Below are 57,671 nucleotides of genomic sequence, written 5' to 3'. Positions count from 1 at the left end.
GTCCGGGTGCAGGACGAGGTGGCGAGCCGCCGCGACGACCTCGACGAGGTTGTGCGGCGCCATGTTCGTCGCCATGCCGACGGCGATCCCGGCCGCGCCGTTGACCAGCAGGTTGGGGATCGCCGCGGGGAGAACCTCCGGCTGGGTCAGCTTGTTGTCGTAGTTCGGGACGAAGTCGACGACGTCCTCGTCGAGGCCCGTCGTCATGGCCAGAGCGGCGGGCGCCATCCGGGCCTCGGTGTACCGGGGTGCGGCCGGTCCGTCGTCGAGCGAACCGAAGTTGCCGTGGCCGTCGATCAGGGGCAGGCGCAGCGAGAACGGCTGCGCGAGCCGGACCATGGCGTCGTAGATCGCCGTGTCGCCGTGCGGGTGCAGCCGGCCCATGACGTCGCCGACGACGCGCGCCGACTTCACGTACGGACGGTCCGGGCGCAGACCCATCTCCGACATCTGGAAGAGGATGCGGCGCTGCACCGGCTTGAGCCCGTCGCGGGCGTCCGGCAGGGCGCGGGAGTAGATGACGGAGTACGCGTACTCGAGGAACGAGCCCTCCATCTCCGTCGCGACGTCGATGTCGACGATGCGTTCGACGACGTCGTCGGGTGGGACGTCGGGGGTCGCGGGGCGACGCGCCATCGTTGATGCTCCTCGGGGCAGGACTGCGGTGCGGCGACCATTGTGGACCGTCCGTGCCCCGGACCGGCGCCGACAGGCCGCGGCGCGCAGGGCGTCGCACTAGCCTGACGGACATGGCAGACGTCGCCGGCGGGGCCGATGAGGGTTCCGCCTACCCGGCCGGGTGGGAGGCGGACGTCGTGCTGCACGACGGGTCCACCACGCACATCCGGCCCATCCTGCCCAGCGACGCCGACGCGCTGCAGGCGTTCCACGTCGCCCAGTCCGAGCGCTCTACCTACCTGCGGTTCTTCGCCGCCATGGATCGGCTGTCCGAGCGGGACCTGCAGCGGTTGGTGACGGTGGACCACGTCGCCCGGGTGGCGCTGGTCGCGGTCGCGAACGTCGGGGGGACCGACCAGATCATCGGGGTCGCGCGGTACGACCGCATCGACGACGACGACGCGGAGGTCGCGTTCAACGTCGCCGACGCGCACCAGGGCCGGGGGCTCGGATCGGTGCTGCTCGAGCACCTGGCCGCGGCGGCTCGTGAGCGGGGGGTCGGACGGTTCGTCGCCGAGGTGCTGCCGCAGAACGGTCGGATGATCGCCGTGTTCCGCGAGGCCGGCTACGTCGTGCGGCAACGCACCGAGGACGGCGTCGTCGCGCTCGGGTTCGACATCGACCCGACCGACCGCTCGCTCGCCGTGATGGCCGACCGCGAGCACCGCGCGGAGGCGCGTTCCGTGCGGATGCTCCTGGAGGCGCGCTCCGTCGTCGTGGTCGGACCGGGGACCGACGACTCCTCGCTCGCCGGACGGCTCGCCTCGACCGTGCTTCTCGACCTGCGCGCTGGCGACCCGGACCTGGTGGTCCACAGCGTCGGAGTGCCAGGCGAGCCTGCACGGAGCCTGGTGGACGTGCTGGGACCGGTCGGCCTGGCGATCGTCGCCGTGCCGTCCGACGACGCAGTCGGCGTGATCGGGGACCTGGCTTCCCTCGGGGTCCGTGGCGTGGTGCTGCTGTCCGCCGGGTTCGCGGAGGACGGACCGGACGGGTTGGAACGGCAGCGGTCGCTGCTCCGTGCCGCCCACGGCAGCGGGATGCGCGTCGTCGGGCCCGGCTCCTACGGGCTCCTTGCGCACCGAGGCGGGGCACTGCTCAACGCGTCCCTCGCCCAGTCGCCACCACCCGAGGGCAGGATCGGGCTGTTCTGCCAGTCCGCGCCGATGGCCGTGGCCCTGCTTGCGGCAGTGCGCCGGCGCGGGATCGGGCTCTCCGAGTTCGTCTCCGCCGGGCACCGTGCCGACGTCTCGGGCAACGACCTCATGCAGTTCTGGGCCGACGACGACACCACGGACGTCGTCGGGCTCTACCTCGAGTCGATCGGGAACCCACGCAAGTTCAACCGCGTCGCCCGCCGGTTGTCGCAGCTCAAGCCAGTGGTCGTCGTGACGGCCGGACGGTCCGGTCAGGTGGTCCCGCCGGGGCACGCCGTCCGCGCCACGCACGCGCCGCCCCGCACTCTCGCCGAGATGCTGCGCCAGGCCGGCGTGGTGCGCGTCGACAACACCCACCAGCTGCTGGACGTGGCGCAGGTGCTGGCGCACCAGCCCCTCCCGGCGGGTCGACGTGCCGCGATCCTGGCGAGCTCCGCCTCGACCGCGGCGCTCGTGGCGGAGGCGGCGACCGCCGCGGGACTCGTCGCGTCCGGGCGTGTCGTCCTGCTGCCTGAGGACGCCGACGGCGACCAGGTCCGAGCCGCGGTCGCCGCCCTGTACGACGACCCTGACAGCGACGTCGTCATCGCCGTGCGCATCCCGACGGTCGGTGGGCCGGACCCCGTGCTGCAGACCGAGCTGGCGACGGCGGCAGCTCGCACAGGTCGGACGACGGTCGCGTGCATGGACGAGCTCCACGGCCTGACGCCCGAGCTGACGGCGACCGACCCCCAGGGTCGGAGCTGGACCGTACCCGCCTACAGCACGCCTGAGGACAGCGCCCTCGCGCTGGGCAGGGCGGCCAAGTACGCGCACTGGCGGTCGGTGGACCGGGGGCTGCCGCTGCACCCGAGCGGTGCCGACACGCGGACCGCGCGCCGCATCGTCGCCGGCTGGCTGCCGCGCGACGGGGGTGCCCTGGCGTTGGACCCGGCACAGGTCGACGCGCTGCTCTCGTCCGTCGGCGTCGAGGTCGTCCCGTCGTACCCGGTGCGGGACGCCGACCACGCCGTCGCGGCGGCCGAACGGATCGGCTGGCCGGTCGCCCTCAAGACGACGGTCTCCGCGCTACGGCACCGGGCGGACCTCGGGGGTGTCCGGCTCGACATCGCCGACGAGGCCGAGCTGCGCGGTGACGTCGGCGAGGTGCTGGCTCTCGCGGAGGCGTTCGACGCGCCGGCCGACGGTCTGCCGCTGGAGGTCCAGGCGATGGCGCCGCACGGGTCGGCGTGCGTGGTGCGCTCGGTGGAGGACCCGCTGTTCGGCCCGATCATCAGCTTCGGGCTCGCCGGGGACGCCTCCGACCTCCTCGGCGACGTCGCCTACGGCGTCCCGCCCCTCACGGACGTCGACGTCGCCGAGCTCGTGCGGTCGGCGAGGGCGGCGCCGCGGCTCTTCGGGTACCGGGGCCTGCCGGCACTCGACGTCGGCGCCCTCGAGGAGCTCATCGCGCGCGTCGCCGTGCTGGCGGACGACCTGCCCGAGCTGCGGTCGCTCGAGCTCAACCCGGTCGTCGTCTCGGAGCGTGGGGCGGTCGTGCTCGGTGCTCGCGCGTCCGTGGCCCGCGCCGATCGGGCCGACGCGACGCGGAGGCTGTCATCCACATGAGCAGCCCGCCAGACCGCGACGAGTGGGAGGATGTCCGGGTGTCTGCTCCCGCCACCGACCTGCGCGTCGACCTCCACCGTGCCGGCTACTACCCGGAGCTCGTCGGCGACGTGCTCGACGTGGCCCTGGCCGACGAGGACGTCGTCGCCCACCTCGTCCATCCCGAGACGACGTTCGACGCGGCCGAGGTGCGCCGTCACGTCACGGTTCTGGTCCTGACGCCGACGCGGCTCGTCGTCGCCCACGTGGACGACCATCCGGCGGACTCCGAGCACCCGTCGGCGAGTGCGTCGGCGACCACGGAAGCCGTCCCGATCGCCGAGCTGAAGTCCATCGCCCTGACGCACGTGGTCGGGCAGCCCGACAAGCACCAGGCCGGTACGGGCGCGTCCGAGCTCACTCTCGTGATCGGCTGGGGGGCGGTCTCCCGCGTCGACCTCGAGCCCGCCACCTGTGGCGATCCGAGCTGCGACGCCGACCACGGCTTCACCGGCACGCTCGCGCCGGACGACGTCGTCGTCCGCGTCAGCGCGCTCGCGGAAGGCGCCGAGTCGGTCCGAGCCGCGACGGCGTTCGCCCGGCAGCTCTCGGCGGCCAGCGCGCGCGCACGATGACGGACCTCGGGCGTCTGGAGTCGGCCGCGTCGGTGGACGCGTTCGAGGCCGCGGACCTGCTGACCCCCAACTCGTCGTACCCCTGTCTGGGTAGTGTCCTCCCGGCCGTGGCCGGTGCCCTGGCCGTCGACCTGCCAGGCGCGGCGCACGCCCAGCAGGTCCTCGGACTGCCGTCCGCGTCCCGCGTGTGCGTCGTGCTGGTCGACGGGCTCGGCTACGCGAACCTCTCTGAACGTGCGGGCCACGCTCCGTTCCTGCGCCGGGAGCTGGGCGGCTCCACTCCACTCACCAGCACGTTCCCGTCCACGACGGCCACCGCCATGGGCACGTTCGGGGTGGGAGTCCCGCCTGGGCGCACCGGGATGCTCGGCTACACGGTCCGGGACCCCGCCACCGGGCTGCTGGGCAACCTCGTGAGCTGGACCAACCTGCCCCCGGCGCGCGAGTGGCAGCGCGAACCGACGGTGTTCGAAGGTCTCACCGGCGCCGGCACCACCGTGACGAGCATCGGTCCGGCACGGTTCGCAGGGTCGGGCCTCACGGAAGCGGCGCTGCGGGGGCCGGTGTACGCGCGGGCCGAGTCGCTCGCCGACCGGATCGACGCGACCGTGGACGCGCTGCGCAAGCCCGGTGTCGCCTACCTCTACTGGGGCGACGTGGACAAGGCCGGCCACCACTACGGCTGGGGGTCGCTGCAGTGGGGCGACGCGCTCGCCGAGCTGGACGCCGAGCTGGGGCGGCTCGCGCGGAGCCTCCCCAAGGACGCCGTGCTGCTGGTGACGGCCGACCACGGCATGGTGGACGTGGACCTGAGCCAGCGCTGGGACATCGCGACGAACCCGGCGCTGGGTGACGGGGTGGAGCTGGCTGCGGGGGAGCCACGCGCGCTGCACCTGCACCTGGAGCGCGGTGCCGACCCGGACGGGGTCGTCGGCCGCTGGCGTGACGTCCTCGGTTCCGCCGCGGTCGTCGCCACACGTGAGGAGGCCTCCGGGCAGGGGTGGTTCGGCGAGGTGGCCGACCACGTGGCGCCGATCATCGGGGACGTCGTCGTCGCGATGACGGGACGGGCGACCGTCGTCGACTCGGCGACGCAGACCCCCGCGTCGCTCGAGCTGATCGGCGTGCACGGGTCGCTCACCCGGCACGAGATGCTGGTGCCGTGCATCGTCGTCGCATGAGCCGCCCGCAACCTGAGGTGGTCTGACCGGTGGCCGAGCTCGTCTTCTTCTCCGGGACGATGGACTGCGGCAAGTCCACGCTGGCGCTGCAGATGCACCACAACCACGCCGCACGTGGCCGCGACGGGGTGCTGTTCACGCGCCAGGACCGCGCGGGCAAGGCCGTCATCTCGTCGCGACTCGGCCTGACGCAGCGTGCCCACGAGGTCGAGGACTCCACGGACTTCTGGGCCGACGTCATCGCACGGCGCACGCACGGGCACCCGGTCGACTACCTGATCGGCGACGAGGCGCAGTTCTACACCGCGCAGCAGGTCGAGCAGCTGGCGAGGGTGGTCGACGAGCTCGGAGTCGACGTGTTCGCCTTCGGCATCTCGACGGACTTTCGCGCCCGACTCTTCCCGGGGGCCGCTCGTCTGGTCGAGCTTGCGGACCGCGTCGAGGTGCTGCAGGTCATGGCGTTGTGCTGGTGCGGTGCCCGCGCGACCCACAACGCCCGCACCGTCGGCGGGGCGATGGTGGTCGAGGGTGAGCAGGTGGTCATCGGTGACGTCGACTCGGGTGCAGACGAGGTCGGGTACGAGGTGCTGTGCCGCCGGCACCACATGCGCCGGATGACCGCGGCGGCGGCGCGAGCGATGTCACCGTCGATGCCGACGTTCGACTTCGACGTAGGCTGAGACCTACTCGGGCTTCGCCCCGAACACGATCTCGTCCCAGCTCGGGACCTTGGCGCGCCCCCGACGCGCCGCGCGCGGGCGGTCGTCGTGCTCGGGCTGCTCCGGACGCTCGGGCTGCTCGGTCGCGAGCCCGATCGGCGTCGGGACGATCGACGGCACCGGGTAGACGACGGCCTCCTCGGCTTCGTCGGCGTCCACGGGGTGCGCGCCAGGAGCCTCGGTCTCGGCCCGCCCGAAGTCGAACGCGTGCTGCGGTCCGAAGCCCTCGAACTCCTCGGTGTCGTCGTCCAGCTCCAGCTCCAGGGCCTGACGGACGCCGCGACGGTCGCGCAGGTCGTCGAGGAGTGCGGCCGTCTCGTCCTGCGGGTCCGGTGCAGGTTCGGGGGCTGCCTCCTGCGCAGGCGCCGCACCGCCCGTGCGGATCGTGGTGCCGTCGGACTGGAAGTCGAACACGACGTCCCGGACGGCCGCGAGGTGCCGCCGCGACACGGGCTCGTCGGGGAGCTCGGTCTCGGAGAGCCAGCGGGCCTCGTCCTCGTCGGCTACGACGGTGCGCTTCGACGGGTCGAAGATCCAGCGCGCCTCCCGCTCGGAGTCGCCCACGGTGAACCGTGCGAGAACGACCCACGGACCGTTGGCGTCGCGGGCGGAGTCCCAGGCGAGCGATGCGAGGTCCACACCACGGGCCGCCAGGCGGTCGGTGACCAGATCGCCGAGGACCGGCGCACCCATCTCCCGACCGACGCGCGTGCCACGAGCCTGCTCGGCGACGTGCTCGCGCTCGGCCAGCACCGGTCCTTCGTACCTGCGGACCCGTTCGACGGCCAGGCCGGCCGACTCGGCCACCTCCTGCGTCGTCGCACCGGCACGGATGCGGGCCTGGATCTCCCGTGGGCTCAGGGTTCCGGCGCTCTCGGCGCGCAGCTGTTCGAGCTGCGGACGGTCGCGGCGCACGGCAGCACGCAGCGGCTCGTCGATGCGCAGCCGGAATCGCGCACCGTCCGGACCCACCAGGACGAGATGCTCCCCGTCCTCGTGCAGACCCACCAGCTCGAGCTCAGCCATTCGACCTCCCAGTACCTCGGCACGAGCCTGCCATCGATCCGGCCCTGAGCCGTGGACCCCGGACGGTGCGCCGCGGGGAGCGCTGCGAGGATGAGCGGGTGAACGAAGACATCCCGACCCTGATGCTGGTTGCCGAGTCCGTCGCGCGCGAGGCGGCCGAGCTGGTGCGAGAGGGCCGCCAGGGTGACGTCTTCGTCGCGGCGACCAAGACGAGCGCGCAGGACGTCGTCACCGCCATGGACCTGGCTTCGGAGGCGCTCCTGCGCCGCCGGCTCGCGGAGCTGCGGCCCGAGGACGGGATCCTCGGGGAGGAGGATGCGCTGACCCCGAGCTCGTCCGGCACGTGGTGGGTGGTCGACCCGATCGACGGCACGGTGAACTACCTGTACGGCCTCCCGGCGTACGCGGTGTCGGTCGCGGCCGTGAGCTCGCCCGACGGTACGGATCCCGACCCGGCGACGTGGACGGTGCTGGCGGGGTGCGTCGTCGCACCGCAGGACGGTCGCGTCTTCCTCGCCGGCCGCGGCCGCGGAGCCACGCTCGACGGGCGGCCCCTGCGGGTCAACGACGCGCAGCCGCTCATCGCCTGCCTCGTGGGCACGGGGTTCGGCTACGTGGCGGCCCGGCGTCGCGCGCAGGCCCGTGTGGTGGCCGGCCTTCTGCCGCGGGTACGTGACATCCGTCGCATCGGGTCGGCCGCTCTCGACCTGTGCACGCTCGCGGCCGGGGGGCTGGACCTGTACTACGAGCGAGGTCTGCAGCCCTGGGACCTCGCGGCAGGATCACTCGTCGCGCAGGAGGCGGGTGCCGTGGTCACAGGCCTGCGCGGGCGCCCCGCGGGGGAGGCCATGACGGTCGCCGGACCGCCCGGCAGGGTCGAGGAGCTGGTGGCCTTCCTCGAAGCATCTGACGCTGACCAGGACAGTTGACCAACGAGCCTGATCACGGCCGATGTTCCGTCACTGTTCGCGCTACCGGCAGATCTGGTGCAGAATCCCACCGCGACCGGGAACAAAACGCTGTCACGGCGCATTGTTCACGCGTACGAGTTCCCCCCAAGACACGGAGTGTGACGCCAGACATGGCTACCGACTACGACGCCCCGCGCAAGACCGAGGAGGACCTGAGCGAGGACTCGCTCCAGGAGCTCCAGGCTCGGCGCTCCGACAAGAACTCGGGCGTGGTGGACGAGGACGAGACCGAGGCGGCCGAAGGGTTCGAGCTCCCTGGAGCTGACCTGTCGGGCGAAGAGCTCTCCGTGCGCGTGCTGCCCCGTCAGGCTGACGAGTTCACCTGCTCCAGCTGCTTCCTCGTGCATCACCGCAGCCAGCTCGCCTACGAACGAGACGGACACCCCGTCTGCTCCGAGTGCGCCGCCTGACGCCCTCATCTGTCTGACGGCCGGTCGCCCCGTGGGCGGCCGGCCGTCTGCGTTCAGGAGCCGGTCAGCGCGACGGCCAAGGCCGCCGGACGACGCGTCGAGACGATCCAGTACGGCGTCGGGTCCAGGGGATCGACGAGATCGACCTTGACCGCGGTGTGGATCCACCCGCGCAGGCAGAGGTACGCACGGGCATCGAGGCGAGGTCCCAGCTCCGCACGCGCCGCGGTCGCGTCCAGCGCCTCCACGCCGCCGACGAGACTCAGCGGTATCTGGGCCCGGCCCGCGTACAGCGTCGTGCCGTCGACGCGCACGACGGGCGCCGTCGACACGAGAGCGACCAGTCCGCCGACGAGGGTGACCGCACCCAGCACGACCGCCAACCGCACGTCCACAGGGACGAACGCGATCCCGAGCATCACCGCGAACAGCGTCAGCAGCACCCAACCGAGCGGTCCGAGCGTGAGCCGTTCCGAGTAGATCGTGCGCGTGGGGACCGGTGCGGGCAGCGAAGTGTCGCCGGGAACGTCGGGCATGCCCCCAGCATCCCACCCGGGCCGGTAGGGTCTGGCCCCGTGACGGCCGACCACCACCCCGAGGTCCTCCTGCAGCTGCTGGAGCCGGACCTGCCCGAACCGACGTACGCGCACCCGGGTGACGCGGGCGCCGACCTGGTCACGCGCATCGACGTCGTGATCCCGCCGCAGGGGCGGGTGACCGTCCCCACGGGCGTGGCGATCGCGCTGCCTGACGGCTACGCCGCGTTCGTCCACCCGCGGTCGGGTCTGGCTATGCGGCACGGGCTGACCATCGTCAACGCGCCCGGCACGGTCGACGCCGGCTACCGGGGCGAGATCGCGGTGACGCTGCTCAACACCGACGTGGAGCACGCCCTCGAGCTGCACCGCGGCGACCGCATCGCGCAGCTGGTGATCCAGCGGGTCGAGCGTGCGCGGTTCGTCGCGGTCGATCACCTTCCGGGGTCGCACCGCGGCGACGGCGGGTTCGGGTCGAGCGGAGGATGGAAGGCGGCACCGGCCGGCTAGGTCCGTCCCTGCGGCGGGACTAGTGTTTTCGGGTCGGCGATGTCCACCGGCAGAGGACCCGCCCACCGGGCGTCGAGCCGTCGGCGCCCGGATGCGTCGCCAGAAGAACGGTGTTGGGTCAGAGGACGGTCTGCGCTCGTGCAGGCAGGAACGTGCGCCACCGCGCGCGCGTCGAGGAGGAGTGAGCAACGTGGGTCTGTTCCGACGTGGCGCGAAGGACGCCGCCACCGATGAGGTGAGCGACGCGACCGATGAGTCGGTCGACACCGAGGACGAGTCGGTCGACACGGAGGTGGACGAGCTCGACGAGGTGGTCGAGGTCGCGGCCGAGCCGTTCGAACGCGTCGGCGGCCCGTGGGACGCGGACGAGGTGGACGACGACGTCGTGCGGGTGGACCTCGGTGCGATCCGGCTGCCGGGCGTGCAGGGCATGGAGCTGCGCATGGAGATCGACAAGGCGACGGACACCGTCTCCGCCGCGTCGATCCTGCTCGACGGCTCGTCGCTGCAGGTCCAGGCGTTCGCCGCTCCGCGCACCGAGGGCATCTGGGACGAGATCCGCGGCGAGATCGCGGAGTCCGTGACCCAGCAGGGTGGATCGGTCGACGACCTGCCTGGGCCCTTCGGGCGCGAGCTGCTCGCCCGGCTGCCCACCCGTACGCCCGAGGGTCGGACCGGTCACCGACCTGCCCGGTTCATCGGTGCCGACGGCCCGCGCTGGTTCGTCCGCGGGGTGCTCACGGGCCGCGCTGCGGTCGATCCCGCGGCAGCCGCGATGCTGGAGACGATCTTCGCGGGCATCGTCGTGGTCCGCGGCACTGACGCGCGTGCCCCGCGCGACCTGCTCACGCTCACGCTCCCCAGCACGGAGGAGCCCGCCGAGCCGGAGTCGGACGAGCCCGAGCAGCCGAGCTTCGACCCGCTGACCCGCGGCCCAGAGATCACGGAGACCCGATGAGCCTCAAGGAACGCCTGAGGATGGCCGTCGCCTCGCAGGCCGAGATCGAGGCCGACGAGGAGCGCCAGGACGCGCACCGGTCGGTCGGTTGCACGCCCGTCGACCAGCTCGCCAACCGCTCGCGCGCGAGCGTCTCGGGGGTCATCCGGTCCGTCACGCTGAGACCCCGCGAAGGTGTCCCCGCGCTGGAGGCCGAGCTGTACGACGGCAGCGGCTCGCTGGACCTCGTCTGGCTCGGACGGCGTGAGATCGCGGGGATCGCACCCGGTCGACGGCTGAAGATCGAGGGCCTCGTGTGTCTCGTCGACGGTCGCCGGACCGTGTTCAACCCGCGCTACGAGCTGCGGCCGCGTCCCGGTGAGTGATCCCTACCGAGGCGACGGACCCATCGACGGTATCGACGCGATCGACGACGTCGTCCCGCCCGAGGAGGGTGGGCTGCGCGGACTGCGTGCGCTGACGGCCCAGGAGTTCTCCGCCAAGGATGCCGTCGGCGGCGTCCGCGGGATCGTCGAGTCCGTCGCACCGGGACTGCTGTTCGTCGTCGTCTACCTGGCCACCGGTCAGGACCTCAAGCCGGCGCTGATCGCGGCGAGCGCGGCGGCCGTCGTCGCCGTGATCGTGCGACTGGTCCAGCGCACACCGGTCACACAGGCGTTCTCCGGGCTGCTGGGCGTCGGGATCGGCGTCTTCTGGGCCTGGAAGACGGGCGACGCGAACAACTACTTCGCCTACGGCCTGTGGGTCAACGTCGCGTACTTCCTTGCGACGTTGGTGTCGATCATCGTCGGCTGGCCGCTTGTCGGTCTGATCTTCGGCCTGTTCCGTCCCGAGGGCCCCCTGTCGAGCACGGGCAGCTGGGGTGCGGTCGTCGCGTGGCGCGACGACCCGGTGCTCCGGCGCCGGTACGCGCTCGCGACGTGGCCCTGGGTGGCCCTGTTCGGCCTTCGCCTGGCCGTCCAGGTGCCGCTGTACTTGGCGTCGGCGACCGGTTGGCTGGGCACGGCCAAGCTCGCGATGGGTCTGCCGGGGACCGCGCTCGCCCTCTGGGTCAGCTGGACGCTGGTCCGCGGGTCAGGATCTGTTCCAGCTCAGACTCGTCCGCATCCCGCCCCGTGACGAAGAGCAGCTCGTCGCGGCCCTCGAGGGTGTCGTCCGGGCTGGGAGCGATGGGGCGTGTGTCGCGCACGATGGCGGCGAGAACGGTGTCTGCCGGCCACTCGATCTGACCGACACGCATCCCGGCCAGCGGGGAGTCCTCGGGGAGCGTCAGCTCGAGGATGTCCGCGCGCGACTGGTGGAACGTGAAGATTCGCACGAGGTCGCCGACGGTGACGGCCTCCTCGACCATGGCCGTCATGATGCGAGGCGTCGAGACGGCGACGTCCACGCCCCACGCCTCGTCGAACATCCACTCGTTCTTCGGGTTGTTCACGCGGGCGACCGTGCGGGGGACGCCGAACTCCGTCTTGGCAAGCAGCGAGATGACCAGGTTCGCCTTGTCGTCGCCGGTCGCGGCGACGACGACGTCGGCCTCGTCGGCCTTGACCTGGCGCAACGTGGGCAGCTCGCACGCGTCGGCCAGCAGCCAGTCGGCATCGGCCACCTGCGACACGCGCATGGCGGACGGCTGCCGGTCGATCAGGGTGACCTCGTGCCCGTGACCGAGGAGCTCGCGCGCGATGGACCGGCCGACCGAACCGGCTCCGGCGATGACGACCCTCACTCGGACACCGCCGGCGGCGAGGTGAGGATGCGTTCGACCAGGGCGGACTCGGCGGCCAGCAGCAGCACGTGCACGGTGTCGTTCTCCTGCAGGACGGTGGTCGGCGTGGGCAGGATGCCCTCCCCGTAGCGGGTGACATAGGCGACGCGGGCACCGCTGGCCTCTTCGAGGGCACGCAGCGGCTTGCCCACCCAGCCCTCGTGGATGTCGATCTGCGAGAGCTGGATCTTGCCCGAGTGGTCGCGGTACTCGTCGGTCGCACCCATCGGCAGCAGTCGACGAAGGACCTGGAACGCGGTCCACCGGACCGTGGCGACGGTCGGGATGCCGAGGCGCTGGTAGATCTCGGCGCGGTGCGGGTCGTAGATGCGAGCGACGACGTTCTCGATCCCGAAGGTCTCGCGCACCACCCGAGCCGCCAGGATGTTCGAGTTGTCCCCGTCGGAGACGGCGGCGAAGGCGAACGCGTCCTCGATGCCGGCCTGCGTGAGCGTGTCACGGTCGAAGCCGAGACCCGTGACCTTGTTGCCCTCGAAGCTCGGGTCGAGGCGACGGAACGCCTCAGGGTTCTGGTCGATGACGGACACCGAGTGCCCGTGTTCCTCGAGGTTCTGCGCCAGAGTGGCGCCGACTCGTCCGCAGCCCATGATCACGAAGTGCACATGCGCACGCTATACGGCCGGCGAGGTCCGTGACGTCCGGGTCCACGTTGTCGTGCGTTGGTGGTGTCACCGAGCCGTGGGGCGCCTAGCATGACCCATCGTGTCGGACCTCTCGGATGCCGCCAAACGCCTGCTGCTCGGACGTCCAGTCCGGAGCGACCGGCTCGGCCACACGCTCATCCCCAAGCGCATCGCCCTGCCCGTCTTCGCCTCGGACGCGCTGTCGTCCGTGGCGTACGCGCCCGACGAGATCCTGCTGACGCTCTCGCTCGCGGGAGCCACTGCCCTGGTGATCTCGCCGTGGGTCGGCCTCGCGGTGGCTTTCGTGATGCTCGTCGTCGTCGCGTCCTACCGGCAGAACGTCCACGCCTACCCGTCGGGGGGCGGTGACTACGAGGTCGCGACGACGAACCTCGGCAGGAATGCCGGTGTCACCGTGGCCAGCGCCCTGCTGGTCGACTACGTGCTCACCGTCGCCGTGTCGATCTCCTCGGGCGCACAGTACGCGGCGACCGCCTTCCCGCCGCTGCGGGGGCACGAGGCGGCGTTCGCGGTCGGACTCGTCGTCCTGCTCACGCTCGCCAACCTGCGCGGCGTGAAGGAGTCGGGGACGCTGTTCGCGGTTCCCGTCTACCTGTTCATGTTCGCCATCGGGTCCGTCGCCGTCGTCGGCGCCATCCAGTACGCCACGGGCAACCTCGCGATGGCCGAGAGCTCGGACCTGCAGCTGCTGCCCAGCGCGAACTTCGACCAGGGCCTCACCGGGCTCGCGGGGTTCTTCCTGATCCTGCGTGCGTTCGCGTCCGGTTGTGCGGCGCTCACGGGTGTCGAGGCGATCAGCAACGGCGTCCCGGCCTTCAAGAAGCCGAAGTCGAAGAACGCGGCGACGACTCTGGCTCTGCTCGGCGGCATCTCGGTGACGATGATCCTGTCGATCCTGCTGCTCGCACGCGCGACGGGGGTCACCTTCGCGGACGACCCGATGACGCAGCTGACCCGCAACGGCCAACCCGTCGAGTCCACCTACATCCAGCACCCGGTGATCAGCCAGCTGTCGACCGCGGTGTTCCAGAACATCCCGTGGATGGCGGTCATCGTCTCCATCGTGACCGGCCTCATCCTCGTCCTGGCCGCCAACACCGCCTTCAACGGGTTCCCTGTGCTCGGGTCGATCCTGGCGCGCGACGGCTTCCTTCCCCGCCAGCTGCACACCCGCGGCGACCGGCTGGCGTTCTCCAACGGGATCGTCACGCTGGCCCTCGCCGCGATCGCGCTCATCATCGCGTTCGACGCCGAGGTCACCCGGCTCATCCAGCTCTACATCGTCGGCGTCTTCGTCTCGTTCTCGGTCAGCCAGTTCGGCATGGTCAAGCACTGGACGCGCCACCTGCGCACGGAGGCGGACCCGGACGCACGGGCGCGGATGAAGCGGTCGCGCGTCATCAACAGCATCGGGTTCGTCATGACCGCCACGGTGCTCGTGGTCGTGCTCATCACGAAGTTCACGCACGGCGCGTACATCGCGCTGCTCGCCATGGCGATCGTGTTCGGGCTCATGCAGTCCATCCACCGGCACTACAGGCAGGTCCGCGAAGAGCTGGCACTGGGCGCCGATGCCGAGTCGGCACGCGCCCTGCCGAGCCGGGTGCACGCGATCGTGCTCGTCAGCCACCTCCACCGTCCGACGATGCGGGCCCTGTCCTACGCCCGTGCGTCGCGACCCCAGATCCTCGAGGCCGTCACGGTCGGTGTGGACCCGGAGGACGTCGAAGCACTGCGCACGCAGTGGGAGGAGCTCGCGATCCCCGTGGCGCTGCGCGTGCTCGACTCGCCGTTCCGCGAGATCACGCGTCCCGTCCTGACGTACGTGCGCGCGATCCGGCGAGACAGCCCGCGCGACCTGGTCGTCGTCTACATCCCCGAGTACGTCGTCGGGCACTGGTGGGAGCAGCTGCTGCACAACCAGAGCGCGCTTCGGCTCAAGGGGCGACTGCTGTTCACGCCCGGCGTCGTGGTCGCCTCCGTGCCGTGGCAGCTGGCGTCGACCGAGGGCCAGACGGGGCTCGAGGATCCGGTCCGGGGTACCGTTCCGCGTGGCTACTGATCCCCAGACCCCTGTCGTCGAGCTCGAGATCGGGCCTGTCGCCCACGGCGGGCACTGCGTCGCGCGGCACGAGGGTCGGGTCGTCTTCGTCCGGCACACGCTGCCTGGTGAGCGCGTCCGGGCGCGCCTGACGGACTTCGGTGACACCGCCAAGTTCTGGCGCGCCGATGCGGTCGAGGTCCTCGACGCGTCGCCGGACCGCGTCGAGTCGGTCTGGCCGGCAGCCGGTCCGGGCGGCGTCGGCGGCGGTGAGCTCGCCCACGTGTCGCTGAGTGGTCAGCGGGCCTGGAAGACGGCGGTACTGGCGGAGCAGCTCCAGCGGCTGGCCAAGCTCGACCTCGACGTCCCGGTACAGGCGGCGTCGGGCGACGACGAGCGCGGCGGCCTCGGCTGGCGCACCCGGATCGACCTGGTCGCCGACGCCGAGGGTCGTGCCGGCATGCACGGGTTCCGCTCGCACACGATCAAGATCCTCGACTCGATGCCGCTGGCCAGCGAGGCGATCGCCGCGCTGGACCTGTTCGGCCGCCGGTGGACCGCGGGCGCGCGGGTCGAGGCCGTCGCCCCGTCGAGCGGCGACACGCCGATGGTCCTCGTCGACGAGGCACCGTTCGACCTGGGTCGCGGTCGCATGGACGGTCGGACGAACGCCCGCACGGCGGTGCGCGAGCACGTGCAGGTGGGGGAGCGCGGCTACACGTTCCGGGTCGCAGGCGCCGGGTTCTGGCAGGTGCACCGGGAGGCGCCCGAGCTTCTGGTCAAGGCCGTGCTCGCCGGGCTGGGCGACGTCGACGGTGCCGCGGTGCTCGACCTCTATGCCGGGTCGGGCCTGTTCACCGCGCCCTTGTCGGATGCGGTGGGTGAGACCGGCGAGGTCGTCTCCGTCGAGGGTGACGCGCGAGCCGTGAAGGACGCCCGGCGCAACCTCCATGACCGCGGGAACGTCGAGCTGCACTCGGGGGATGTCGCGCAGGTGCTCACCGGACGCGTCGATGCGGACTCCGACGTCGTGCACGCGGACGCCGTCGTTCTGGACCCGCCGCGCACCGGCGCCGGGCGGGCCGTCGTCGCCGGGATCACCGCACTGCGGCCGGAGCGTGTGGTCTACGTCGCGTGCGACCCGGCCGCACTCGCGCGGGACATCGCCTTGTTCGCCGCCGACGGCTACGGGCTGGCAGACCTTCGGGCCTACGACCTCTTCCCCATGACGCACCACCTCGAGGCGATCGCGGTCCTGACGCGCTGAGGCGCTGCACACCGGCGGGCGCGGCACTAGCGTGGATCGCGTAGCCGGATCGCGCGGCCCGGCAGATGGGAGCGGCACCGTGAGCGACAAGGATCCGGTGAGCCGGCTGGCAGAGGCGAAGCGGCTGGTCACCCAGGAGCTCCACAAGCAGGGCACGCCCGAGTACGACCCGCGGTCGCACGAGCGTGCGATCGAGGCCGAGCGCAAGGCGCAGGACGCCGTCGACGCGGAGCAGGCCGCGAAGCGCTGAACCCGCCCCTGGCGTCGGGCCGGCATCCGAAAGGTCCCCGCACCCGCGGCGGCGCCACCAGCACGTGGCGCCGCCGCCTCCCGTGGGCGCCGTCGGCCCCCGTCGTGAGACGGGGGCCGAACTGCGTGCGGTGGGCGTCCGGAGCATGTATCTTGATGTCGAGATAAATAGCGGACCGCGCCCCGTAGGGTGGCAGGACGCACTCCCCAGCCGTCCGGGTGAACCCGTCCCCGGCATGCTCTCCAGCGAAGGAGCCCCCCGTGAGCAGCGTCGACAGCTTCGGTTCGAAAGGAACTCTCGAGGTCGGTGACGCCTCCTACGAGATCTACCGCCTCTCCGCCGTCCCGGGGGTGGAGAAGCTCCCGTTCAGCCTGAAGGTGCTGGCAGAGAACCTCCTGCGCACCGAGGACGGTGCGAACATCACCGCCGACCACGTCAACGCGCTCGCGACGTGGGACCCGGACGCGCAGCCCGACACGGAGATCCAGTTCACGCCGGCGCGCGTGATCATGCAGGACTTCACCGGTGTGCCCTGCGTGGTCGACCTGGCGACCATGCGCGAGGCGGTCGTCGACCTCGGCGGCGACGCCACCCGCATCAACCCCCTGGCACCCGCCGAGCTGGTCATCGACCACTCGGTGCAGATCGACGTCGCCGGTCGCGCCGACGCGTTCGAGCGCAACGTCGCGCTGGAGTACGAGCGCAACCGCGAGCGGTACCAGTTCCTGCGCTGGGGCCAGACCGCGTTCGACGACTTCAAGGTCGTCCCGCCGGGCACCGGCATCGTGCACCAGGTGAACATCGAGTACCTGGCGCGCGGCGTCATGGTCCGCGATGGCAAGGCCTATCCCGACACCTGCGTCGGCACCGACTCGCACACCACGATGGTCAACGGCCTCGGCGTCCTCGGCTGGGGCGTCGGCGGCATCGAGGCCGAGGCGGCCATGCTCGGCCAGCCCGTGTCGATGCTCATCCCGCGCGTCGTCGGCTTCAAGCTCACCGGCACGATCCCGTCCGGGGTCACGGCGACGGACATCGTCCTGACGATCACCCAGAAGCTGCGGCAGCACGGCGTCGTCGGCAAGTTCGTCGAGTTCTACGGCGAGGGCGTCGCGTCGGTGCCGCTGGCCAACCGCGCGACCATCGGCAACATGAGCCCCGAGTTCGGCTCGACCGCCGCGATGTTCCCGATCGACCACGTGACCCTGGACTACCTGCGCCTGACCGGCCGGTCCGAGGAGCAGCTGGCGCTCGTCGAGGCGTACGCCAAGGAACAGGGCATGTGGCTCGACCCGACGCTCGACTCCTACGTCGAACCGGTCTTCTCCGAGTACCTCGACCTCGACCTCTCCACGGTCGTCCCGTCCATCGCGGGTCCGAAGCGTCCGCAGGACCGGATCGAGCTGTCGCGGGCCAAGGAGCAGTTCCAGCGCGACCTGCCGACGTACGCGCCCGAGGCCGCCAACGGTGTCGACGAGGCGGAGGAGGAGTCGTTCCCGGCGTCCGACTCGCCTGCGATCACCTCGTCGGCCACGCGCGTCTACCCGACGACGGACAGCGAGGGCCGGTCCTTCGACCTGTTCCACGGCGCCGTCGCCATCGCGTCCATCACCAGCTGCACCAACACGTCGAACCCGTCGGTGATGATCGCCGCGGCCCTCGTCGCGAAGAAGGCCGTGGAGAAGGGCCTCACCGCCAAGCCGTGGGTCAAGACCTCCATGGCGCCGGGCTCGCAGGTCGTGACCAACTACTACGAGAAGGCCGGCCTGTGGCCGTACCTCGAGAAGCTGGGGTTCCACCTGGTCGGCTACGGCTGCGCCACCTGCATCGGCAACTCGGGACCGCTGGACGAGAAGGTCTCGGAGACCGTGCAGGAGCACGACCTGGCCGTCGCGGCCGTGCTCTCCGGCAACCGCAACTTCGAGGGGCGCATCAACCCCGACATCAAGATGAACTACCTGGCGTCCCCGCCGCTGGTCATCGCGTACGCGCTGGCCGGGACCATGGACTTCGACTTCGAGTCGGACCCGCTCGGTCGCGACGAGGCCGGTCAGCCGATCTTCCTGCGGGACATCTGGCCGTCCCCGGAGGAGGTCCAGGCGACGATCGACGCGTCGATCGACCGCGCCATGTTCACGGCGGACTACGCCGACGTGTTCACCGGCGACGAGCGGTGGCGCTCGCTGCCGACCCCCGAGGGTGACACCTTCGAGTGGGACCCGGAGTCGACCTACGTGCGCAAGCCCCCGTACTTCGAGGGCATGCAGGCGACGCCTTCGCCGGTCGTCGACTTCCACGGCGCCCGGGTGCTGGCCAAGCTCGGCGACTCGGTCACCACCGACCACATCAGCCCGGCCGGCTCGATCAAGGCCGACAGCCCCGCCGGCCTGTACCTGGCGGAGCACGGTGTCGAGCGTCGCGACTTCAACAGCTACGGCTCGCGCCGCGGCAACCACGAGGTCATGATCCGCGGCACGTTCGCCAACATCCGGCTGCGCAACCAGCTCGTCCCGGGCGTCGAGGGCGGCTTCACGCAGAACCTCCTGACCGGCGAGCAGACCTCCATCTACGACGCGTCCCAGGCCTACCAGGAGGCCGGCATCCCGCTGGTCGTGCTGGGCGGCAAGGAGTACGGCTCCGGTTCGTCGCGCGACTGGGCCGCCAAGGGCACCAGCCTGCTGGGCGTCAAGGCGGTCATCACCGAGAGCTTCGAGCGGATCCACCGCTCCAACCTCATCGGGATGGGCGTGCTGCCGTTGCAGTTCCCGGACGGTGAGTCGGCCGACTCGCTCGGGCTGGACGGCACGGAGACGTTCGACATCGTCGGCGTCACCGCGCTGAACGACGGCACGACCCCGCGCACGCTGGCGGTCACGGCGACGAAGACGGACGGTTCCGTCGTCTCGTTCGACGCCGTGCTCCGCATCGACACCCCCGGCGAGGCGGACTACTACCGCAACGGCGGCATCCTGCAGTACGTGCTGCGGCAGGTCGCCGGCGTGGCCTGACGGCTCCACAGCTCGGGCCCGGTCCCCTCGCGGGGCCGGGCCCGCGGTTCTTGCCGCTCGCCGAAGCGCAACGCTCACGTTTCCGCTCGACGAGCGACGGTCGGCTGGACCTGCAGGTCGGCACGGTGCGGTGCCGGCCCCGACGGCCTCAATGGCGACCTCGTGACGTCACCAGGGCTGCCCGTGCACCGGTACCCACGCGCGGCCTGTGCTGTCGCGGGCGGTCTCCAAGATCGGGACATTGGTCATGGCGGGGGCCGCTGCGCCGAGCGAGTGAAAGCCGTGTGCGGTTGTCCGGATTGATGACCGGTGTGGGGGATGGCGTCCGCTATGAGGTCCCCGTCCTATTGGCCCGGCGGCGACTTCCTGAGGAATCCTTCGGCGAACCCGCAGCAGCGCCGCCGCACCTCGGTCAACCACGCCTGGAGCATCGACACATGGACCGTGCCTTCTTGCGCCTCGTCCGCGCACTGGCCCTCGCCCTCGCAGGCGTACTCGCCCTCACCGGGCTCTCCGCGACCGCCGCGATGGCTGGTGACGGTGCTGCGTCGATCTCGGGACACGTGGACCTGCCGGGCGACGTCGGGTGGTCGGCCGTCAGCGCCAGCTGGTGGCAGGACGACGTGTCTGGCTGGACCTACGACTCGTCCGCCGGCATCGAGCCCAGCGGCGACTTCGTGCTCCAGGGCCTGGACGAGGGTCGCGAGTACCGGCTCGAGGTCACCTCGTCGAGGACTGTTCGCGGCTACTACGCCGGACCCGGTGCCCAGCTGGCGCTGGTGAGCGATGGCGCCGAGGTCGTCACCGCACCGGCCGCCGGGCTGACGATGCTGACGCGGGAGTCGGCCACGATCTCGGGTCAGATCGCGCTTCCCGACTGGAACCAGCGGTCCTGGGCGGACGACATCATGTATGCCTCGTGGGTGGACGCCGTGCCGCTGGAGGTGACGTTGCCGAAGCCGTTGCGTACATGGCTGGCGGAGGACGGGACGTTCCAGGTCGATGGTCTCGTGTCCGGCGCCCTGTACCGCCTCGAGTTCGGCGACGGCCTTGGCGTCCTCGGCGGATCGTTCGACGGCGACGGTCAGGCGCTTGCGCGTGACCACTCGGCCTATGTGCCGGTTCCGGCGCCGAGCGTCGGCCTGACCGCCGAGCCCGGACGGTGGGCGACCATCTCCGGTTCGGTCGAGCTGCCCGAGGACTACGTGTACGACGAGGCGGCCCCGATCTCGCTCGAGGTCCTGCATCACGTGCCGAACTCGATCGTCTGGTTGCCCACAGGCAGCGCCAGCGTGGCCGCCGACGGGACGTTCGCGTTCGACCGCCTGGCCCCCGGCGAGAGCTACTCGCTGCGCATCTCCGACCCGATGCTGACTCACGTCGGCTTCGCGCAGGGCTGGGTGTCGGCTACAGGTCTCACCCAAGAAGGAAGCCGCATCCTCGACTTCGTCGCTCCCACCGACGGCGTGATCGTGCACCCCGTTGCCGACGACGACCGTGGCGGTGTGCAGGGAGTCGCAATCTCAGGGTCCGTCGTCCTCCCGAGCGGGGTGGACGCGTCGTCCATCAACGTCCAGGCCTACCGCTGGTCCGAGACGTCGCACTACTGGGTGTGGGCTGGTGCGGCCATGGCGCTGCAGGACGGGACAGGGCGGGCCAGCTTCGCCATCCACGGCCTCGACGCAGCCGTGTCCTACCGCCTCGAGGTGCAGGGCAACGACTCCTTGCTCGAAGGGTGGTGGATCGGCGACGACCAGCCGCTGGTGGCGCAAGCAGACGTCGCGCGGCCCATCACTGGGGCCCGTGCCGGCGTCCAGCTGCGCCCACGGTCGGCCGCCACGGTCTCGGGGACCGTGCACGCCCCGGCCGGCGGTGTGATCCGCGGGCGCGACGGCATCTCGATCACGGCGTACAGGGCGAGCACCTCCTACGGCATGACTCACTGGACCTACGCGAGGTCGGGGTGGTTCTTCAATTCCGCCGACGCCGACTCCGACCACGTCGACTTCGCCCTCGGCGGGCTGGACCCCGAGCAGACGTATCGCATTGAGGTGCGCGACACGTCCGGCACGTTCGCCGGCGGCTACTACGCAGGTGGCGACCTCACCGTGATGCACGCCGAGGACGGCACCGACATCCACGCCCCGCGAGCGAACCTGAACCTCACGCTTCGGCCGGCTGTGACCATCTCAGGCACGATCCTGCTCCCCGACGGCTACGTGCCGGCGACGATGCAGGTGACGGTTCGCGAGCCGTCGGAGTGGGGTGGCTGGACCTCCTCGAGATATGTGAGCGTGGGCAAGTCCGCGGACGGCTCCTACCCGTTCTCGGTCGGCGGCCTCGACCCCGGTGCGCCCTACCGGCTCGACTTCAGCGAGCTCGACGGAGACCTGCTCGCCGGGTCCTTCTCGGCGAACGGCGCGAAACTCGCTTCCACCGTCGAGTCGGGCACGTCGATCGTCGGCGGGCGGTCGGGTGTCGTTCTGCGGCCAGAGCGTGGTCAGACCATCTCGGGGACGCTCTCGCTGCCCACCGGGTACGTGCGCCCTCAGGCCTTCGGGCCGACTGTCACCGCGTACGGCGACAATGGGTACGGCTCGAGCCCGGTGTCCGTGGTCGACGGCTCGTACGTCATTCGGCGCCTGCGCCCCGGCACGTACTCGCTCGCATTCGCCGACGGCTCGGGCGGCTTCCTGGACGGTACGTACACAGGTCAGGAGCGCCCCCTGGCGTGGTCCGGGGACGGTACCTCCGTTGCCAGCGGGTCGACGGGGCTTCGCGCGGTCGCGCAGAGATCCTCCGCCCTCGCCGGCTCCCTCACCCGGCCCCCGGGCCACGAGGGCGACGATTGGGGTGCCGACGGGATCGTGAGCATCGTCGATGCCGCTTCCGGTGGATACGTGACGTCAACCTGGGCGCAGAGCGACTTCGGTGGTTCGGCGGACGGTTCGTTCCGGATCGGCGAGGTCCCCGCGGGGTCCTTCAAGATCGGGTTCAACCGTGAGAGCGGCAGCTCGCTGTACGCGGGCACCTTCTACACAGCCCGTGCGACGGACGGTCCCGTGCGGTTCGCCGACGCCGACGCCGTGAACGTGGCAGCCGGCGAAGCCGTCGAGGGCATCGACGGACGCCTCGTCACCTGCGCAACGGTGAGTGGAACCGTCGCGCCGGGTCTGGTCCCGGACGGCGCCTACGCGCAGGTGACCGTGTACAACGACGCGGACACATCCCTCGTGACCCGGTCCGCTTCGCCTGAGGACGGTGCGTACACGGTCACGGGTCTGCTCGACGGGTCCTACCGTGTGGCGCTCGGGTACTGGGGCGACGACGGCTACGTGAAGGTCTCCGAGCGGGAGGTGGTCGTCCCGGGGTGCCAGGAGGTGACCGGGGTTGACCTGCTGGACATGCCGTCCGTCACCAACGTCGCCAAGCCGACGATCGCCGGGACGCCGCAGGTGGGCAAGGTGCTGACCGTCGCCGCGGGCACGTGGTCGCCCTCGACGGTGTCCGTGACCTACCAGTGGTTGCGCGACGGTGACCCCGTTGCGGGCGCGACGACGCCGAGCTACGCGCTCACGGCGGCGGACCTGCATGCGCACGTCTCGGTCGAGGTCACGGCATCGAAGACCGGCTACCTCGACGCGTCCGCCACCTCTGCGCCGACCGAGGTGGTCGCAGCCGGGACGATCACCAGCTCGGTGAAGCCGCTGGTGACGGGGTCGGCGAAGGTGGGCTCCAGGCTGACGGCGACGGCCGGCATCTGGACGCCGTCGGAGACGAAGCCGACGTACCAGTGGCTGCGTGCCGGTGTCGCGATCTCGGGTGCGACGGCGTCCGCATACACGTTGACCGCGCCCGACGTGGGCAAGCAGGTTGCCGTGAAGGTCACCGTGTCCAGGGACGGCTACCTCGAGGCGTCGGCAACCTCGGCGCCGACCGACGTGGTCGCCGCTGGGACGATCAGCAGCTCGGTGAAGCCGGTGGTCTCGGGGACGGCGAAGGTCGGGGTGCAGCTGACCGCGTCGGCCGGTACGTGGACGCAGTCGGGGACGACTGCGACCTACAAGTGGCTGCGTGCCGGGGTGGCGATCACGAGTGCCACCGCGTCGACGTACACGCCGACCGCGTCGGACCTGGGCAAGGCGTTGGCGGTGACGGTGACCGCCGCCAAGGACGGGTACGGCGCGGCGGCAGCGACGTCCGAGCCGACGGCCGCGGTGGTCGCGGGCTCGTTCGCCAGGACGGTCAATCCGGTGGTGACCGGGACGGCGAAGGTCGGTGTGAAGCTGACGGCGTCGGCGGGTACCTGGTCGCCGACCGGGTCCACGGTCGCCTACCAGTGGCTGCGTGCCGGGGTGGCGATCACGGGTGCGACCGCGACGTCGTACGTGCCGACGGCGTCCGACCTGGGCAGGACGCTCGCGGTGAAGGTGACGGTCGCCCGCAGCGGGTACACGTCGGCGGCTGCGACGTCGGTGTCGACGGCGAAGGTCTCGTCGGGCACGATCACCAGCTCGGTCAAGCCGACGGTGACGGGGACCGCGAAGGTCGGGCAGACGTTGACCACGTCGGCGGGCACCTGGTCGCCGACCGGCCCGACCCTCACGTACCAGTGGCTTCGTGGTGGTGCCCCGATCAGCGGCGCGACCGGCAGGTCCTACGTCCTGACCAGTGCGAGCAAGGGCGCGTCGGTGTCGGTGAAGGTCACCGCGACCAAGGTGGGGTACACGACGGCATCGGTCACGACGGCGGCCGTCAAGGTCTCCTGATCGTCTGATCGGCCCGGGGCCGCGGCGAGGGCACCAGCCCACGCCGCGGCCTCTGACGTGCCCGGGGCCCGGCGCGCCAGACCAGCCGCACGATGGTCGCGCTCACTGTCGCGCCGTCGGTCGTGGGCCGCGTCGCGGGTCGTGAGACGCAGTCGCTCGGTGGTGTCAGCGACCGGCCGAGAGGTCCAGCGCCCTGGCGTGATCCTCGACCCGTCCCTGGGACTCGTACAGCCGGGCGAGCAGCGCCCAGGCCTGCGCCGCGGTGGGCTTGTTGGTCGTGGCTGCGAGCCAGGCCTGCTCGGCGTTGCGCTCGTCTCCCAGCTGAGCGAGTGCCAGCCCACGCCACACCTGGATGGAGGCGTCGAGGGGCGCACGGCGCAGGGCGTCGTCCAACGTCTCGAGCGCGACCGTCGGCTGCCCGGCGACCAGCTGGCCGGCGCCGAGGACGCGTTGCGCCTCGAGCGATCCGGTGGCGTCCACCGATCGTCGGGCCCATCGCGCGGCCGCCTCCGCGGACGGGACGTCACCCGCCTGCGTGCCGGCGAAGAAGGTCGTCGCGGCGACGAGCGGGATGTCGAGGTCCCACGGGCGGAGCCGCTGCGCGAGCGCGAACTGGTCGTCCGCCGCGTCGACGTCGCCGACCGACGCGTGCCGGACCGCCGAAGCGAGCGGGTACTCCGCGGCAGTGCCGACCACGAGGGCGACGGTGAGGGCGCCCGAGACGACGGCGACGGCCGGGGCGACGAACCGGCGGTGACTGGGCGCAGCGGCAACCAGGGTCCCCGCGAGCAGTGCGGCCAGACCTGCGGTGCCGGCGGAGGTGAAGTGGGTGCTCAGAGCGACGCCGTAGCCGACGACCGCGGCCAGGGCGCCGATCACGAGGTCGGACTGCTCAGGAGTCGATGCCGCCCGTGCTGCGCGCAGGCGACGGATGCCGAGCACCACCACGACGGCAGCCAGTGCGAGCGCGGAGACCAGCAGCGGCAGGCCCCCCGCCACCAGCGCCTGGACCGGCCAGGAGTGGGTGGAGTCGACCACCGAGACCGGATCGGCAGTCGTCGCCCACGACTGCGTGCGGTGCGCGGGCAGTGCGTCGACCAGGCCGCTGGGGCCCGCTCCGAGGAGGGGATGGTCCGCGGCGAGGTCGACGGCCGACCGCCAGAGGTCGCTGCGCCCGGTGACCGTCTCCGTGGCGAGGCCGCTCGTGCCCAGGGCGCGCGCGCGGGACAGGGGAAGGGCAAGCGTGCCGACGACGACGACGGCGGCCGCCGCTACCGGCCCGATCACCGCCGCGCTGCGCCAGGAGGCGCTTCCGGGGCGTTGCGCGACGAAGCACACCAGGAGTGCGGTGAGGACACCCAGCACGGCCCCGCGCGAGGCGGACGACACGACCGTGACCAACGCGCCCGCGAGCCCGAGCAGGAGCAGGGGCGATCGTCGACGGACGGCGGGAACGCACAGCAGAGCGACGAGCAGAACACCGACGACACCCTGGTCGGAGGCGTTCCCGAGCAGCGCCCCCGGCCGGGACACGTCCCCGCCGAGCGGACGAAGGCCCGCGGCTTCCAGGGCCGAGACCGTGCCCAGCAGGGCGGCGACCAGGGCCGACGCCGCCCAGAGCCAGCGCACCGAGCTGCCGGTCACCTGTGGCCCGAGCAACCGCGCGCCGGCCCACAGTGCCCCGACGTACAGCGGCACCGCGACCAGTCCTTCGTAGCGCGGCCAGCGCCCGAGCACCTGGGCCAGCGGCGCGGCGCCGGTGAGCGCGGCGACGGCCAGCCACGCAGCGCCGACTCCGACGAGCCACGCCGCCCAGCGGTGCAGCCGACCGGCCGCCGGTGCGAGCGCCGCAGCGAGCACCGCGACAGCCAGGACGGCCAGCTTCGGCAGCACGAAGCGGAAGAGGCCGCCGGGCGCGAGGACGACGGCGGACGCGGGGACGGCAGCGAGGGCGATCCGCGACCAGCCGGACCACGGGGTCGGGCCTTCGGTGGTGGCGACCGGACGTCCCGCAACGCGAGGCGAGCCGCTGCGTCCACCGCGCGGCCCGTCCCGCAGACCAGCGGTTCTCGACACGCAGACGAGGGTAGGTGACGGATGCGGTCCGGCCGCATGCCGCCCGCCTGCGGGGGATGGATTCCGTCTCCAGCGGCGGCGTCTTCTCGACCTGGTGTGGCCGTGGGTTCGAGTCCGTTCGGGTGAAGTGCGCTTCTGCAACGAATGTCGGACTTGTCACAGATCGCGGGGCTGGGCGATTCTGGTCCCCGCGCATGTTCTGAACGCCCCGCGCGCCACGACCGCTGGAGCAAACGACATGCACCCTGCCCTCTCGCGCTCGGCCCGCGCGCTCGCCCTCGGCCTCGCGGCCACGCTGGCGCTCACGATGTTGCCCGCGACCTCCGCGCTGGCCGGGGGTGGGGTCGTGGGTGCGACGTCGGTCGAGGCGAGCGACGGTGCGGGGGCGGGGTCGGACAAGCAGGCGCTTGCGACGATCTCCGGCTCGCTCGTGCTACCCGACCCGAGCGATCGGTCGGACCAGGACGCGTACAGCCACCCGATGACCGTGCAGGCAGTCGCCCTCGACGCCTCGCTGCCCGCTGTCGCGCCCGTGGACCTCGGGGGCGACTCGACGTTCGTCGTCGCCGGCCTGGTGCCTGGCGCCTCCTACCGGCTCCAGCTCAGTGACGGAGCCGGCGTGCTGGGCGGCTGGTTCGCGGGCGGCGGGCAGCACCTCGTTCGCGAACCGTCGGCGTCTGCGCCCGTCTCGGCGCCCACGCACGGGCTGATCGCGATGCCCGGTGAGTGGTCGTCGATCGCTGGCACCGTCGAGCTGTCGGCGGGCTTCGTCCACGACGAGTCGGCGCCCCTCGTCGTGAGCGCGTCCCACCACCACGACGGGGACTTCCGTTCGATCACGGACACCGCGACCGTTGCTGCTGACGGCGCGTACGCCCTCGAGCACCTCGCGCCGGGTGAGGCATACTCCCTGCGCCTCGAGGACCCGACGGCATCGCACCCGGAGCTCGCGTCGGGCTGGGTGACCGCGACCGGAGTCGTCGACGACGCGCGCGGGAGCGTGGACGTCGAGGCGCCGGCCGGCGGGGTCGTCGTCCATCCCTCACCCGCTGCCGGAGCCGCGGCGCGGCATGCCGACGCTCTGGACTCGCACGTCGAGGGGGCGGCCACCCTGGTCACGATCTCCGGTTCCGTCGTCATGCCGGCGGGGGCCGGTCCGGCGGGGGTCAACGTCGGGGCGTACCGCTGGGACGCGTCCGCGAACTTCTGGGAACTGGTGGACTCACGGTACTCGTCGGGCGAGACGTTCAGCATCGACGGGTTGGACCCGGCGGTGTCGTACCGACTTCGGTTGTTCGGGCAGATGGGGTACGTCGGCGGATGGTGGGCGGGCGCCGGCCAACCCCTCGTGCGGGAACCGGGCGCCGCGGTCGACATCGCCGGTGGGCGCTCCGGCCTCGAGCTCCACCCGCGGGCCGCTGCTGCCATGACCGTCAGCGTGCGCCCGCCGCTGGGTGCCACCATCGGGCTGGCCGACGGCGTCTACATCTACGCGTGGACGGACGCGACGAACTGGGGCAACACCCCGGCGGCCTCCACCAGCGTGCCCGTGGGTGACCATGTGGACTTCACCCTCGCCGGGATGGATCCCCAGCTCGGGTACCGGTTCCAGGTCGGAGTGTCGTCAGGCCCGTTCGTCGGGGGCTACTACGCAGGCAGCCCGCAGCTCGTCGCGACGTACCAGGACGCGGTCGTCGTCTCCGTTCCCAGCTCTGTGCAGGTCTCGCTCCGTCCGGCGGTGTCGATCTCGGGAACGCTCCTGCTGCCGACCGGGTACACCCCCGGGACGATGCAGGTCGGTGTCACCTCGTCGACGCCAGGTCTCGGCGGCGGGTTCCAGACCGTGGTCAAGGCCGCGGACGGGTCGTACCGGTTCTCTGTCGGACGTCTCGACGGTGCAGTGGCGTACCGGCTCCAGTTCTGGGAGAACGACGGGGGAGGGGTGTACGGCAATCTCCTGCCCGGGTACTACTCCGCCGACGGATCCCCCCTCGCCGACTCCGCCGACGGTGCGGCGTCGATCGTCGGCGGGCGGTCGGGAGTCGTGGTGAAGCCGACCACCGGTCAGACGATCTCGGGTCGCCTGTCCTTGCCGGCCGGATACACACCGCCGAATGGCTCGTCGGGGCCGCAGATGTCGGCCGAGAGTACGACCGTGTCGTACGTCGCGAACGCTCAGGTTTCGGCCAACGGTTCCTTCGCCGTGCGGCGCGTGCGACCCGGTAGCGCTCTCCTCTGGTTCAACGACGGCCCCGGCGGCATCGTCGATGGTCGCTATGCCGGCCAGGACAAGCCGCTCCAGCACGCGTGGTGGGTGGACGGCACGCCGGTCTCATCCGGCCAGACGGGTCTGCGCGCCGTCGCCCAGGCGGCCTCCTCCGTCCTCGGCTCACTCACGCGTCCGGCGGATCCCGCGGGCGACGGGGGCCACGACGGCGGCGTCAGCGTCGTCGACGCGGCGTCCGGTCACATCGTGGCGCAGGGGTGGTCGCCGTCTGATGCCTACCAGGTCGACGAGGTGCCGTCCGGTTCCTTCAAGATCGGGTTCAACCGGGAGAGCGGCTTCTCGTTGTACACCGGCACGTTCTACAAGCCCGGAGCGAGCGACGGGCCCGTGCGGCTCGCCGACGCGGACGTCGTCCCGGTCGGGATCGGCGAGGTCGTCGACGGCATCGACGGGCACCTCACGACGTGCGCGACAGTCAGCGGCACGATCGAGCCGGGTCTGATCCCGGACGGCGCGGTGGGCAAGGTCACCGTCTACAACGACGACGACCCGAACCTCGTGTCGAGAACGTCCGAGCTGGTGGCTGGGGGCCCGTACACAGTCACAGGTCTGCTCGACGGCTCGTATCACGTCGCGCTCGGCTACTGGCCGTCGAGCGGCTCCGGAGCCACTGACTTCACCGAGGTCTCGCAACGGGACGTCGTGATCCCCGGGTGCGAGGACGTGGCCGGGATCAACCTGGTGGCGATGCCGTCGTTGACGAGCACGGTCACGCCGACGGTCAGCGGCACGGCCAAGGTCGGGTCCACGCTCACGGCGACGGCGGGCACCTGGTCGCCCGCGGCGACGACGGTGTCGTACCAGTGGCTTGGCGGCGGCGGCGAGATCAGCGGTGCAACGGCGTCGACCTACACGGTGACGGGAGCCGAGGCCGGCGCGCCGGTCTCGGTGCGGGTGACCGCGAGCAGGTCCGGCTACCTGAGGTCGTCGGTGACCTCGGCCGCCACGGCCGCAGTCTCCCCGGGCACGATCATGAGGACCGCCAAGCCGACGGTGGCCGGCGCGGCCAAGGTGGGCACGAAGCTGACTGCGACGCCAGGGACGTGGTCCCCGGCGGGAACGACGCCCGCGTACCAGTGGCTGCGTGGCGGTGTCGCGATCAGCGGTGCGACGTCGTCGACCTACACGCTGGCCGCCGCCGACCTGGGCACCGCGGTCTCGGTACGGGTGACGGCCCTCAAGATCGGCTACACCAGCGTGACGGCGACCTCGGCAACCACCGCGACGGTGCTCGTCGGGACGATCACGAACACGGTGAAGCCCGTGATCTCCGGGTCTGCGAAGGTCGGCGCGAAGCTGACGTCGTCGACCGGCACGTGGTCGCCGACGACCGTCACGCGGACCTACCAGTGGTTGCGAAACGGTGCGGTCATCACCGGCGCGACCGCGTCGACCTACTCGCTCGCCCTGGCGGACCTCGGCGCGACGGTCTCGCTGCGCGTCACCGCCAAGAAGTCCGGATTCACCACGCTCGTGGTGACGTCGGCCGCGACGGCGAAGGTCACCGCGGGGTCGTTCGTCAACACGGTCAAGCCGACGGTGTCCGGCACGGCGAAGGTCGGGTACACGTTGACCGCGATCGCAGGGACCTGGTCCCCGAACCCGACCACCGTGACCTACCAGTGGCTGCGTTCGGGTGTGGCGATCAGCGGTGCGACCGCGTCGACGTACCGGCTGACGGCATCCGACCTGGCCAAGGCGGTGGCGGTGAAGGTCGTGGTCTCACGGACCGGGTACGTCACCAGGAGCGCGACCTCGACGGCGACGGCTGCCGTGGCGGCGGGCACGATCACCACCAAGGTCTCGCCGGTGGTCACGGGCACGCCGAAGGTCGGGTCGACCCTCACCGTGACGCCGGGAACCTGGACGCCGACCGGGACGACCGTGACCTACCAGTGGTTGCGGTCGGGCGTGGCGATCAGCGGGGCCACGGCCGCGAGCTACAAGCTCACCAGCGCGAGCACGGGCACGGCCGTCTCGGTCCGGGTCACGGTGAGACGGACCGGGTACACCACCAGGTCGGTGACGACGGCGGCGCTGACGATCTCCTGAGCCGGCGGACTGGGTCCCCGGGGTGCGCTCTCGCGTCGCCGCCGTGGCCGACGACGGCCCTGGACGGGCGGTCGCGGGCGGCCGACCTCGCCACGAGTGGTGAGGGCGGGTGTGCCCGGCCTAGCCTCGGTCCATGGCCCACGCGCGACATGTCCCGTTCGGTCCCGCCCCCCGACCCACGAGCGACACAGAGATCGCGTCCCGAGTCCGAGAGCTCCTGTCGACCCTGGGGCAGCCGGGCGTCCGCGGTCTGGACCAGGTCACCGTGACCGCTCACCTGGACGGCGCCGACGTCTCGTCCCTGCTCGTGGATGCCTCTGGTGTCGTCGTCGGTCTCGACCGAGCGGACCCGGTACACCTCGCGTCGGTGGATGTCACGCATCGCGAGCCGGCGACCGTCCGCACGTTCGAGCTCGTGGCTCACGCTGCGTCGGTCGCGGAGGTTCCCGTCGATGTGGCGGTCGCGGCGAGCGACCTGCGCTTTGCGTGGGCGACGACCTCGGACGGCCACCTCTTCGTCGAGGTGCAGCCGCCATCCGAGGACGACCCGGTGGTCGGCACGGCGAGAGTCTCCGCACGGCTGGAGGACCTCGAGGGTGCAGCGCGGGTGGTACTTGCCGCCGAGCTCGAGGCGAGGGGGCTCAACCTGACCGCCCTCGACATCGAGCTCGAGAACCGGGGGCCTCGCGAGCTGCTCGTCCGAGCGTCTGCGACGGTGCAGAAGAGCATCATGCGCGCCGCCGTGACGCTGACGGCCGATGCGTCGATCGACGACGCCCTTGTGCTCTCGATCCGCGACCCGAAGCTGGTGGGCAGCAACCCGATCGTGGACAGGCTCGTCGAACCGTTCCGTCCGACCATCGCGGCCGCGGTCCGACGCACGATCGACCTCGCTGCGCTGCTTCCCCCGGGAGTGTCCGTGTCCGACGTCAGCGTGGTTGCCGACGCCGACACAGTCGTGGTCTCGGCGACGTTCGGGTAGAGCGTCGACGGAGCGTCTCCTACGCCGCCGCCACGTGACGTTCCGGTCGTCGACGGTTCACTCGGCGAGTGCCTGGACCATGCCGTGCCGGCCTATGTCGACGAGCGTCGGGTGCTCGTCCGGGTACGCCTGCAGCGACAGCGACATGTGCAACGCCCACGCCTGAGCGCGCCGCCACGTGGCCTCGTCGGGCCCCAGCCGGTCGCGGAAGGCGGCTCGACCCTCGGCGTCGAACGTGAGCCAGGCCGTCGCCAGGTCGCAGGCGGGGTCTCCCGACGTCACGTCTCCGAAGTCGATCACCGCGCGCAGGACACCCTCGCGCACCAGCAGGTTGGCGGGGTGCGGATCGCCGTGCAACCACAGCGGGGGTCCGTCCCACGCCGGCGCGTCGGCGAGGTCACGGAAGCGGGCGAGGATCCCGTCGGCGTCGGGGAGGTCGAGGATCTCGAGGCGCTCGGAGAACCGTCCCCGCGGCACCGGGATCCCGCGGAAGGGGTTGACGGGCGCGTCGGGCGGAGCCGGCCTGTGCAGGGCGACGAAGACCTCGGCGAGCTGCACCGCCCAGGCCGACCTGTCGACGACAGGCGTGTGGTGGGCTGCGACCGCGTCGAACCACGGGACGAGGCTCCACGACCACGGGTAGGTCGACGACGGGACGCCGACCCGGACGGGGACCGGCACGTCGACCGGGAGGAGCGGTGCGAGGACCGGGAGCCACGCCTGCTCGTTCGCCACGAGCGGTGCCGCGATCGCCCGTACGGGGAACCGGCCGGCGAGGTCGTCGCCCACCCGCCACAGCGCGTTGTCCCAGCCGGTTCCCGCCCACCTCAGCGGCAGCTCGGCGAGGTCGGGATGCTGGGCGCCCAGCAGCGCGCGCACGAGCGTCTCCGAGACGTCGATCTCCGGGACCGGGTGCACGATCATCGCGCGGAGACGGTGCGGTTCTCGTCGTACGGGACCGACCAGCCGAGCGCGTCGAACATCCGTGCCAGGACGATGCCGGTGAATCCCCAGACGAGGACTCCGTCGACGAGGAACGCGGGCGTGCGGACGGTGCGGCCCCAGCGGGTGTGCTCCACGCTCGCGCGGTTCTTCGGCTCGAGCAGGTCGGTCACCGACACCCGGAACACGTCCACCGTCTCCGCGTGGTCCACGGCGGCGACGCGCGACGGGCGCGTCCACCAGGCCGGGACGGGCGTGACGAGGTGATTGCTCACCGGCACGGGCAATGGGGGCAGCGTGCCCAGGAGGTCGACCCCGGACGGGTCGAGCCCGGTCTCTTCGACGGCTTCCCGGAGCGCCGCCGCCTGTGGGCCGTGGTCCGACGGTTCGAGCCGACCGCCCGGGAACGCGATCTGGCCGGCGTGGCTGCCCAAGCCGGCCGCACGCCGCTGGAGCAGGACGTCGAGGTCGTGCGCGGTGGCCAGCGGACCTGTGCCCTCGAGCTCACCGAACAGGACCAGGACCGCCGCCGGCCGAGCGTCGGCAGGGTCCGACAGCATGCGCGCCGGGTCCACGCGCCAGTCCAGGCCGCGGGCGCACAGGTCGGTGAGCTCCTCACGAGCCCCACGAAGGGAGGGTGAGCTCATCCGCGCGCCCGCACGCGCTGTCCGAAGACGCTGAAGGCCTTCTCCGCGGCGGGCACGAGGATCGGGAGCTGCTCCGCACCCGCGGCGCGGATGGTCTCGATCTCGTCGTCGGCGAGCTGCCCGACCATGTCCGGCGTCGACAACCAGAGCGCGAGCATGCCGGCGTCGAGCTCCGGGTGGAACTGCAGGCCGAGCGCGCTGCCCGCCCGGAACGCCTGCACCGGCGTCAGCTCGGTCGACGCCAGCAGGGTGGCACCGGGCGGCAGGTCGACCGAGTCCGAGTGCCAGTGCAGCACGTTCGGACGCGACCCGAAAACACCCAGGACCGGGTCGTCGGCGACGACGTCGACCGGTGCGAACCCGATCTCTGTTCCGGTTCGCCGTCGCAGCCGTGACCCGAGCGCCAGCGCGAGCAGCTGCATGCCCAGGCAGATCCCGAGCACCGGGACGTCGGCCTCGACCGCCGACGCCAGGAGCGCCTGCTCGGCGGCCAGCCCGGGGTGTCCCGTCAGGTCGTCCGCGTCCATCGCGCCGCCCATGACGACGACGCCCGACACGTCGTCGAGCGCCGGCAGACGCGGTTCGGCCACGTCGAGGACCGTGCGCACGCGAACCGGCGTGTCCAGGCCGTTCGCGATCAGGCCGGGTCCCTCGTGCGGGGCATGGGTGAGGATCAGCACAGGTCGCACGCTGGTCACCACCCGTCCGGCAGCGGACGCCCTTCCTCGTAGCCCGCAGCCGACTGGATGCCCACCACCGCCTGGTCGTGCAGCTCGTCCAGGGTCGTCGCGCCGACGTACGTGGCCGCGGAGCGCACGCCCGCGGTGATGTGGTCGATCAGGTCCTCGACGCCGGGGCGACGGGGATCGAGGTACATCCGGGACGACGAGATGCCTTCCTCGTAGAGCGCCTTGCGGGCACGCTCGAACGCGGTCACGCCGACGGTCCGGGCCGCGACCGCCCGCGCCGAGGCCATGCCGAAGCTCTCCTTGTACAGCCGACCCGTGCCGTCCGCGTGCAGGTCGCCCGGGCTCTCGTGCGTACCGGCGAACCACGAGCCGACCATCACCTGGGCCGCTCCGGCGGCCAGAGCCAGCGCGACGTCGCGCGGGTGACGCACGCCGCCGTCCGCCCACACGTGCCGGCCGAGGCGGCGCGCCTCGGCGGCGCACTCCAGCACGGCGGAGAACTGCGGTCGTCCGACGGCGGTCATCATGCGCGTCGTGCACATCGCCCCGGGTCCCACGCCCACCTTGACGATGTCCGCGCCTGCGTCGATCAGGTCGCGCGTGCCGGCGGCCGTGACGACGTTGCCGGCGACGACCGGCACCTGCGGGTCGAGCGAACGCACGGCGCTCAGGGCGTCGAGCATCTTGCGCTGGTGCCCGTGCGCGGTGTCGACGACGAGCACGTCGATGCCCGCCTCGAGCAGCTCGGACGCCTTCTGCTTCACGTCCCCGTTGATGCCGACGGCGGCAGCGACGCGCAGGCGTCCGTCGGCGTCCAGCGCGGGACGGTAGATCGACGACCGCAGCGCGCCCACCTGTGTCAGCACGCCGACGAGCTCGCCGTCGCGGACCACGGGCGAGAAGCGGCGCCGAGCGGCGTGCAGCGTCTCGAATGCCGCCTCCAGCCCCCGGTGGCCGCCGAGCTCGAGAACAGCCAGGTCGAGCGTCGTCGGATCGGCGCTCATCACCGCCCCGACCTGCGTGAAGCGGTCGACCCCGCCGCAGTCGGCCTCCGTCACGACGCCGATCGGCCGGCCGCCGTCGACGACGACGGCCGCACCGTGGGACCGCTTGCCGATGAGGGTGAGCGCGGTGTGGACCGTGTCGTGCGGGCCCACGACCACGGCGGTCTCGATGACGGTGTCCTTGGCCTTGACGGACGCGACGACCTCGGCGACCACGTCTGTCGGGACGTCCTGGGGGAGCACGGTGATGCCGCCGCGACGGGCGACGGTCTCGGCCATCCTGCGACCGGCGACGGCCGTCATGTTCGCGACGACGACCGGGATGGTCGTGCCGGTGCCGTCGGCAGCCGTCAGGTCGACGTCGAAACGGGAGGTGACCTCGGAACGCGACGGGACGAGGAACACGTCTCCGTAGGTGAGGTCGGAGGTGGCCGCGTGGCCGGGCAGGAAGCGCATGGGTGTTCCCCTTTCCTGTCGATTGTAGTGCGTGGCACCGGACGTGCTTCCTGGGTCCGACCTCGTAGAGTGTGACGATCCGACTCGCAGGAAAGGCAGGTGCACACCCATGGGGCAGCTCGATCGCATCAGCTCCCCGGTGGACGTGCGCCGCCTCAACGCCAAGCAGGCGGACGAGCTCGCCGCTGAGATCCGTACGTTCCTCGTCGAGTCCGTGTCCCGCACCGGCGGCCACCTGGGCCCGAACCTCGGCGTCGTCGAGCTGACGATCGCGATGCACCGGGTGTTCGAGTCGCCGCTGGACACCATGGTCTTCGACACCGGGCACCAGGCGTACGTGCACAAGCTGCTGACGGGCCGCACCGACTTCTCGAAGCTGCGCAGCCGCGACGGTCTGTCGGGCTACCCCAGCCGCGCCGAGTCCGAGCACGACGTCGTCGAGAACTCGCACGCCTCGACGGCCCTGAGCTGGGCGGACGGCATCGCCAAGGCCAACGAGCTGCAGGGTCGTGGTGACCGGCACGTCGTGGCGGTGATCGGCGACGGCGCTCTCACGGGTGGCATGGCCTGGGAGGCGCTCAACAACATCGCCGACGGGCAGGACCGGCGGCTGGTCATCGTCGTGAACGACAACGGCCGTTCCTACGCGCCGACCATCGGGGGGATGGCGCACCACCTGGACACGCTGCGGGCCACCCAGGGCTACGAGAACGTGCTCACCTGGGGCAAGCGAACGCTGCGGCGTGCCGGTCCTCCGGGGAGGGCCACGTACGAAGCGCTGCACGGCATGAAGAAGGGCATCAAGGACGTCCTGGTGCCGCAGGGCATGTTCGAGGACCTCGGCATCAAGTACGTCGGCCCGGTCGACGGGCACGACATCCGCGCGGTCGAACGGTCGCTGCGGGCCGCCAAGGCGTTCGGCGGCCCGGTCATCGTGCACGTCATCACCGAGAAGGGACGCGGCTACACGCCCGCCGAGCAGGACGTCGCCGACAGGTTCCACGCCGTCGGCAGGATCCATCCGGAGACCGGGCTGCCGCTGGCGCCGTCGCGGTTCGGCTGGACCGGCGTGTTCGCCGACGAGATCGTGCGGATCGGCAGGCAGCGCAAGGACGTCGTCGCGATCACTGCGGCGATGCTCCAGCCGGTGGGCCTCGCGCCGTTCGCGGCGGAGTTCCCGGAGCGCGTGTTCGACGTCGGCATCGCCGAGCAGCACGCCGCAACCTCTGCAGCCGGTATGGCGTTCGGTGGTCTGCACCCCGTGGTGGCCGTGTACGCCACGTTCCTCAACCGGGCCTTCGACCAGGTGCTCATGGACGTGGCCCTGCACAGGGCCGGCGTCACGTTCGTGCTCGACCGCGCCGGCCTGACCGGTGAGGACGGAGCGAGCCACAACGGCATGTGGGACATGGCCATGCTCGGCATCGTCCCCGGCCTGCGGCTCGCGGCCCCGCGCGACGAGCCGACCTTGCGGGCCGCGCTGCGGGCCGCGGTCGACGTGGACGACGCCCCGACCGTCGTGCGTTACCCCAAGGGCGCCCTCGTCGACCCGGTGCCCGCACTCGAGGACCTCGACGGCGTCGACCTGCTCGCGCGCCACGAGGGGCCGCCGGACGCGGCCTCCGTGCTTGTCGTCGGGGTCGGGGCGATGGTCGGCACGGCGCTCGCTGTGGCCGAGATCCTGGCCGCGCACGGGCTCCGCGTCGACGTCGTCGACCCCCGGTGGGTCCTGCCGGTGCCCGAGTCGCTCACCAAGCTGGTCGGCGAGCACCACCACGTCGTGACGGTCGAGGACGGCGTCGTCGACGGCGGGATCGGCGCACTGATCGGCCAGCGCGCCGCCGAGGCAGGCATGACCACACCGGTGCAGGCCGTCGGCATCCCGCGGACGTTCCTGAACCACGCGACGCGTGACGAGCTCGTCGACACGTTGCGTCTGCGTCCCGAGGACATCGCCCGGGACACCCTCGTCGCGCTCGGTCGTAGAGTGTGACGCACGCAATGTCCCTCTAGGGTCTTTCGGCCCGGTTGGGCGGGGCTCCCTCAAACCTAGGGTCGAACTACCGACCTCAAGAGGAGCACAGATGTCGACCAGCACAGTGCCCACCACCGACCACAGCGCACGCGACCGCGAGCCTGGGTGGGCAGGATTCGAACCGGGTCCGTGGACGGACCGCATCGACGTCCGGGACTTCATCCAGCGGAACTACACGCCCTATGAGGGCGACGCGCAGTTCCTCGCCGGACCGACCGCCCGCACCACGGGGCTCTGGGCGCGGTTGAGCGAGATGTTCCCCGCCGAGCGCGAGCGCGGCGTCTACGACATCGACCCGCACACGCCGTCCACGATCACCTCCCACGCCCCGGGCTACATCGACGAGGAGAACGAGCTCGTCGTCGGGCTGCAGACCGACGCGCCCCTGAAGCGCGCGATCATGCCGAACGGCGGCTACCGGATGGTGGAGAAGTCGCTCGAGACGTACGGCTACGACGCCGACCCGGTGGTCGGCGCTGTCTTCGGGACGTACCGCAAGACGCACAACGACGGCGTCTTCGACGTCTACCCGCCCGACGTCCGCGCGGCGCGCTCGTCGCACCTGATCACGGGTCTGCCCGACGCGTACGGTCGCGGACGCATCATCGGCGACTACCGTCGCGTGCCCCTCTACGGCGTGAACGCGCTCATCGCAGCGAAGCGTGAGGACCGGGCCGCGCTCGACGCCCGCCGGTCGACGGAGGACGTCATCCGGGCCCGCGAGGAGAACTCCGAGCAGATCCGCGCGCTCAACGAGCTCAAGACCATGGCGGCGTCGTACGGCTACGACATCTCGGCGCCTGCGACCACGGGCCGCGAGGCCGTGCAGTGGCTGTACTTCGCCTACCTCGGCGCCGTCAAGGAGCAGAACGGCGCCGCGATGTCGCTGGGTCGCACCTCGACGTTCCTCGACATCTACCTGCAGCGCGACATCGAAGCGGGGGTCCTGACCGAGGAGCAGGTCCAGGAGCTCGTCGACGACTTCGTCATCAAGCTGCGGATCGTGCGCTTCCTGCGCACCCCGGAGTACGACGAGCTGTTCTCGGGCGACCCCACGTGGGTGACCGAGACGATCGGCGGGATCGGTCAGGACGGCCGACCGCTGGTCACCCGCACGTCGTTCCGCTACCTCCAGACGCTCTACAACCTGGGCCCGGCGCCCGAGCCGAACCTGACCGTGTTCTGGAGCGACAAGCTGCCGCTCGGCTTCAAGCGGTTCTGCGCGCAGGTCTCGATCGACACGTCTGCCGTCCAGTACGAGTCCGACGAGCTCATCCGGAGCGCCTGGGGCGACGACGCCGCGATCGCGTGCTGCGTCTCGCCGATGCGCGTCGGCAAGCAGATGCAGTTCTTCGGCGCTCGCGTGAACCTGGCCAAGGCGCTCCTGTACGCCATCAACGGCGGTCGCGACGAGATCACCGGCCGCCAGGTCGCACCGGTCAGCGACCCCGTGGTCGGGGACGTGCTCGACTACGACGACGTGATGGCCAAGTTCGACAGGACGATGGACTGGCTCGCCCAGACGTACATGGACGCACTGAACTGCGTGCACTACATGCACGACAAGTACGCGTACGAGCGGCTCGAGATGGCGCTGCACGACGCGGACATCCTGCGGACCATGGCCTGCGGTATCGCCGGCCTGTCGGTCGTCGCGGACTCGCTCGCCGCCATCAAGTACGCCGCGGTGCACCCGGTGCGCGTGCCTGGTGGGCTGGTCACGGACTACGTCGTGGACGGGGAGTTCCCCACGTACGGCAACGACGACGACCGTGCCGACGCGATCGCGGTCGGGCTCGTCGAGACGTTCATGGACAAGCTGCGCCTGCTGTCCCCCTACCGCCAGGCCGTCCCGACCCAGTCGGTCCTGACGATCACGTCGAACGTGGTGTACGGGAAGTCGACGGGGTCGACGCCCGACGGCCGGCCCGCCGGAGCACCCTTCGCGCCCGGGGCCAACCCGATGAACGGGCGGGACTCCCACGGGATGCTGGCGTCCGCGCTGTCGGTGGCCAAGATCCCGTACGCGCAGGCTCAGGACGGCATCTCGTTGACCTCGACCGTGCTGCCCGCAGGACTGGGTCGTACGCCCGACGAGCGGGTCGGCAACCTCGTGGGTCTGCTCGACGCCTACGTGCTGTCCGACGGGTTCCACATGAATGTCAACGTCCTCAACCGCGAGACCCTCGAGGACGCGATGGAGCACCCGGAGAACTACCCCCAGCTGACCATCCGCGTGTCGGGCTACGCCGTGAACTTCGTGCGGCTGACCCGTGAGCAGCAGCTCGACGTGCTCTCCAGGACGTTCCACGGCTCGGTATGACCTCCACCCTGCCCTCCAGGGAACCGACGGTGAGCCTGGGACTCCCACGCGCGCACGCCGGTACGGCAGGCCTGGCCGAGATCGATGTCGACCGCAGCACGCGGTTGACATCGATCCGGACAGGCGAGCTCGGGTCGGTGCACTCGTGGGAGCTGGTGACGGCGGTCGACGGCCCGGGGACCCGGATGACGGTGTTCCTGGCCGGCTGCCCGCTGCGCTGCCTCTACTGCCACAACCCCGACACCATGGAGATGCGTCGCGGGACGGACGTGACCGCGGACGAGATCCTCGGACGGCTGAGCCGGTACCGGACCGTGCTGACCGCGACGGGTGGTGGGCTGACCGTCTCCGGCGGGGAGCCCCTCATGCAGCCGGCCTTCACGGCGCGGCTGCTCCGGGGCGCCAAGGCGCTGGACCTGCACACGGCTCTCGACTCCTCGGGGTTCCTCGGCAGGCACTGCACGGACGAGATGCTCGACGACCTCGACCTGGTCCTGCTGGACGTGAAGTCGGGGCTGCCTGACACCTACCGTCGCGCGACGGGCCGCGAGCTGGAGCCGACCCTCGAGTTCGGGCGCCGGCTGAACGACCGCGGCATCGCGATCTGGGTGCGCTTCGTCATGGTGCCGGGTCTGACGGACGCACCGTCGAACGTCGCGGCCGCCGCCGACGAGATCGTCGCCTTCGGTGGTGCCGAGCGCGTCGAGGTGCTGCCGTTCCACCAGATGGGTCGCGACAAGTGGGCGGAGCTGGGACTCGAGTACCAGCTCGAGGACACGGTTCCGCCGACGGCCGAGGCGCTCGAGGAGGTCCGCGCGACCTTCCGCTCGCGGGGTCTGACGGTCTACTGACCTCGGGACCACTACCGTGGGCCCAGCAGACACTCGCAGACGAGATCGACCGGGCGCCGTCGGTTCCGTCGTACCCTCGGCGTCCGAAGGTGGGCACATGACCGGCACGTCCCCTGCCCGCCCGCCGGCGATGAGTGACGTCGCCGCCCTCGCTGGGGTCTCGCACCAGACGGTCTCGCGCGTGCTCAACGACCATCCCAGCGTCCGCCCGGCCACTCGCGAGCGGGTCAACGACGCGATCGCCCGGCTCGGCTACCGTCGCAACAGCGCCGCCCGCGCCCTGGTCACCCGGCGGTCGGGCGTGCTCGGGGTGGTGACGCCGGCGACGGCGCTCTACGGGCCGACGAGCACGCTGGTCGGGTTGGAGGAGGCCGCGCGCGAGGTCGGCTGGTACGTCTCGGTCGCGACGATCCGTACGTTCGACGGTGAGTCCATGCACGCCGCGATCGAGCACTTCCTCGGGCACGGGGTGGACGGCATCGCGATCATCGCGCCGACCACGGAGGTCGCCCAGGCGATCGCCTCGATCGACCTGCCCGTCCCCGTCGTGCTCATCTCGTCGGCCTCGGACCTGCCGGCCGAGACCTACCTGCACGCGGTCGGTGTGGACCAACGCCACGGTGCGCGCCTGGCCACCCAGCACCTGCTCGACCAGGGGCACACGTCGGTGCTGCACGTGGCCGGGCCGCAGGACTGGTTCGACGCCCAGGACCGGCTCGCGGGCTGGCGCGAGATCAGTGGGCCCGGTGCACCGGAGCACATCGAGGCCGCGTGGGACGCCGCAGACGGGTACGAGCTCGGACGCCGACTCGCGCGCGAGGGTCTGCCGTCGGCGATCTTCGCAGCGAACGACCAGCTCGCCCTCGGCCTGCTGCACGCGTTCTGGGAGGCCGGCGTGCGCGTGCCCTCGGACGTCGCGCTCGTGGGGTTCGACGACGAGGTCGGCGCCGCGCACTACACGCCGCCGCTGACGACCGTCCGACAGGACTTCGGGGCTCTGGGCCGGTTGGCCGTCTCGTCTCTGCAGGCCGCGTTCGCGGGGGAGTCGACGCTCCACCAGCGCATCCCTGCGGAGCTCGTCGTCCGCGCCAGCTCCATCCGGCCGGCCTGACCGCCGCACGACGAGCCTTCCCGACGACGCCCGCGCACGAGCCCGGCGTCTGGGCGGAGCGCCGCTGCGTCGACCTAGCGCCGCTTGGGACCCGTGGGGACTCACGGGACTGGTGAGGTACCTCATGTGCCCCACTGGTCGCTCCTGTCCCAGGAGCCGCTAGGTCGGAGCAACGCCCGCGCAGGATCGAGTCCGAATCGAGATCAAGCGTTCTGGACAACACGGTGAATGTTAGCGTTAACATTCAACCGGCCGCTGGCGTCCGCCGCGGTCCCGTGCAGAGAGGCAGGCGGCGTGATGACGATCGACCACCACGTGGCCATCGCGAGCGGTCGGACCACGCTCGGCATCGAGCTCGGCTCCACACGGATCAAGGCGGTTCTCGTCGGTCCGGACCACGCACCGCTCGCGAGCGGCAGCCACGACTGGGAGAACCAGTTCGTCGACAGGGTCTGGACCTACTCTCTGGATGCCGTCTGGACCGGCCTGCAGGAATGCGTCGCCGCACTGTTCGCCGACGTGGAGGAGCGCTACGGGCTGCGCGCGACGACCGTCGGCGCGATCGGCGTCTCCGCGATGATGCACGGCTACCTGCCCTTCGACGAGGCGGGCTCGCTCCTGGTCCCTTTCCGGACGTGGCGCAACACGAGCACGGGGCCGGCCGCTGCAGAGCTGAGCGAGCTGTTCGGCTACAACATCCCGCTGCGCTGGTCCGTCGCGCACCTGCGCCAGGCGACGCTCGACGGTGAGCCGCACGTGCCGCAGGTGCGGTTCCTGACGACGCTGGCGGGCTACGTGCACTGGCAGCTGACCGGCCGCAAGGTGCTCGGCATCGGCGACGCGTCCGGCATGTTCCCCGTCGACCCGGAGACGAAGAGCTACGACGCGCGGATGCTGGCGGCGTACCCCGGGCCGGACATCGAGCCGCTGCTGCCCGAGATCCTGCTCGCCGGACAGGACGCGGGGTCCTTGAGCCAGGAGGGCGCCGCGCTCCTCGACCCCACCGGCACGCTGCAGGCCGGCATCCCGCTGTGCCCACCGGAGGGCGACGCCGGCACCGGGATGGTCGCGACCAACGCCGTCGCACCGCGCACGGGCAATGTCAGCGTCGGGACCAGCATCTTCGCCATGGTCGTGCTCGAGAAGCCGCTGACGAGCGTCCACCACGAGCTCGACCTGGTGACGACCCCGGCAGGCGACCTGGTGGCGATGGTGCACTGCAACAACGGCGCGAGCGAGCTGGGGGCGTGGGCCGAGGTCTTCGGTCAGTTCGCCACGGCGCTGGGGCAGCCGGCACCCTCCGACGTCGTGTTCGGCGTGCTGCTCCAGCAGGCCCTTGCGGGCGAGGCGGACGGTGGCGGTCTGCTGGCCTACAACTACCTGTCCGGTGAGCCGATCACCGGGTTGTCCGAGGGGCGTCCGCTGGTCGTGCGGACGCCGGACAGCCGACTGACGCTCGCCAACTTCGTGCGCGCCCAGGTCTACGGCGCGTTCGGCACCCTGAGCCTGGGGATGCGGGTCCTGGCGTCCGAGGGCGTCGAGCTCGACGCGATGTACGCCCACGGCGGGCTGTTCCGGACGGCGGGGGTGGCACAGCGGCTGCTGGCGGCGGCCGTCGGTGCGCCGGTGACCGTCGGCCGGACCGCGGGCGAGGGCGGTGCGTGGGGGATTGCGGTGCTGGCCGCCTACCTCGGCGCGGCCGCCGAGCAGGACCTGAGCACCTACCTGAGCGACCGCGTCTTCGGCGACGCGGTCGCGGTGACGGAGGTGCCCGACGACGGCGACGTGCACGGCTTCGACATCTTCCTCGAGCGCTACAGCGCGGGTCTCGCCGTCGAGCGCGCCGCGGTGGAGGTGATCTAGGCGATGTCATCGGAAGCCGGCATGACGACATACCCACGCCAGGTGCTCGAGCAGGTCGCCCGCACGCGAGAGGCGGTCGCGCAGCTGCACGCCGAGCTCCCGCGCTGGGGTCTGGTCGTGTGGACGGCCGGCAACGTGTCGCAGCGCGTGCTGGTCGACCCGGCGTCCGGGCCCGGCGTCGACGACCTGTTCGTCATCAAGCCCTCGGGGGTCACGTACGACGAGCTGACCCCCGAGTCGATGGTCGTCTGCGACCTCGACGGCGCTCTCGTGGACGGCGACCGCGCGCCCTCGTCGGACACTGCGGCGCATGCCTACGTGTACCGGCACATGCCGACGGTCGGTGGTGTCGTGCACACCCACTCGACCTACGCCACGGCCTGGGCGGCACGCGCGGAACCGATCCCGTGCGTTCTCACGATGATGGCCGACGAGTTCGGCGGCGACGTCCCGGTGGGTCCGTTCGCCCTGATCGGCGACGACTCGATCGGGCGCGGGATCGTCGAGACCCTGCGCGGATCGCGCAGCCCGGCGGTCCTCATGCGCAACCACGGACCGTTCACGATCGGTCGGGACGCCCGCGCCGCCGTCAAGGCCGCCGTGATGGTCGAAGAGGTGGCGCGAACCGTTCACGTCGCGCGCCAGCTCGGCCCGACCGCCCCGATCGCCCCCGCAGACATCGACTCGCTGTACGCCCGCTACCAGCACGTGTACGGACAAGCACCAACGGAGGATCGTTCATGACGAAGCCGTACGCCGACCGCGAGATCTGGTTCCTCACCGGGAGCCAGGGACTCTACGGCGAGCAGACCCTGCAGCAGGTCGCGGAGCAGTCTCAGGAGATCGCTCGCGCGCTCGGTGGCGAGCTGCCGGCGACACTCGTCTGGAAGCCCGTGCTGACCACCTCCGACGCCATCCGTCGGGTCGCGCTCGAGGCCAACGCGGACGATGCCGTGATCGGTGTCGTCGCGTGGATGCACACGTTCTCGCCCGCCAAGATGTGGATCGCCGGGCTCGACGTGCTACGCACGCCGCTGCTGCACCTGCACACGCAGGCGAACGTCGAGCTGCCGTGGGCGACCATCGACTTCGACTTCATGAACCTCAACCAGGCGGCCCACGGCGACCGGGAGTTCGGCTACCTCGCGACGCGGCTCGGCATCGCACGCAAGACCGTCGCCGGCCACGTGAGCAACCCGACCGTCACGTCCTCGATCGCCACCTGGGTACGGGCGTGCGCAGGCTGGGCGGCGACGCACGACCTGCGTCTGGCCCGGTTCGGCGACAACATGCGCAACGTCGCGGTGACCGAGGGCGACAAGACCGAGGCGGAGCTGCGGTTCGGGGTGTCGGTGAACACGTGGGGCGTGAACGACCTCGTCGCGGCCGTCGACGACGCACCCGAACCCGACGTCGACAAGCTCGTCGCGGAGTACGAGGACGTCTACGACGTCGTCCCGGAGCTGCGGCACGGGGGAGACCGGCACGAGGCGCTGCGATACGCCGCCCGCCAGGAGGTCGCGCTGCGTACCCTGCTCGGCTCGCTCGGCTCCATGGCTTTCACGACGAACTTCGAGGACCTCGGCGCCCTGCGTCAGCTGCCCGGGCTCGCCGTGCAGCGACTCATGGCGGACGGCTACGGGTTCGGTGCCGAAGGCGACTGGAAGACCGCGATCCTCGTGCGCGCCGCCAAGGTGATGGGCGCCGGCCTCCCCGGCGGTGCGTCGCTGATGGAGGACTACACCTACGACCTGACGCCGGGGTCCGAGCTGATCCTGGGCGCGCACATGCTGGAGATCTGCCCGACGCTCACGACGAGCCGGCCGAGCCTCGAGATCCATCCGCTGGGCATCGGCGGCAAGGACGATCCCGTGCGGCTCGTCTTCGACGCCGATCCCGGCGTGGGCGTCGTCGTCTCGCTGGCGGACCTGCGCGACCGGTTCCGCCTCACGGCCAACGTCGTGGACGTCGTCGCCCCGTCGGCGCCCCTGCCCCACCTGCCCGTCGCCCGCGCCGTCTGGGAGCCCCGTCCCGACTTCCGGACGTCGGCCGAGGCCTGGCTGACGGCGGGGGGAGCGCACCACACGGTCCTGACGACCGCCGTCGGCGTCGAGGTCTTCGAGGACTTCGCCGAGATCGCCGGCACCGAGCTGCTGGTCATCGACGAGAGCACGAGCCGTCGGGGGTTCAAGGACCAGGTCCGGTGGAACCAGGTGTTCTACCGGGTTGCCCAAGGACTGTGACACCGGCCGTGAAAAACGTGATCAGAACGCAACCAGAGAGGGAGGCGCCCGGCTCAATGTGAGCGCTAACATTCAGGAGTCGAACACGTTGCCGACCGGCCCTCGCCGGACGCAGCGGCGCTCGCGGATCCCGTGCCTGGGGTCTGCGGCGCGGACCGGCCGGCGTGGGCCGGAGCCGCGTGCCAGCCATTCTCAAGGAGGAGAATCAGATGCTCAGCAAGAAGTTCAGGACCAGTGCGGTCATCGCCGGAGTCGCTTCGCTTGCACTCGGTCTCGCGGCATGCGCAGGCAGCAGCGACGACAGTGGTGACGGCGCGAGCGGTGACACCACCGCCGCGGCCGGGGGCGGCGGTGGCGACGCGATCGTCGTCGGCTTCAGCCAGGTCGGCTCGGAGAGCGGCTGGCGTGCCGCGAACACCAAGTCCATCCAGGACACGCTGACGGCCGACAACGGGTTCGACCTGAAGTTCTCCGACGCACAGCAGAAGCAGGAGAACCAGATCCAGGCGATCCGGTCCTACATCGCGCAGGGTGTCGACTACATCGCGTTCTCGCCGGTGGTCGAGTCCGGCTGGGACGGCGTGCTCGAGGAGGCCAAGACGGCCGGCATCCCCGTGATCCTGACCGACCGTGCGGTCGACTCCAAGGACACGTCGCTCTACAAGACCTTCATCGGGTCGGACTTCGTCAAGGAGGGTCAGCGGATCGGCGAGTACGTCTCCGACACCTTCGGCACCGAGCCGATCAACGTCGTCGAGCTCGAGGGCACGACCGGCTCGGCGCCGGCGAACGACCGCAAGTCCGGCTTCGCCGATGCGATCAAGGGCAACCCGAACGTCAAGGTGATCGCGTCCGAGACGGGCAACTTCACCCGCGCCGAGGGCAAGACGGTCATGGAGGGCTTCCTCCAGGCCTACCCGGACATCGACGTGGTGTACGCGCACAACGACGACATGGGGCTCGGCGCCATCGAGGCCATCGAGGCCGCCGGCAAGGTGCCCGGCAAGGACATCAAGATCGTCTCCATCGACGGCGTCAAGGACGGCATGACCGCCCTGTCCCAGGGCAAGATCAACTACATCGTCGAGTGCAACCCGCTGCTCGGCCCGGACCTTGCCAAGATCATCAAGACCCTGAACGACGGTGGCACCGTGGAGCCGCGGATCGTCACGCAGGACGACGCGTTCAACCAGGAGCAGGCCACGGCCGCGCTGCCCGACCGGCAGTACTGACCGACGAGCGTCCTGCCGCTCCCCGGGGCAGACTGCCCCGGGGAGCGGTTCCTCCTACCGGCCACCGAACGAGGTCGGCTCGGACGAAAGGTCGATGATGACCACCACCGATATGTCGTCGGGTGCCGCCGACGAACAGCTCGTCCCTCCGATCGTCGTGATGACGGGGATCACCCTCAGCTTTCCGGGCGTCAAGGCGCTCGACGGCGTCGACTTCCGTCTCTTCCCGGGCGAGGTGCACTCGCTCATGGGCGAGAACGGAGCCGGGAAGTCGACCCTCATCAAGGCCCTGACCGGCGTGTACGCGATCGACGCCGGCCGCATCGTCGTGGACGGTGAGGAGCGGTCGTTCTCCGGGCCCGCCCAGGCGCAGGAGGTCGGGATCAGCACGGTCTACCAAGAGGTCAACCTCTGCGACAACCTGTCCGTGGCCGAGAACATCATGCTCGGCCACGAGGTGCGCCGAGCGGGGATGATCGACTGGCCGACGACGCGCCGAGAGGCCCGCGAGCACCTGCGGACCCTCAACCTCGACATCGACCCGAGGTCGCCGCTGGCCTCGCACTCGCTCGCCGTGCAGCAGCTGGTGGCGATCTCGCGGGCGATGGTCGTGGACGCCCGGGTGCTGGTCCTCGACGAACCGACGTCCAGCCTGGACGCCGACGAGGTGGCGCGGCTCTTCGACGTGGTCCGCGCGCTGCGCGACCGCGGCGTCGCGATCCTGTTCGTCTCGCACTTCCTCGACCAGGTCTACGCGATCAGCGACCGGCTGACGGTCCTGCGCAACGGCTCTCTGGTCGGCGAGTACCGTCCGTCCGAGCTGCCCCGCGTCGAGCTGGTGCAGAAGATGATCGGCCGGGAGCTCGCCGTCCTCGAGCAGCTGGAGGAGGCGCCCAAGCGCTCCGTCGCCGAACGGTCCGACACCGCGCCCTTGGTGCAGGCGATCGGGCTGGGCCGCAAGGGGTCGATCGAGCCGTTCGACCTGGACGTGTACTCGGGCGAGGTCGTCGGCCTCGCCGGTCTGCTGGGCTCGGGGCGCACCGAGCTCGCACGCCTGCTGTACGGCGCCGACCGGGCCGACCGGGGAGAGATCCGCGTGCAGGGGGAGCCGACCAGGCTCCGCACCCCCCGGTCCGCGCTGGCGCGCGGGATCGTCTACTCCTCGGAGAGCCGCAAGACCGAGGGCATCGTCGGTGACCTGACCGTCCGCGAGAACATCACGCTCGGCCTGCAAGCCGAGCGTGGCTGGCTCCGGCGCGTGTCGCGGCGCAAGACCGACGAGGTCGTGGACGGGTACATCAAGGCGCTGGGCATCCGTCCGGCGAACCCCGACGCCCTCGCGGGCAACCTCTCCGGGGGCAACCAGCAGAAGGTCCTGCTCGCGCGGTGGCTGGCCACCCAGCCCAGGCTGCTGATCCTCGACGAGCCCACCCGCGGCATCGACGTGGGCGCGAAGGCCGAGATCCAGCGTCTCGTCGCGGAGCTCGCCTCCGAGGGCATGGCCGTCGTGTTCATCTCGGCCGAGCTGGAGGAGGTACTGCGGTTGTCCCACCGGATAGCCGTCCTGCGCGACCGCCGCAAGGTGGCCGAGATCGTCAACGACGACGACGTGACCACCGACGACGTCGTCCACCTGATCGCGAGTGGAGGTTCCGAGGCATGAGCATCACCCGCCACCGTCTGTTCTGGCCTGTCGTCGCGCTCCTCGCCCTGCTGCTGGCCAGCGTGCTCAAGTCGCACACGTTCCTCGACATCGAGGTGCGTGACGGTCACCTCTTCGGCGGACCGATCGACGTCATCCGTCGCACCAGCGTGCTCCTGCTCGTCGCGCTCGGCATGACCCTGGTGATCGCGACCCGCGGCATCGACCTCTCGGTCGGCGCCGTCATGGCGATCGCTGGAGCCGTCGCGCTGACCCAGATCGCCTCGTCCCCGGACCCCGGCTCGGTCGCCACGGTGGCCGCAGCGATGGGTACCGCGCTGCTGATCTGCCTGGTCATCGGGGTCTGGAACGGCTTCCTCATCGCCGTGGTGGGCATCCAACCGATCATCGCGACCCTGGTCCTCATGACCGCCGGCCGTGGCATCGCGATGCTCATCACCGGCGGCCAGATCACGACGGTCACCAGCGCGCCCTACAAGTCCCTCGCATCGGGGTACACCCTCGGGTTGCCCAACGCGGCGCTGATCGCGGGATTCTTCTTCCTGGTCACCGCCCTGGTGACGCGGCGCACCGCCCTCGGGGTGCTCATCGAGGCGGTCGGCATCAACCCGTCGGCCAGCCGGCTCGCCGGCGTGCGGGCGCGGACGATCATCTGGACCGTCTACATCCTGTGCGCACTCTTCGCGTGCATCGCGGGCTTCATCAAGAGTGCGGACACGATGGCGGCCGACGCGAACAACGCCGGCCTGTTCATCGAGCTCGACGCCATCCTCGCGGTGGTGATCGGAGGTACGTCGCTCGCGGGTGGCAAGTTCTCCCTCGCAGGCACGCTCGTCGGCGCCCTCGTGATCACGACGCTCACCCTCGCCATCACGATCCTCGGCATCCCGGCCAACGCCGTGTCGCTGTTCAAGGCGCTCGTCGTGATCGTCGTCTGCCTGCTGCAGTCGCCCAAGGTGCGGAACAGCTCGTGGGGTCGACGTCGACCAGCCGTCGCCCCCGTCCCTGCGTCCGTGGAGGTCTCGGCCTGATGGCGACCGACCAGCTCACCTCGCGGACAGTCTCCGACTCCTCGACGACGGCCACCCGCCGCAGGTTCCGGATCGACGACCGCTACATCCCCGTGCTCGGCACCGTCATCGTGCTCATCGCGATGCTCGCCATCGGCGGGCACCTCTACGAGAACTTCCTCACGGGCCGCGTCATGGCCAACGTGCTCATCAACAACGGGTTCCTCGTCGTGCTCGCCGTGGGCATGACGTTCGTGATCCTCACGGGCGGCATCGACCTGTCGGTCGGCGCGGTGCTCGCCCTGTCCACCTGCGTCTCGGCGTGGATGTTCACGCACGGGTGGAGCGCTGCCTTCACGATCCCCGTGGCGGTCCTGGTGGGCACGCTCATCGGGTTGGCCGTCGGCCTGATGGTCCACGTCTTCGAGATACAACCGTTCATCGCGACGCTGGCGGCGATGTTCCTCGCCCGGGGCCTGTGCTACATCGTCGCGCCGGAGTCGATCCCCATCGCGGACCCGGTGATCGTCTCCCTCTCGACCACGCGATGGCCGGTCTACGGGACGTTCGTCCTCACTCCGAGCGGCGTCATCTCGCTCGCCGTCGTGGTGATCGCGTTCGTCACGCTGCACTACACACGGTTCGGTCGCACGGTCTACGCGATCGGCGGCAGCGAGCAGTCGGCCCGTCTCATGGGGCTGCCGGTCGCACGCACGAAGGTCCTCGTCTACGTCATCAGCGGGACGTGCGCGGGCATCGGTGGTCTCCTCTTCGCCGTGTTCTCGCGGTCCGGCTACTCGCTGACGGGCGTGGGCATGGAGCTGGACGCCATCGCCGCCGTGGTCATCGGCGGAACGCTGCTGACCGGCGGCAGCGGCTTCGTGCTGGGGTCCGTGCTCGGCGTCGTGGTGCTCGGGCTGATCCAGACGATCATCACGTTCCAGGGCACCCTCAGCTCCTGGTGGACCAAGATCTTCATCGGCGCACTGCTGCTGGTGTTCGTCGTCCTGCAGCGGCTCCTGGCGATCCGGAGGCGTTAGCGGCGGGGGACCGTGGACCCTCGGATGACGAGCCGACCCTCGACGTACTCGGTCCCGGAGCCGAGCTCGACGGCGTCCAGCGCGGCGAACACGCGCTGGGCTGCCGTGCGTCCGAGGTGCTTGAGGTTGGCGTCGATGCTGGTGAGCTCCGGCCGCGCGTTGGTGGTCAGCACCTCCCAGTTGTCGAAGCCCATGACGGCCAGGTCGTCGGGGACGGTCCGGTGCAGGTCGCGCGCGGTGTCCAGGACGCCGCGCGCGATCTGGTCGGAGCCGCAGAGCACGGCGTCGACCTCGGGGTGCTGGGCGAGCAGCATGGCGGCCGCGTCGCGACCCCAGCGCTCGGACCACTCGCTGTACATCACGTCACCGACGAGCTCCAGGTCGGCGTCCTCCAGGGCGGCCAGCACGCCCTGCGCGCGGTCGCGCGCGGCGGCGTACGCGTGCTCGCCCGTGATGTGCGCGATCCTGGTGCGCCCGCACGACACCAGGTGCTCGACGGCCATCCGCCCTGCGTGCACGTTGTCCGGCGTGATCGACAGGTCCGACGGGTCGTCCGACGGTGCGTAGGCGTAGACGACCGGCACCGGGATGTCGTGGCCGAGGGAGGGCCGGGGATCGGTCTGCCTGCCGACGACGATCAGACCGTCGACCCGACGGGTCAGCAAGGCTTTCAGGTGGTACTGCTCGCGGATCGTGTCGCCGCGCGCGTCGCAGAGGAACACGTTGACCTGCCCGGCGCCGAACGCGTCCTCGGCGCCCATCAGGATGGGGATGACGAAGCGACCTTCGAGGTCGCTGGTCAGCAGGCCGACGGTCCCGGTACGGCCCGCCAGCAGGCTCCGGGCGATCGGGTTCGGGCTGAACGACAGCTGCTCGGCGGCGTCCACCACGCGCTGCCGCGTCGAGTCCTTGACCTGGTCACGGCCGTTGAGCGCCTTCGAGGCGGTCGCCAGGGAGACGCCCGCCAGCCGGGCGACGTCGGAGAGCGTGACCGCTCGTGCGGGCGGTGTGCGTGCCACGGGACCCCCTCCACCTGTCGCCGACGAGGGTTGCCTCGTCGCGTCGTGATCGAACTGTAACCGCACCAGATGGTTGACGCGCTACCCCTGGCCGATCTATCTTCAGAAAACCTTTTCGGTGAGTTTCGGAAATGCGTCCTCCCAGGTACTCGAGGCCATCGCGCTTCAAGTACGCACCATCACCGATAGGGCGTTTTCGCCCATGAACCCCGGAGTGCCGCCGCAGACGGCACCCGCTCGACGAAGAGCACGAGGAGACAGCATGAGGATCACCCGAACCCGGACGACGGGTCGAGGCCTGCTCGCCGGGTTGGTCACGGCCGGCCTGCTGGTCGGTCTGGCGGCCTGCACGAGTGCGAAGGACGACACGAGCTCGGGCGGCGCGAGCGCCGCCGTGACGGCCGGCACCGACGGGACGGACGACGGCAGCAAGCTCACCCTGTGGACGCGCGCGCCGCTGGAGAAGCAGGCCAAGCTCCTGGTGGCTGCGTACAACTCGTCGCACAAGAACCAGGTCGAGCTCACGGTGGTACCGAACGACGACTACGTGGCGAAGGTCGGCGCAGCCGCCGGGTCCGGGGACCTGCCCGACCTGTTCGCCGCCGACATCGTCTACGTGCCCAACTGGGTCAAGCAGGGCCTGTTCCAGGACCTCACCGCCCAGATCGACGCGCTGAGCTACAAGGACGCCATCAACAAGGGCCACCTCGCCGCGGGCACCCAGGACGGCAAGGAGCACGTCCTGCCGTTCGTTCTCGACCTGTCGATGCTCTTCTGGAACAAGGACCTGTACAAGGAAGCCGGCCTCGACCCCGAGAAGGGTCCGGCCAACCTCACCGAGTACGTCGCCAACGCCAAGGCGATCCAGGCGCTCAACAAGCCGGACACCTACGGCACGGCCACGGGCCTGAACTGCGGCGGCTGCCTCGTCTTCACCTGGTTCCCCTCGGTCTGGGCCGACGGTGACGAGGTGATGAACCCCGAGGGCACCGAGTCGCTGCTCAACAGCGACACCGCGAAGAGCGTCTACTCCGCCTGGAAGGACATGTGGGATGCGGGCGCCGTGCTCCCGTCGTCCAAGGACGAGGCTGGCCCCACCTGGACCGCCGGGTTCACCTCGGGCAAGGTCGGCGAGATGCTCTACCCGGCCACGCTGCTCTCGTCGACCACCGGCTTCGACGTCGGCGTCGCGGGGATCCCCGGACCCAAGGGCGGCGCGTCGACGTTCGTCGGAGGCGACGGGATCGGCGTCTCCAAGGACTCGACCAAGGCGTCGCAGGCGTGGAACTTCCTGTCCTGGATGATGTCGGAGGACGCCCAGGTCGAGGTGCTCGCCAAGGACAACGACGTCGTCTCGCGCAGCGACCTGGCGGACAACGCCTACGCCAAGAAGGACCCCCGACTGGTGACGATCAACACCGTGGCCGGCCAGGGCGACACCCCGGTGTCGCTGAACTTCCAGCAGGCGTTCAACGCCCCGGACAGCCCCTGGCTGACGCTCGTGCGCAACGCCGTCCTCGGTGACGGCAGCTCGGTCGACCCGGACAACGACGCGATCACCTCGGTGCTCGGCCAGTAGTCCTTGCCGCTGCTCCGCCGGTGGGTGCCGAAGGCACACGGCACCCACGGGCGGAGCGGGTCCGACCGACCGACGAGAGGTGCACCATGTCGATCCAGACCGCCCGGCTCACCGCAGCCACGACGAACCGCCGGGCCAACCGCGCCGGCCTCCGGGGCTGGGCCTACGCGGCGCCCACTGCCCTGTTCGTGATCGTCCTGTTCGTCATCCCCTTGATCCTCGTCTTCCGCATGAGCGCGTCGCAGTGGCCGCTCCTCGCCGGGGACCAGGGCATCAACTTCCCGGACAACTTCACGAACGCCGTGGACAACCGCTTCTTCTGGGCGTCCATCCGGTTCACGCTGAAGTACACGGTGCTCGCCACCATCCTGCTGATCTCGATCGGGCTCGGCCTCGCGCTCCTGGTGCAGGAGTCGTCGCGCTGGAAGGGGTTCCTGCGCACCGCGTTCCTCGTCCCCAGCGCCCTCGGTCTCGCCTCGGCGTCGTTGCTGTTCTACGTCCTCTACTCGCCGCTCGCCGGCCCGTTCGCGCCGATCATGAACCACTTCGGCTGGTCGTTCCTCGGCTCACCGAACGCCGCGCTGGCCTCGACGCTGTTCCTCGTCGTCTGGCGGTTCGCCGGGTTCTACATGCTGCTCATGCTCGTCGGGCTGCAGGCCATCCCGGGGGAGCTGTACGAGGCGGCCCGGATGGACGGCGCCGGTGTCTGGCGGACCTTCCGGGACATCACGATCCCGCTGCTCAAGCCGACGATCGCGCTCACGACGATCTTGTGCGTGACCGGTTCGCTGCTGGCGTTCGAGCAGTTCTACATCCTGACCAAGGGCGGACCCGACAACAGCACCATCACGGTCGTCCAGCTCATCTACTCGGTCGCGTTCCAGGGCCAGAACGACCTGGGCGTCGCCGCGGCGATCTCGGTCATCGTGCTGGCCGCCCTCGTGATCATCAACGTCGTCCAGCTGCGGGCCTTCCGCGGCTCGGGCGAGAACTGAGGCGACCATGACCTCGACGACCGAGCGCCCGACGGTGGCTCCGGCCCGCCCGGCCGCGCCGACCACCCGGATCGGCGGCGTCGCGATGCGCACGCCGTTCTGGGTGTTCTCCGGCGCCCTCGCGATCATCTTCCTGTACCCGTTGGTGTGGACGTCCGTCGCCTCGGTGTCGCCTCACCCAGGGACCGGACAGGTCGACGGCTGGGGCTTCGGGAACTACGTCACGCTCGCGCACTACCAGGCCGGCATCTGGCAGTACCTGGCGAACTCCGTGTTCATGTCCGGGCTGTGCGTGGTGCTCACGCTCGTCATCTCGACGCTCGGCGGGTACGCCTTCGCACGGTTCAAGTTCCCCGGCCGGAACCTGCTCTTCATGCTCACGCTGGCGATCCTGATGGTCCCGTACGCGTCGCTCCTGATCCCTCTCTACGTGCTGCTCAACAAGGTGGGTCTCTCGAACTCGCTCGTCGGGGTCGCGCTGGTGCTCACCATGTTCCAGCTGCCGTTCTCGACGTTCATGATGCGGATCTCGTTCGAGTCCGTCCCGCGCGAGCTCGACGAGGCGGCCCTGGTCGACGGCTGCTCGTCGTTCTCGGCCCTGTGGCGGGTGCTGCTCCCGGCCGTGCGGCCCGGCCTGATCACCGTCGGGCTGTTCGCGTTCCTCGCGGCCTGGAACGACTTCTTCGCCCCGCTGATCCTCATCAACGACACGAACAAGATGACGCTGCCGCTCGCCGTCTCGAACCTGCGGGTCCAGGTCCAGGGCGTCATCGACTACGGCGCGACCGAGGCCGGGGTGGTCGTGCTGGCGGTGCCCTGCATCGTGCTCTTCCTCATGCTCCAACGACACTACGTACGCGGCTTCATGTCGGGTGCGCTCAAGGGATGACCATGACCACCACGACGACGACCGCCGCCACGCCGGTCGCCCCCTCCCGCGGCGCCCTGCGCCCGCTGGGGCTCGGCGAGATCGAGATCACGGGAGGCTTCTGGGCGGAGCGGCAAGCGGTCAACGCGACCAGGACCCTCGCGCACATCGAGCACTGGTTGGAGCGGGAAGGCTGGATCGGGAACTTCGACGCCGCAGCGGCCGGCACGCTCGGCGCACGAACCGGACGCGAGTTCTCGGACTCCGAGGTGTACAAGCTCCTCGAGGCGATGGCCTGGGAGATCGGCCGGAGCAACGACGCCGACCTCGACCGGCGGTACACGGCCCTGGTGCACAGGGTGTCGCTCGCCCAGGAACCTGACGGGTACCTCAACACGGCCTTCGGACGTCCGGGGCAGGGCGATCGGTACAGCGATCTCGAGTGGGGTCACGAGCTGTACTGCTACGGGCACCTCTTCCAGGCTGCCGTGGCCCGGCTACGGACCCGCCCGTCGGCCGACGACGGCCTGGTCGACGTCGCGCGTCGTGCGGCCGACCACGTGGTGGCCGTCTTCGGTCCCGACGGGCGGGTCGCGGTCTGCGGGCACGCGGAGATCGAGCCGGCGCTCGCCGAGCTGGGCCGGGCGACGGGGGAGTCGCGGTACGTCGAGCAGGCGGCACTGTTCGTCGCGCGGCGCGGCACGGGCACGCTGGGCGACATCGAGTACGGTCGCGGCTACTACCAGGACGACGTCCCGGTCCGTGAGGCAACGGTGCTGCGCGGTCACGCCGTCCGCGCCAACTACCTCGCTGCGGGCGCCGTCGACGTCGCCGTCGAGACCGACGACTCCGAGCTCCTCACCGCGCTGACCACGCAGTGGGAGAACACGGTCGCGCGCCGTACGTACATCACGGGCGGGCAGGGGTCGCACCACCTGGACGAGTCGTTCGGAGAGGACTTCGTGCTGCCCCCGGACCGCGCCTACTCCGAGACCTGCGCGGGCGTCGGGTCGATCATGTTCTCGTGGCGGCTGCTGCTCGCCCAGGGGCTCTCCCGGTACGCCGACCTGATCGAGCGGACGCTGTACAACGTGGTGGCGACGTCACCCTCGCACGACGGCACGTCCTTCTACTACACCAACACGTTGCACCAGCGGCGCCCGGGAACCGTTCCTGCCACCGACGTCGCCGTCCCGCGGGCGTCGTCGTCCATGCGCGCGCCGTGGTTCGCGGTGTCGTGCTGCCCGCCCAACGTCGCACGCACGCTCGCCAGCCTGGCGTCGTACGTCGCGACGACGGACGACGACGGCCTGCAGCTCCACCAGTACGCGCCCGCGCGCATCCGCACGGTCCTACCGAACGGTCGCCCGATCGCTGTCGACGTCGAGACGGGGTACCCGCACGACGGGGTGGTCCGGGTGACGGTGGTCGACTCCGACGACGAGCCATGGACCCTGCGGATGCGAGTACCGTCCTGGGCGGCCGGCGCCACGCTGCGCACTCCTGACGGCGTACGGCCGGTGCCCGTGGGGTCGGTGTCGGTGCGTCGGACCTTCGCGGCCGGCGACGTCGTGGAGCTGATGCTCCCGGTCGGGCCGCGGCTGTCCGTAGCCGACCCACGCATCGACGCGGTGCGAGGGTGCGTCGCGGTCGAGAGCGGCCCGCTCGTCCTGGCCGTGGAGTCCGTCGACCTCGGCGAGTCGGGCGTCTCCGCCGACGTCGCCGACGTGCGGCTGGACGCGGCGGTCCCGCTGCACGTGGTCGACGGGCGGGTCGTGGCCACGCTCGGGCTCGAACGGTCGACGGACGAGCCGTGGCCCTACGCTCTGCACGAGGCGGCCACCTCGGGCGCGACCGCGGAGGTGCCGCTCGTCGAGTACCACGACTGGGCGAACCGGGGACCGTCGACCATGCGGGTCTGGATACCGCTGGTCTGAGACAGGACGGGCGGCGGCCGGGTGCCGACCGCCGCCCGTCGTCTCACACGGTCGGAACGTTGGCGACGCCGTCCGGCAGCAGGCGTCGGCCCAGCACGCGCTCCGAGTAGCCGGTGCGGTCCAGGTACGGCGTGAGACCGCCCAGGTGGAAGCCCCAGCCGGCGCCCAGGATCATGCAGAGGTCGATCTGCTGGGGCGCGGAGACGACGCCCTCGGCGAGCATGTGACCGACCTCGACGGTCAGTGCGGTCAGCACGCTGCTGCGTACCCCGGCCTCGTCGAGCGGTGTCCCGACCGCCTGTTCCGTGAACGCCGCCTGGATCGCCGGGTCGACCGGCTTGGGCAGCCCCTTGGCCGGTGCCGGCAGGACGATGCGCGTACCGTCCGCGACGAGCTTCTCGAGGCCGGGGGAGCGCGGGAACCGGTCACCCAGGTCCTCGCGCAGCGACGTCAGCACGTGCAGCCCGACGGCGGGCCCGACGAGGTCGAACAGCTCGAACGGCGGCATGGGCAGCCCGAGGGGCCGCAGCGCACGGTCCGCCACCTCGACCGGGGTTCCGTGCTCGACCGCGTCGACGATGACCCCGAGGAGCAGGACGAGCAGGCGGTTGACGACGAAGCCGGGCCGGTCCAC

General features: G+C 71.0%; 44 protein-coding genes (2 of these 44 running past the window's edge). 32 read left to right on the top strand and 12 right to left on the bottom strand.

Going from position 1 to position 57,671, the window contains the following annotated elements:
• Window positions 1-636 carry the 5' end (the start) of a DNA topoisomerase (ATP-hydrolyzing) subunit A gene (locus tag I847_RS0103490; RefSeq protein WP_028048579.1) on the bottom strand. Its footprint begins 1,839 nt before the window's first position, so 636 of the gene's 2,475 nt are visible here — the first part of the coding sequence; its start codon is at window positions 634-636; the stop codon falls past the left edge of the window.
• Window positions 637-749: 113 nt separating this feature from the next.
• On the opposite strand from I847_RS0103490, the gene I847_RS0103485 reads away from it, so the two are divergent.
• Genes I847_RS0103485 through I847_RS0103470 form a run of 4 tightly spaced genes read left to right on the top strand, consistent with a single transcriptional unit; the run spans window position 750 to window position 5,918 of the window.
• A complete protein-coding gene (locus I847_RS0103485) occupies window positions 750-3,443 on the top strand; it encodes a GNAT family N-acetyltransferase (protein WP_028048578.1) in 2,694 nt (897 codons plus the stop codon).
• Window positions 3,440-4,057, top strand: a complete 618-nt coding sequence (locus tag I847_RS0103480) for a DUF5998 family protein (RefSeq protein WP_051274413.1) — start codon at window positions 3,440-3,442, stop codon at window positions 4,055-4,057. Before I847_RS0103485 ends, I847_RS0103480 begins: the two co-directional genes overlap by 4 nt.
• Complete coding sequence (locus tag I847_RS0103475; RefSeq protein WP_028048576.1) at window positions 4,054-5,238, top strand: alkaline phosphatase family protein; 1,185 nt, start codon at window positions 4,054-4,056, stop codon at window positions 5,236-5,238. Before I847_RS0103480 ends, I847_RS0103475 begins: the two co-directional genes overlap by 4 nt.
• A gap of 29 nt (window positions 5,239-5,267) precedes the next feature.
• Window positions 5,268-5,918, top strand: a complete 651-nt coding sequence (locus I847_RS0103470; protein ID WP_028048575.1) for a thymidine kinase — start codon at window positions 5,268-5,270, stop codon at window positions 5,916-5,918.
• Between the two features lie 3 nt (window positions 5,919-5,921).
• Here the strand turns inward: I847_RS0103470 and sepH are convergent, their stop codons facing one another.
• Window positions 5,922-6,983, bottom strand: a complete 1,062-nt coding sequence (gene sepH / locus I847_RS0103465) for a septation protein SepH (RefSeq protein WP_028048574.1) — start codon at window positions 6,981-6,983, stop codon at window positions 5,922-5,924.
• Window positions 6,984-7,105: 122 nt separating this feature from the next.
• Here sepH and I847_RS0103460 point away from each other — a divergent pair, with 122 nt between their 5' ends.
• Together I847_RS0103460 and I847_RS0103455 are read left to right on the top strand one after the other, a co-directional pair.
• Window positions 7,106-7,912, top strand: a complete 807-nt coding sequence (locus I847_RS0103460) for an inositol monophosphatase family protein (RefSeq protein WP_034609145.1) — start codon at window positions 7,106-7,108, stop codon at window positions 7,910-7,912.
• Window positions 7,913-8,064: 152 nt separating this feature from the next.
• Entirely contained in the window at window positions 8,065-8,364 is a 300-nt protein-coding gene (locus I847_RS0103455; RefSeq protein WP_028046491.1) for a DUF4193 domain-containing protein, read from the top strand.
• Between the two features lie 53 nt (window positions 8,365-8,417).
• Here I847_RS0103455 and I847_RS0103450 read toward each other — a convergent pair whose 3' ends face one another.
• Window positions 8,418-8,900, bottom strand: a complete 483-nt coding sequence (locus tag I847_RS0103450; protein ID WP_028048572.1) for a DUF3093 domain-containing protein — start codon at window positions 8,898-8,900, stop codon at window positions 8,418-8,420.
• Between the two features lie 39 nt (window positions 8,901-8,939).
• On the opposite strand from I847_RS0103450, the gene dut reads away from it, so the two are divergent.
• From dut to I847_RS21725, 4 genes are all read left to right on the top strand, one after another.
• Window positions 8,940-9,410, top strand: coding sequence for a dUTP diphosphatase (dut, locus tag I847_RS0103445; RefSeq protein ID WP_028048571.1), 471 nt, complete (start codon window positions 8,940-8,942; stop codon window positions 9,408-9,410).
• Between the two features lie 190 nt (window positions 9,411-9,600).
• Entirely contained in the window at window positions 9,601-10,368 is a 768-nt protein-coding gene (locus I847_RS0103440; RefSeq protein ID WP_028048570.1) for a DUF3710 domain-containing protein, read from the top strand.
• On the top strand, window positions 10,365-10,733 hold the full coding sequence (locus tag I847_RS0103435; RefSeq protein ID WP_028048569.1) for an OB-fold nucleic acid binding domain-containing protein: 369 nt from the start codon (window positions 10,365-10,367) through the stop codon (window positions 10,731-10,733). Before I847_RS0103440 ends, I847_RS0103435 begins: the two co-directional genes overlap by 4 nt.
• Window positions 10,726-11,487: a DUF3159 domain-containing protein gene (locus I847_RS21725; RefSeq protein ID WP_231384054.1), complete on the top strand. Its 762-nt coding sequence runs from the start codon at window positions 10,726-10,728 to the stop codon at window positions 11,485-11,487. Before I847_RS0103435 ends, I847_RS21725 begins: the two co-directional genes overlap by 8 nt.
• On the opposite strand, the gene I847_RS0103425 is transcribed toward I847_RS21725, so the two are convergent.
• On the bottom strand, window positions 11,420-12,094 hold the full coding sequence (locus I847_RS0103425; RefSeq protein WP_028048568.1) for a TrkA family potassium uptake protein: 675 nt from the start codon (window positions 12,092-12,094) through the stop codon (window positions 11,420-11,422). The two genes, I847_RS21725 and I847_RS0103425, sit on opposite strands and share 68 nt — an antisense overlap.
• Window positions 12,091-12,741: a TrkA family potassium uptake protein gene (locus I847_RS0103420; RefSeq protein ID WP_028048567.1), complete on the bottom strand. Its 651-nt coding sequence runs from the start codon at window positions 12,739-12,741 to the stop codon at window positions 12,091-12,093. The genes I847_RS0103425 and I847_RS0103420 overlap by 4 nt, the downstream gene beginning before the upstream one ends.
• Before the next feature lie 115 nt (window positions 12,742-12,856).
• Between I847_RS0103420 and I847_RS0103415 the strand changes: the two genes are divergently transcribed.
• From I847_RS0103415 to I847_RS25340, 5 genes are all read left to right on the top strand, one after another.
• A complete protein-coding gene (locus I847_RS0103415) occupies window positions 12,857-14,860 on the top strand; it encodes an APC family permease (RefSeq protein ID WP_028048566.1) in 2,004 nt (667 codons plus the stop codon).
• On the top strand, window positions 14,850-16,106 hold the full coding sequence (locus I847_RS0103410; RefSeq protein ID WP_028048565.1) for a class I SAM-dependent RNA methyltransferase: 1,257 nt from the start codon (window positions 14,850-14,852) through the stop codon (window positions 16,104-16,106). Before I847_RS0103415 ends, I847_RS0103410 begins: the two co-directional genes overlap by 11 nt.
• A 79-nt stretch (window positions 16,107-16,185) precedes the next feature.
• Window positions 16,186-16,356 carry a hypothetical protein gene (locus tag I847_RS0103405; protein WP_028048564.1) on the top strand — a complete coding sequence of 57 codons (171 nt, stop codon included), beginning with the start codon at window positions 16,186-16,188 and terminating at the stop codon, window positions 16,354-16,356.
• 260 nt (window positions 16,357-16,616) lie between these two features.
• A complete protein-coding gene (gene acnA / locus I847_RS0103400; protein WP_028048563.1) occupies window positions 16,617-19,364 on the top strand; it encodes an aconitate hydratase AcnA in 2,748 nt (915 codons plus the stop codon).
• Window positions 19,365-19,801: 437 nt separating this feature from the next.
• Window positions 19,802-24,133, top strand: coding sequence for a hypothetical protein (locus tag I847_RS25340; RefSeq protein ID WP_051274412.1), 4,332 nt, complete (start codon window positions 19,802-19,804; stop codon window positions 24,131-24,133).
• A gap of 165 nt (window positions 24,134-24,298) precedes the next feature.
• Here I847_RS25340 and I847_RS21715 read toward each other — a convergent pair whose 3' ends face one another.
• Window positions 24,299-26,209 carry an O-antigen ligase gene (locus I847_RS21715; protein WP_051274411.1) on the bottom strand — a complete coding sequence of 637 codons (1,911 nt, stop codon included), beginning with the start codon at window positions 26,207-26,209 and terminating at the stop codon, window positions 24,299-24,301.
• 238 nt (window positions 26,210-26,447) lie between these two features.
• On the opposite strand from I847_RS21715, the gene I847_RS26520 reads away from it, so the two are divergent.
• Both I847_RS26520 and I847_RS0103380 read left to right on the top strand, forming a co-directional pair.
• Window positions 26,448-30,548 carry a hypothetical protein gene (locus I847_RS26520; RefSeq protein ID WP_028048562.1) on the top strand — a complete coding sequence of 1,367 codons (4,101 nt, stop codon included), beginning with the start codon at window positions 26,448-26,450 and terminating at the stop codon, window positions 30,546-30,548.
• A gap of 133 nt (window positions 30,549-30,681) precedes the next feature.
• Complete coding sequence (locus tag I847_RS0103380; protein ID WP_028048561.1) at window positions 30,682-31,530, top strand: hypothetical protein; 849 nt, start codon at window positions 30,682-30,684, stop codon at window positions 31,528-31,530.
• A 57-nt stretch (window positions 31,531-31,587) separates the two neighbouring features.
• Here the strand turns inward: I847_RS0103380 and I847_RS0103375 are convergent, their stop codons facing one another.
• The 4 genes from I847_RS0103375 to I847_RS0103360 are packed head-to-tail and all read right to left on the bottom strand — an operon-like array spanning window position 31,588 to window position 35,268.
• Window positions 31,588-32,454, bottom strand: coding sequence for an aminoglycoside phosphotransferase family protein (locus tag I847_RS0103375; protein WP_028048560.1), 867 nt, complete (start codon window positions 32,452-32,454; stop codon window positions 31,588-31,590).
• Entirely contained in the window at window positions 32,451-33,119 is a 669-nt protein-coding gene (locus I847_RS0103370) for a CoA pyrophosphatase (protein WP_028048559.1), read from the bottom strand. The genes I847_RS0103375 and I847_RS0103370 overlap by 4 nt, the downstream gene beginning before the upstream one ends.
• Window positions 33,116-33,808, bottom strand: a complete 693-nt coding sequence (locus I847_RS0103365) for a type 1 glutamine amidotransferase (protein WP_028048558.1) — start codon at window positions 33,806-33,808, stop codon at window positions 33,116-33,118. Before I847_RS0103365 ends, I847_RS0103370 begins: the two co-directional genes overlap by 4 nt.
• A 5-nt stretch (window positions 33,809-33,813) precedes the next feature.
• Window positions 33,814-35,268 carry a GuaB1 family IMP dehydrogenase-related protein gene (locus I847_RS0103360; protein WP_028048557.1) on the bottom strand — a complete coding sequence of 485 codons (1,455 nt, stop codon included), beginning with the start codon at window positions 35,266-35,268 and terminating at the stop codon, window positions 33,814-33,816.
• Window positions 35,269-35,377: 109 nt separating this feature from the next.
• Here I847_RS0103360 and dxs point away from each other — a divergent pair, with 109 nt between their 5' ends.
• The 11 genes from dxs to yjfF all read left to right on the top strand — a co-directional run bounded on the left by dxs (window position 35,378) and on the right by yjfF (window position 50,639).
• The gene (dxs, locus tag I847_RS0103355) at window positions 35,378-37,261 is read left to right on the top strand and encodes a 1-deoxy-D-xylulose-5-phosphate synthase (protein WP_028048556.1); all 1,884 of its coding nucleotides are present in this window, start codon (window positions 35,378-35,380) and stop codon (window positions 37,259-37,261) included.
• Window positions 37,262-37,352: 91 nt separating this feature from the next.
• A complete protein-coding gene (gene pflB / locus I847_RS0103350; protein ID WP_028048555.1) occupies window positions 37,353-39,626 on the top strand; it encodes a formate C-acetyltransferase in 2,274 nt (757 codons plus the stop codon).
• Window positions 39,623-40,477 carry a pyruvate formate-lyase-activating protein gene (pflA, locus tag I847_RS0103345; RefSeq protein ID WP_028048554.1) on the top strand — a complete coding sequence of 285 codons (855 nt, stop codon included), beginning with the start codon at window positions 39,623-39,625 and terminating at the stop codon, window positions 40,475-40,477. The genes pflB and pflA overlap by 4 nt, the downstream gene beginning before the upstream one ends.
• Window positions 40,478-40,574: 97 nt before the next feature.
• The gene (locus I847_RS0103340; RefSeq protein ID WP_028048553.1) at window positions 40,575-41,588 is read left to right on the top strand and encodes a LacI family DNA-binding transcriptional regulator; all 1,014 of its coding nucleotides are present in this window, start codon (window positions 40,575-40,577) and stop codon (window positions 41,586-41,588) included.
• Window positions 41,589-41,885: 297 nt separating this feature from the next.
• Window positions 41,886-43,451 carry a xylulokinase gene (locus I847_RS0103335; protein WP_028048552.1) on the top strand — a complete coding sequence of 522 codons (1,566 nt, stop codon included), beginning with the start codon at window positions 41,886-41,888 and terminating at the stop codon, window positions 43,449-43,451.
• Window positions 43,452-43,472: 21 nt separating this feature from the next.
• Window positions 43,473-44,195 carry an L-ribulose-5-phosphate 4-epimerase gene (locus I847_RS0103330; RefSeq protein WP_028048551.1) on the top strand — a complete coding sequence of 241 codons (723 nt, stop codon included), beginning with the start codon at window positions 43,473-43,475 and terminating at the stop codon, window positions 44,193-44,195.
• A complete protein-coding gene (gene araA, locus I847_RS0103325; protein WP_028048550.1) occupies window positions 44,192-45,694 on the top strand; it encodes an L-arabinose isomerase in 1,503 nt (500 codons plus the stop codon). The genes I847_RS0103330 and araA overlap by 4 nt, the downstream gene beginning before the upstream one ends.
• Before the next feature lie 209 nt (window positions 45,695-45,903).
• A complete protein-coding gene (locus tag I847_RS0103320; protein ID WP_028048549.1) occupies window positions 45,904-46,926 on the top strand; it encodes an ABC transporter substrate-binding protein in 1,023 nt (340 codons plus the stop codon).
• A 97-nt stretch (window positions 46,927-47,023) separates the two neighbouring features.
• Window positions 47,024-48,589, top strand: a complete 1,566-nt coding sequence (locus tag I847_RS0103315; RefSeq protein ID WP_034609131.1) for a sugar ABC transporter ATP-binding protein — start codon at window positions 47,024-47,026, stop codon at window positions 48,587-48,589.
• On the top strand, window positions 48,586-49,620 hold the full coding sequence (locus I847_RS0103310; RefSeq protein WP_034608790.1) for an ABC transporter permease: 1,035 nt from the start codon (window positions 48,586-48,588) through the stop codon (window positions 49,618-49,620). The genes I847_RS0103315 and I847_RS0103310 overlap by 4 nt, the downstream gene beginning before the upstream one ends.
• Complete coding sequence (gene yjfF, locus I847_RS0103305) at window positions 49,620-50,639, top strand: galactofuranose ABC transporter, permease protein YjfF (RefSeq protein ID WP_028048546.1); 1,020 nt, start codon at window positions 49,620-49,622, stop codon at window positions 50,637-50,639. The genes I847_RS0103310 and yjfF overlap by 1 nt, the downstream gene beginning before the upstream one ends.
• Here yjfF and I847_RS0103300 read toward each other — a convergent pair.
• Window positions 50,636-51,658 (bottom strand): LacI family DNA-binding transcriptional regulator, encoded by a 1,023-nt coding sequence (locus I847_RS0103300; RefSeq protein WP_028048545.1) that lies wholly within the window; start codon window positions 51,656-51,658, stop codon window positions 50,636-50,638. The genes yjfF and I847_RS0103300 overlap by 4 nt on opposite strands.
• Before the next feature lie 262 nt (window positions 51,659-51,920).
• Between I847_RS0103300 and I847_RS0103295 the strand changes: the two genes are divergently transcribed.
• From I847_RS0103295 to I847_RS0103280, 4 genes are all read left to right on the top strand, one after another.
• Window positions 51,921-53,237: a sugar ABC transporter substrate-binding protein gene (locus I847_RS0103295; RefSeq protein ID WP_028048544.1), complete on the top strand. Its 1,317-nt coding sequence runs from the start codon at window positions 51,921-51,923 to the stop codon at window positions 53,235-53,237.
• Window positions 53,238-53,323: 86 nt separating this feature from the next.
• Window positions 53,324-54,232 (top strand): carbohydrate ABC transporter permease, encoded by a 909-nt coding sequence (locus I847_RS21705; protein ID WP_034608788.1) that lies wholly within the window; start codon window positions 53,324-53,326, stop codon window positions 54,230-54,232.
• A gap of 7 nt (window positions 54,233-54,239) precedes the next feature.
• Window positions 54,240-55,121, top strand: a complete 882-nt coding sequence (locus tag I847_RS0103285; RefSeq protein WP_028048543.1) for a carbohydrate ABC transporter permease — start codon at window positions 54,240-54,242, stop codon at window positions 55,119-55,121.
• Entirely contained in the window at window positions 55,118-57,037 is a 1,920-nt protein-coding gene (locus tag I847_RS0103280) for a glycoside hydrolase family 127 protein (protein WP_028048542.1), read from the top strand. The genes I847_RS0103285 and I847_RS0103280 overlap by 4 nt, the downstream gene beginning before the upstream one ends.
• 43 nt (window positions 57,038-57,080) lie before the next feature.
• On the opposite strand, the gene I847_RS0103275 is transcribed toward I847_RS0103280, so the two are convergent.
• Window positions 57,081-57,671: the 3' portion of a 3-hydroxyacyl-CoA dehydrogenase NAD-binding domain-containing protein gene (locus tag I847_RS0103275; protein WP_028048541.1), read on the bottom strand. 1,524 nt of this gene lie beyond the right edge of the window; the window shows 591 of its 2,115 coding nt (coding positions 1,525-2,115); its start codon lies beyond the right edge, outside the window — the gene reads right to left on this strand; its stop codon occupies window positions 57,081-57,083.

Source organism: Cellulomonas sp. URHD0024 (genome assembly GCF_000426185.1).
In the GTDB taxonomy this organism is placed as follows: Bacteria; Actinomycetota; Actinomycetes; order Actinomycetales; family Cellulomonadaceae; genus Cellulomonas.
The sequence above is the reverse complement of the archived record's forward strand: the minus strand, read 5'-3'. Positions and strand labels throughout refer to the sequence as shown.

Excerpts from the sequence above, each read along its gene's own strand:
- I847_RS0103485 (WP_028048578.1), top strand. The coding sequence starts at position 750 with ATGGCAGACGTCGCCGGCGGGGCCGATGAGGGTTCCGCCTACCCGGCC.
- I847_RS0103480 (WP_051274413.1), top strand. The coding sequence starts at position 3,440 with ATGAGCAGCCCGCCAGACCGCGACGAGTGGGAGGATGTCCGGGTGTCT.
- I847_RS0103475 (WP_028048576.1), top strand. The coding sequence starts at position 4,054 with ATGACGGACCTCGGGCGTCTGGAGTCGGCCGCGTCGGTGGACGCGTTC.
- sepH (WP_028048574.1), bottom strand. The coding sequence starts at position 6,983 with ATGGCTGAGCTCGAGCTGGTGGGTCTGCACGAGGACGGGGAGCATCTC.
- I847_RS0103460 (WP_034609145.1), top strand. The coding sequence starts at position 7,106 with ATGCTGGTTGCCGAGTCCGTCGCGCGCGAGGCGGCCGAGCTGGTGCGA.
- I847_RS0103455 (WP_028046491.1), top strand. The coding sequence starts at position 8,065 with ATGGCTACCGACTACGACGCCCCGCGCAAGACCGAGGAGGACCTGAGC.
- I847_RS0103450 (WP_028048572.1), bottom strand. The coding sequence starts at position 8,900 with ATGCCCGACGTTCCCGGCGACACTTCGCTGCCCGCACCGGTCCCCACG.
- I847_RS0103435 (WP_028048569.1), top strand. The coding sequence starts at position 10,365 with ATGAGCCTCAAGGAACGCCTGAGGATGGCCGTCGCCTCGCAGGCCGAG.
- I847_RS0103420 (WP_028048567.1), bottom strand. The coding sequence starts at position 12,741 with ATGGGCTGCGGACGAGTCGGCGCCACTCTGGCGCAGAACCTCGAGGAA.
- I847_RS25340 (WP_051274412.1), top strand. The coding sequence starts at position 19,802 with ATGGACCGTGCCTTCTTGCGCCTCGTCCGCGCACTGGCCCTCGCCCTC.
- I847_RS26520 (WP_028048562.1), top strand. The coding sequence starts at position 26,448 with ATGCACCCTGCCCTCTCGCGCTCGGCCCGCGCGCTCGCCCTCGGCCTC.
- I847_RS0103380 (WP_028048561.1), top strand. The coding sequence starts at position 30,682 with ATGGCCCACGCGCGACATGTCCCGTTCGGTCCCGCCCCCCGACCCACG.
- I847_RS0103375 (WP_028048560.1), bottom strand. The coding sequence starts at position 32,454 with ATGATCGTGCACCCGGTCCCGGAGATCGACGTCTCGGAGACGCTCGTG.
- I847_RS0103370 (WP_028048559.1), bottom strand. The coding sequence starts at position 33,119 with ATGAGCTCACCCTCCCTTCGTGGGGCTCGTGAGGAGCTCACCGACCTG.
- I847_RS0103360 (WP_028048557.1), bottom strand. The coding sequence starts at position 35,268 with ATGCGCTTCCTGCCCGGCCACGCGGCCACCTCCGACCTCACCTACGGA.
- dxs (WP_028048556.1), top strand. The coding sequence starts at position 35,378 with ATGGGGCAGCTCGATCGCATCAGCTCCCCGGTGGACGTGCGCCGCCTC.
- pflB (WP_028048555.1), top strand. The coding sequence starts at position 37,353 with ATGTCGACCAGCACAGTGCCCACCACCGACCACAGCGCACGCGACCGC.
- pflA (WP_028048554.1), top strand. The coding sequence starts at position 39,623 with ATGACCTCCACCCTGCCCTCCAGGGAACCGACGGTGAGCCTGGGACTC.
- I847_RS0103340 (WP_028048553.1), top strand. The coding sequence starts at position 40,575 with ATGACCGGCACGTCCCCTGCCCGCCCGCCGGCGATGAGTGACGTCGCC.
- I847_RS0103335 (WP_028048552.1), top strand. The coding sequence starts at position 41,886 with ATGACGATCGACCACCACGTGGCCATCGCGAGCGGTCGGACCACGCTC.
- I847_RS0103330 (WP_028048551.1), top strand. The coding sequence starts at position 43,473 with ATGACGACATACCCACGCCAGGTGCTCGAGCAGGTCGCCCGCACGCGA.
- araA (WP_028048550.1), top strand. The coding sequence starts at position 44,192 with ATGACGAAGCCGTACGCCGACCGCGAGATCTGGTTCCTCACCGGGAGC.
- I847_RS0103320 (WP_028048549.1), top strand. The coding sequence starts at position 45,904 with ATGCTCAGCAAGAAGTTCAGGACCAGTGCGGTCATCGCCGGAGTCGCT.
- I847_RS0103315 (WP_034609131.1), top strand. The coding sequence starts at position 47,024 with ATGACCACCACCGATATGTCGTCGGGTGCCGCCGACGAACAGCTCGTC.
- I847_RS0103310 (WP_034608790.1), top strand. The coding sequence starts at position 48,586 with ATGAGCATCACCCGCCACCGTCTGTTCTGGCCTGTCGTCGCGCTCCTC.
- yjfF (WP_028048546.1), top strand. The coding sequence starts at position 49,620 with ATGGCGACCGACCAGCTCACCTCGCGGACAGTCTCCGACTCCTCGACG.
- I847_RS0103295 (WP_028048544.1), top strand. The coding sequence starts at position 51,921 with ATGAGGATCACCCGAACCCGGACGACGGGTCGAGGCCTGCTCGCCGGG.
- I847_RS21705 (WP_034608788.1), top strand. The coding sequence starts at position 53,324 with ATGTCGATCCAGACCGCCCGGCTCACCGCAGCCACGACGAACCGCCGG.
- I847_RS0103285 (WP_028048543.1), top strand. The coding sequence starts at position 54,240 with ATGACCTCGACGACCGAGCGCCCGACGGTGGCTCCGGCCCGCCCGGCC.
- I847_RS0103280 (WP_028048542.1), top strand. The coding sequence starts at position 55,118 with ATGACCATGACCACCACGACGACGACCGCCGCCACGCCGGTCGCCCCC.